We start from the raw sequence: 56,344 nt of genomic DNA, 5'->3' as shown, positions 1-56,344 counted from the left end.
CCATCCCCTGTCGCACAGCCGTGCAGCGATTGCTCGTGGAGACGTCGGCAGCGTTCCCGGCGTCGTTCCTCAAGCGGTGACGGCGAGCCGCACCCACCACCTCCGCCGCCGCCGACCGGACACCCTGCGGCAACCGGATGGTCCATCCGGGTGGATGCGCGACACCGGATTCCCGCGGAAGTTGACGCCCATTTTCGGATGTTAACTTGGCCGAAAATCAACAGGTTTGCCCAGAGATCGGCAGGATCATGGCCAGTGCGATCCGGCGGCGGCCTGCACCCTAATCCCCAGAGGAATTCCCATGCGCGCACGACGTTTGAGCTGGGCCGCCGCCACCGCAGCCGGTCTACTCGGCCTGCTGTCGTTCTCCCTCGCCCCCTCAGCCTCCGCACACCAGAGCAGCCAGTCGCACCCGAAGCCGACGGTCGTCCTGGTCCACGGCGCCTTCGCCGACGCATCCGGCTGGAACGGTGTGGTGAAGCGCCTCCTGAACGACGGCTACAAGGTCGTCGCCCCGGCCAATCCGCTGCGCGGTCTGCCGCAGGACGCGACCTACATCGCCGGCGTCCTGAACAACATCAAGGGCCCCGTGGTGCTGGTCGGACACTCGTACGGGGGCGCGGTCATCACTCAGGCCGCCGCCGGTGATCCCGACGTCAAGGCTCTCGTCTACGTCGCCGCTTTCATGCCCGACCGGGGCGAGACCCTCGGTCAACTCGCCGCCAGGTCTTACGACTCGCAACTCCAGCCCGCCCTGCGCCCGGCACCATTCGCCAACGCCGACGGCTCCACCGGCACCGAACTCACCATCGATCCGGCCCAGTTCCACAAGGTGTTCGCCGCCGATCTGCCCACGTCCCAGACCCGGATCATGGCCGTCGAGCAGCGTCCCATCAGCGCCTCCGCGTTCGAGGACGCCCCCACCGCGGCGGCGTGGCACACCATCCCGTCCTGGGCCCTGGTCGCCAAGCAGGACAAAGCCATCGGCGCCGACCTGGAACGCTTCGAAGCCCGCCGCGCCGGCTCCCACACGGTCCAGGTCGACGGCTCCCACGTCGTCATGATCTCTCGCCCCGACGTCGTGACCCACCTCGTCGAAACGGCCGCGAGGACCACAGCCCAGTAGCCTCCCGGAGGTCGAGCTACCGAAATTCGAACGGCTGGGGCTCAAGGGCCCTGGCCGTTCGGACTCGGTCAATCCTCGTTCGGCTGCGGGGCCTTCCCGATGATGTCGACCACGCCCATGGTGTTCTCCGGGCTGTACGCGCACCGGGAGGCGAATTCGGATGTGGAGAAGAGGGGCGCTAGGCCACACGCGCGACGAAGAATTCGAACCGGTACTCCTGCTCGCTGACCGCGGCCACCGTGCCGAGGTCATGCGCGAGGAATACCCATGGAGTGTTCCGCGCCTGCCGGATCGAAGAGAACCAGGCCTGCGGCAGGCTGAACTCGATCCAAGGGGCGAGTTCCAGTTCCGTGTACAGGAAGGCCGATGTGTGGAAGCCGTGCGAAGGAAGGAGCTCCTCCACCCAGGCGTCCAGACTTTCCTGGGAAACCTCGTCGCTCAGTGTCGCATCCGGTTCAGTGGACATGTCCCAGAAGCCGCGCACTGCTTCCATGACGCGCTCGGGCACACTCGCGGAGGACAGCGTGTGCATGGTGACGACCTCTGCGGCATCACCGAGTATGCGGTCCAGTTCCTGGCGCTCCCACCGCTCCCTCAGCGCACTGCGCAACTCGCTACCCACAGCGATTGTCCTCTTCGTAGGAGAGATGGCGCTTCGGCTGCATTTCCTTGTAGATCTTTCCGGTCATGCTCACACGCCTGATGCGGCACCAGAACCCGTCATCGCCGCCCCCGGGAGCGGGGTTCCAGCAGTTCCAGGGCGCCGGTTTCGGTGTCGTAGCTGCGCAAGGCGGTGAGCCGGACCGACACCGGGAGCGCCGGCAGCAGCTCGGGGATGCGCCGGTCGGCGAAGGCACCGGCCCGCCGGGTCCGGCCGAGGGTGATGTGCGGGCTCCAGCGTCCGGGTTCGTGCAGGGGGTTGAGGGTGCCGGGCGGGCTGTCCGAGGCGACCGCCTCCCACACCCTGCGGTGCAGACTCGCCAGCGTGGGGTCGAGGTCCAGCGCCCAGCCCAGCACCGAGGTGGGCCGTTCGAACCGGACCACTCCGGTAACCCGCACCGGTAGCGGCAGAGCGGCGGCCAGTTCAGCGAGCTCCCAGCGAATCGGAGCGGTCAACTCCCCGCAGGCGGCGAGGGTCAGGTGGGGACTGTTGGTCGGCGATGGGTGGCGAGCCTGCGAGGGCAGCCCCGCCTCCGCCAGCCGCTGCCATGCCTCCCGGACAACCAGGTCCGCCGCCTCGTCCAGCAAAGCCTCGACCGTACGCACTGCCGCAGCATACCGGCGCCCCCTCCCGATCCTGTCAGCGACAGCCCTCCGACCAGCGGCTCGACGCGTGGTCGCGTGAGCGGCGGCGTGCCGCCGGAGCCGGGCCGTCCGCTCCTGGCGGCGCGCGGGTTCGCCGTCCCCGACCCTCCGGGCCTGTGGCTGCGCACCCTGGATGACCTATGCGCCTACGCCGATGCCGAGGGCGTGGAATTGAGGGTCACGTGCCGGCCCGACGGCGCGGATCGCGTTCGTGGCGTCGGATCCGGGCCGTCGGGGCGCGACCGTACGAGGGGGATTGGTGGCCCCCGGTCCGTTCAGTTCAGCTCAGGCGCCACTGCTGGTTGGCGCCGCCGTTGCAGTTCCACAGCTCCAGCTGGGTTCCGTCGACGTTTCCGGACGGCTGGTCGCCTCCGGTGACGTCGAGGCACAGACCGGACTGGACGCCGGTGATCGTGCCGTCGGCGTTCAGGCGCCATTGCTGGTTCGTGCCGCCGTTGCAGGTCCACAGCTCGACCTTGGTGCCGGCGGTGGTCGCGGCGCCGGTGGCGTCCAGACACTGCGTGCCCCCGTACAGGCGCAGTTCACCGGCCGCGGTCAGGGTGGCCTTCTGGTTGGCGCCGCCGTTGCAGCCCCAGATCTCGATCTTCGTACCGGGCGCGGTGCCGTTGTCGTACGCGTCCAGGCAGCGGCCCGAGGAGGCGCCGACCAGGGCGTGCGTGGTGCCGGTGCTGGTGGCCGAGCCGGTGGACACCCGGAACAGGACGGTGCCGTGGCCGGGCACGGTGGCCGAGATCGCGCCGCTGGTGGTGGTCTTCACATGCGACCACAGGTTGTCGAGGCTGTAGCCGTTGGACGAGGCGGGCAGGCCGACCGCCGAAGCGGTGGTGGACACGGTGGCCGCGCCGGAGTTCTCGTTGAACAGCGCCACCGAAACGTCGCCGCCCGTCAGCGGCTTGGCGAGGACGTCCAGACCCCCGGCGGCGGAGACCTGCACGCCCTGCTTGCCCAGCGCGTCCTGGTCGACCGCGACGACGTCCCTGTTTCCGAGGATGGAGGCGGTGGCGGTGGAGGAGTTGGGCAGGTCGTTGCCCGTGATCAGCGGGGCGGCCATCTCGGCCCAGAGGCTGAACTCGCTGCGGTCCTCGGTGAACGACATGCCTCCGTTGCCGACCTCCAGCATGTCGGGGTCGTTCCAGCCGCCGGGGCCCGCGTACTGCGCCAGCTTGACGTTGGCGTGGAAGATCGACAGCAGGGAGCCGTAGCTGTCGTTGATGTCGCCGGTGGTGCGCCACATGTTGCCCACGCCCGCGCCCCAGGTCCACACGTTGTCCACGCCCCATTCGCAGAGACTGAACAGGATGGCGCGGCCGCTGCCGGCCAGGGCGTCGCGCATGGTGGTGTCGCGTTGCTGGGCGGAGGTCCCGTCGTCGTTGCAGTTGTCGTACTTGAGCAGGTCCACGCCCCAGGAGGCGAAGCTGTTCGCGTCGGTCCGCTCGTGGCCGAGGCTGCCGGGGTAACCGGCGCAGGTCTTGGTGCCCGCGCTCTCGTAGATGCCGAGCTTGAGGCCCTTGCCGTGCACGTACGCGGCGGTGCCGCTGATGCCGTCCGGGAATTTCACGGGGTCCGGCACGAGATGGCCGCCCGAGTCGCGGCTGCCGGCCATCCAGCAGTCGTCGATGTCGACGAAGGAGTAGCCGGCCGCGGCCAGACCGGAGGACACCAGGTAGTCGGCGACGGCCTCGACCTTCTGCTCGGTCACGTTGCATCCGAACTTGTTCCAGCTGTTCCAGCCCATCGGCGGAGTCAGCGCCTGGCCGTTGGGCAGCGCGCCGGCCTGTGGCGCGGCGCCCATCACCCAGGCGGCTGACACCGCGAGCAGGGCCAGGACGGTGCCGAGCGCGGTACCGCCACGTGTCGGGAGTGTGCGAGGTGCGCGCGAAGTCCGCGGTGTGCGGGCCTTATGGCGCGTGCGGGGCATGGGGAGGCGCACGTTGTCCTTCTTTCGGATGGGGGGCTACCCGATGAGCACTCACGCCTGCCGACAGCCGTGAGTGACCCTGCGTCAGGTACGCGAACAACCGAGGGGGATGACAAAGACGCGTGACGGGTAAGGGTGGAAAGTTTTGGATTCTGTGCGAATGCCGGGCCATACCGTCGCAGTCCACACAGGCTCCGTCAAGGGTCTACACAGCAACCGGGATCGAAACCCGGACGCCACTCCCCTGACTCGGTCTGGCCCTGCCCGAGTCGGCCGAATCCGGAAGGCGGCGGGCGGGACGGAGGAGTTGTCGGGGCGCACGACCGGGTCTGCTTCTTCCGGAACGTCCTGTCCCTACGGGAAGGCGAAGGGGAGGCAGGGCGTCAGATGTGAACCGCGTACAGGAAATCGTCCTCGCCGGCGACGTACACGGTCCCGTCCGCCACCACGGGCGTCGCGTGCACCTCTCCGCCGGTCTCCAGGCGCCAGCGTTCCTCACCGGTGCCCGCGTCCACGGCCCAGAGCGAGCGGTCCTCGCTGCCGATGTACACGGTTCCTTCCGCGACGGCCGCCGACGACTCCCGAGCGGCTCCGGTCTCGTGCCTCCAGCGTTCCTCCCCGGTGGCCGCGTCCACCGCCCACAGGTACCAGCCCTCGCTGCCCGTGTACACGGTCCCGTCGACGACCGCCGGCGTGGACCACGTCGGATCGCCGAACGGCCGCTGCCAGCGCTGTTCACCGCCGACGGCGTCCAGAGCGACAAGCCCGTGGTGACCGCCGACGTATACGGTGCCTTCGGCCACCACCGGTGCGGTGTGGGGCGAGGCGTAGGTCTTCACCTGCCAGAGTCCGCTTCCCGTGGCGGCGTCCAAGGCCCAGAGGGAGTCACGGGGGTGGGAGACGTAGACCCGGCCGTCGGCCACCGCGGGGGACGTGAACTTCTCGTAGGAGCGTGGGTAGCGGGGTCTGAGCCGCTGTTTCCACCGCCTGCGGCCGGTGGCCGCGTCGACGGCCCAGATTCCGTCGCCGACGGCCAGGTACACGGTGCCGTCGGCGACGGTCGGCCGGGAGTCTCCCGCGTAGTCGGTCGCCCGCTTCCACCGCAGGCGGCCTGAGCCAGTTTCCACGGCCCACAGGTGTTTGCCGTTGCGGAGGTACAGGGTGGCGTCGGCGACCACCGGCGACGAGCCGAAGGGGTAGCGGGACGTGAGACACCACCGTTCCCGGCCGGTGGCGGCGTCCAACGCCAACAGGTCACGGTTGCCGGGCTGGTACACGACACCGTCGGCGACGGCCGCCGTGAAGCGCCCGGCGCCCGGGACCCGCACCCGCCAGCGCAGTGTGCCGGCGATCCGGGCGGAGCTGGATCGCCCCTGGGCGTTCGTCGGTGCCGGACGGGCGAGTGTGGCGCGGTGGCTGTCGGCGGGTGCTTCACCCTGCCGGTGGGCCCGTACGGCGTAGAGGTGCTCGTCGAGGCTGTCGATGTACACCCTGCCGCCGCTCACCAACGGCGTGGAGTGCACCGGATCGGTGGTCCTGACCTTCCAGTGTGTCTCGCCGGTGGCCGCGTCCACCGCCCACAGGCGCCCGTCGTGGCTGCCCGCGTACACGGTGCCGTCGGCGATCGCCGGTGTCGCGTGGATCTCCCTCTCCACAGCGTTCTGCCGCTCGCCTCGACATCAGTCATGGCTTCCCCTCCCCGCACGGCACAGTCCGCCCTCTGGCGTTCGCCGGGTCAGCGGGAGACCGAGGACTCCGCGGTCATGTCCGACGATCAGGTCCGCGCCCGCGGCGGCCAGGCAGGTGAGCGACACGTCCAGGGCGATGTGCCGCACCGCGCCGGTCTCCGGTTCCCACACCCGCAGCCGGTGACCGTGACGCTTGCCGGTCACCAGGACCGTGGGGCCTCCTTGGAGGGTGGCGGCGGTGATGAGCGGCGGGCCTGCGGTGCCTGTGGAACTGGGCAGGGCCTCGCCGGCCGGGGCACCGGTGGCGGGATCCCAGAGCATGACGACGCCGAGGTCGTCCGCCGTGGCCAGCATGGCTCGGTCGGATGTCGGGACGGCCTCCACGGCCGCCGCCCGATGGCCGGCGTCGGCGAGCGCGCGTGCGTTCAGTTGCACGGCCGCGCCGCGGTCCCAGGGGTCGTCGACGGCTGGATCCCACACGTGCACGCGGCCCGCGCTGTCCGAGGCCACGATCAGCGTGTGGTGGGCGGAGATCGGGACGGCGGTGACCGACCGGATCGGACTGCCGTACGGGTTGAGGTGTTTGACGCACTCGCCGGTGTCCGGTTCCCACATCCGGACGGCGCCTTTGGGGGTGGCGGTGACGAGCAGGGTGCGGCCGTCGGGGACGACGGCGGTGCACATCGCGGTCACCCCGCCGGGCCGGTCGCCGGCCGGTTCGCGAACTGCACGCCCGGTGAGGGGATTCCACACGGCGATCGTCCCGCTGTCGCTTCCGCTCGCCAGCAGGACGCGGCCGTCGGGCAGGGGCAGGGTCGTCATCGAGCGGACGGCGTCAGGATGTCCTGGCAGCGGGTCGTGGACGAGTCGGCCGTCGGCCACGTCCCACAGGCACACCACGCCCTTGGCCCCGCCGCCGCCGACGAGGGTCGGCCGACCGGGGCGGGAGACCACCGCCAGGGCGTCTACGCCTCCGGACGAACCGGGCGCGGAATCCGAGAACACCGAAATACGGCCCCAGGGGGTGCCGTCGGCCGCGACCACCGTGTTCCCTTCCTGCCGGAACCGGGTCGCCGCTCGGCCGGTTCGCCCGGTCGCCGCTGATCGCGCCCCGGGAGCCGACTGGTCGGAGTCCGTCGGGGCCGGAGCAGGACGGTGTGGGGGGTGCGCGCCGTCCGGGTGCTCCGCCAGGCCGTCCGCGATCGTCCACGTCCGCTCGCAGTCCCAGCAGCGGAAGTGCCCGGTGAGCGACATCAGCCGGCGGGCCAGCTCCCCCGCGGCCCGCTGCGGGGTCCCCCTGACGGCGACCATCCCGGCGACCAGGCACAGGACGGCCTGTCCCGGTGTCTCGGGGGACACCCCCCTCGCGGCGACGTCGCGCGCCACCCGCAGGAAGGCTTCCCAGCCCTCCCCCAGCGCTTCCTCCCGCAAGGCCGCGGCAACCTCTCCCCAGGGATGCCCTTCCTGCCGGACGTGGTGCGGGTCGGGCGGCTGTGGAGCCTCGTAGGGCGGCCGCGCCGGGTCCACGAAGAGGTCGGGGGTCTCCGTGTCGCTTCCGCAGGCGGGGCACGACAACAGGAGGCCGCTTTCGAGGTGATCCGGGAACTGCCACAGCACCTCGCCGATGCGATGTCCGGCCAAGGCCACGCAGGAGAGGGCGAGTTGGGCACAGACCCGCCCGGGCGTACCCGCGGCGAGGAGGCTTCGGGTGGCCGCCCGCTCGGCCAGCCGCAGTGCGGCGCCGAAGCCTGCCTCGAGATCGGCCGGGACGGGGGGTCGATGGTCGGCGGTCACCATGAATCCGAGGTCCACCCACAAGTCCACGGTCTGTGCCGGAGGTAGGACCGCTGCCGCCTCGACGAGATGCGGCAGAGCCGCGTAGGCCCCGTCGGCGACGACTCCGTCGTCCATCAGGCCACCGGACACCTCCCTCCAGGTCCGCCGCCACGCGTCGCCGCCCCCGGTGGCGGCCGCGGCGGCCAACTGGTCCAGGAGCAACCGCAGTTCCTCGACCTTCATACCGTCAAGACCGCGCCAACGAGGGCTGTCCAGGGGCAGCTTCGGAATCATGGAACGAGTCTCGCAGGCGGCACTGACATCATCAGGCGGCCTGGGGTGTGCCGGACGGTCGGCGAGGGTGGCGTGGCTACCATGCCCCTCATGTCTGGCGAACCTCGAAACTGCGGTCCGGACCGTGAAGTTGCCGCGGAAGGTGGCCGGTTGACCGATCCCGGATGGCTGGTGCACGGGGACCCGGAGCTGATCCTCGCGAGCCTGGACGGCGCTGCCGGCCAGGAGGAGAGGCCGGCGGCCGCCGTGTACCGGACGTCGGGGCATGTGCACCGTGACGCCGGTGCGGCGGTGCGGCGGCAGGTGCTGGCACTGGACGCCGCCCGGTACGGGCACCGAGAGCTGGCGAGAAGTATTTCCCAGGTCGCGGTCGGCCAGGAGGTGGATGACTCCTGGGTCGTGCAGTGGGCGACCGGCGGCGACTTGGACTCCCGGCTGCGATACGCCTTGCCGGTTCCGGCCGAGGTGGGCGTGCTGGCGACCGTGGTCGTGCAGGGCCGTGGTCTGGCTGTCGCCGGTTGCCAGGACGGCACGCTGCACGCGTGGGATCTGTCCACGGGCGGCCGATTCGGCAAGGCGGTGTCCGCTCATACCGGCGCCGTACAGGCGCTGGCGACGGCGGTGCTGGACGGCCGTCCCGTCGCCGTCACCTGCGGCTACGAACATACCGTTCGCGTATGGGACGTGGCGCGGGGAGAACTGGTCGGCACGTGCTCCGCCGACGATGACTCCTGGGTGAAAACGCTGGCCGTGGGAATGATCCAGGGTCGGCCGGTCGTGGTCGGCGCCTGCGTGGACGACGTGGTGAGAGTGTGGGATCTGGCCACCCTCTCCCAGCACAGTGAGCCGTTGACCGTGCGCACCGGTTTCGTGTCCGCTCTGGCGACTGCGGTACTGGACGGCCGTCCTGTAGCCGTCACCAGCCACTCCGAGGAACTCGGGGCGACGGACCTGATCACGGGGGAAGAAACCGTCCGCGTGTGGGACCTGATCACGGGACGGGAGTTCGGCGCCCAGGGCGACCCTCCCGACGACCCTCCCGCGTTCACGGACCAGGCGTACGACGGGATGGTGGAAGGCGACGGGGAGGCAAGGCTCTGCGCCAGTCTGGACCTCAATGCCAGGGCGCACTTTCTGGTGACGGATCCGGCGTCCGAGCGCCCGTTGGCCGTCAGCGCCAACGCGTACGAGGTGCACGTCTGGAACCTGGCCACGCGCGAGCAGGTCGGTGAGCCCCTCGCGGCCTCGTTCGTGGAGGCGGCGGCCGTGAGGGTGCTCCATGACCGCCCCGCCGCCCTCTTCGCGTACGCCCATGGACCGGTCGAGGTGTGGGATCTCTCCACGCTCCGGCAGGTGAGGCCGTCACTGACGGGCCACGAGGCGGCGGTACGGGGAGTGGCGACGGCAGTGGTGAACGGTCAGCAGCTCGCGGTCACCGGTGGCGACGACAGATCGGTGCGGATCTGGGACCTCGACGGTGAAAGGGAGACGGGCAGGGAGACAGGTGGCTGGCTGGCCGGTCATCAAGGCACCGTCACCGGGGTCACCACGGCCGTCGTGAACGGCAGTTGTGTCATCGTCACCGGCGGCTCGGACACGAGGGTGCGCATGTGGGACCTCGACGGCGGGGGACAGCTCGGTGAGCCCCTCACCGGCCATACCACCGCCGTGGATCTGCTGACGGCGGGGACGGTGGACGGACGGGCCGCCCTCCTCACGCGCGACGTCCGGCACAAGACGGTGCGGATATGGGACCTGACCACGCGGGAAGAGCTGCACGGACGGTCGACGAGCGAGTACACCAGCCCCTCCATCGAGTTCTTCGCGGCCATCGACGACCGCTTCGTCGGGGTGACCGGGGAAGGCCGCGTCTGGGACCTGACCGCGAGCCGATGGATCGGAGTGCAGCCGCGGCAGCGAGGCGCCCTGGCCCTGGAGACGCTCGAGGGCCGCAGCGTCGTGCTCACCGGCCGCAGGGCGGATGAAGTCCATCTCTGGGACCTGGCCACGGGCGAACTGCTGGCGCCGCCGCTGACGGGGCACACCGGTGAGATACGTGCGGGGGCGACCGGCATGCTGGACGGGCGCCCCGTCGTCGTCGCCGGTGGCGACCGTACCGTGTGGATGTGGGACGCGAGCACTGGGCGGCAGATCGGTGCCTACGCCTTCCCCTCCCGTATCAAGGCACTGACGATGGCAAGCGACGGACGGCTGGTGGCCGCCTTCGGCGCGGACATGGCGGTCCTGACCCATCGCCGCCGAGAGGGTGTCGGGAATTCCGATGGACGCGGCAGGGAAGGCAGGGCCGAATGACCGCCGAGGAGACGGGTCGGAGCGGCCCTGAGCCGCGGCGGGACCTGGTGCGGCGCTCGGCACCGTTCCTGCCCGCCGGCAGCGAGATCCGGCAGGTGTTCATCTGCCAGAGCGCGCCGAACTTCTGGTTCTTCGTCATCACCTATCTCACGGGCCTGACGATGTTCCGCAACACATACCGGTGCGTGGCGGTCGCCCGGGACGCCATCTACGTACTGGACAGCAGCAAGCTGTCCGGCGGCGCCAGTCCACGGCGTCTGGCGGGAACGATCCCACGCCGTACCCGACTTGGTCCGGTCTCCGGCCGATGGGGGCAGGTGGACCTCCTGGGTGAGCGTCACTGGGTCCACAGACGCTTCCACGACCAAATCGCCGCCGCGGACCGGGAGACCGGCTTCACCTCATAGGCCGCGAACTCGGATGGCGACCCGCTGAAGTGGTCGGTCCCCACGGCCGACCGGGCGCCCCCTCTCCCGGGTGGGGCGGGGGCGGCCCTCGGGCCTTCAGCCTCTCCGGAGTTCGAGCGTGATCGGCGTGGTGATCCGGACCTTGGCTCCCGGGGCGGGAGTGCTGGAAACGACGGTCCAGGCACCCAACCCACCGCCCGGGTCGGTCATCACGTCATGTCCGTCGGGGGCGACGGCCTGGATGTTGCCGAAGCACTTGAGGTCCTTGCCGAGCGGGTCGAACGGCTGGCCCTCGATGTCGGGCATGGGCTGGGGCCAATCCTGTGCCTGGCAGCGCGCGTTGATGCTGTCGGCCGCGACCGCGGGCGACGACGTGGAAGCGTTGGACTGCGAGGTGCTGCTGCACCCGGCAAGGACGGACATGAGCAGGGCGGTGACGGCGACGATGACGGCACGGCGTTGCATGGCGGTTCCCCTCTGCGCGAGCTGGCTAGTTGATGGGTCCGGTCCGGTGTCCGGCGCACCGGATCAGCCAGCCGGCCTGCGAGAGGTTCGTGCCGGGTCCGCGGTCCGCGGACTTGGAGGCCCCGGCGCCCTCGGCGCGTACGGCCCTGTCCTGTCGATGATCTGCGGCTCCGCAGCAGGTGGGCGCGGTCGCGAGGCCGACGCCGGTGGATCTTGCGTGCATGGTCCCCCCAAGGACGGGTTTGCGCGCCGCCATTGTGGCGCCTGCGTGACTTGGAGTGCATGATCACGAACGCTTCGTGTCGTAGCTGTGACCCGCGCGTGTACGGCGCCCTCACACCCTGGATGCCGCGGGTGCCGGGTTCTCGGCCCGCAGCCGGCGCCAGACCGGCCGGGGGCAACGGCCCTTGGGGCGGCCGTCGGTGAAATTCTGGTACGGAACCCTGAGCGGCTGAAGTCCGATCTCGACCCAGTGGTCCTTGCCCGAGGTGGAATCCCAGCCGTGGTTGGGCATGCGGATGTGGTCGTCGCGGTGGTCCTTGTTCTGGCTGGTGATCTTGAGGACCTCCACGTGGTGGGGACGACTCCTCATGACCACGCAGTAGCGTTCCTTGCTGCCCTCGTTGTCCCGGAACGGAACCACCGCGTGCCAGACCTCGCCCGGCCCCGGACGACGGCTCCCCGAGGGGAGACCGCGGTCGTCCCACCGGCGCAGCACCACCAGACACAGGTACGCGGTGAGCCCGGCGGCACCGCACTGCACCGTCGCCCGCGCACTCCACTCGGGCGCGTCGAAACGGGCCGCGACCCAGTGGGCGGAGATCTGACAGAGCACGAGCAGCGCTGCCGCGCGGGCGACGAGCGCCCCTGGGGCGACGGACCGTCGGCGGCCCGCGAACAGGGCCACGACCGCGGCGGCGACAACCGGCACGCCGTAGAGGACCGCGTACTGCATCGGTCCCCTGACGTGCAGCGGTGGATCCTGAGACGCCATCAGGTCGGGCAGGGTGACCGGCAGTGCCAGGGCGTAGCCGACGGCCGTCCACAGGTTCAGCAGCAGATAGCCCTTGACGGCCATGCCCAGGCAGGACGTGTTGGTACGACGAGCCACCGGATCCCCTCTTCGTCTGTTCCGGATGCCGCATTGTTCAGGCGGCCGGGTCGCCACGGGGCGCGAAGTCGGGAGTTGCCGGGCGGGCAGCGGTCCGTGTGCTAACGGCCCTGAGGGGACGGCGCTCGTCGCCGGATCAGCCGCCGACCCGTGTCTCCGGTGTGCGGCGTTCGGGTCATAGCCGTCGCGCGGCGTGCGAGCCGCAGGGAGATGAGGCGGCCTGTCGGGCGGTCAGCCCATAGCCTGAGCGGCCGGAAGATCAGTCGACGTCTGGAGCAGCGCGTGGCCGGGCTGACGGTGTGGCGGCGGCTGGGAAGGTGGAGGCCACTGCTGCCGGTGCTTCTGCTGTGCGCGGCGGTGGTGATCGATTTCGCCACACCGCCCACGGTCAGTGCCGCGGCTCTCTACGCGGCCGCGATCCTCACGGCCGCTCCCCTGCTGTCCCTGCGCGGCACCATCGCCATCGGGGCCGCGGCGTTCCTCCTCGACCTGGCCATGTTCGGCTATTTCGGGTTCCACGGGACCGCCACCGAGTACAGCGAACTGGCCATGGTGGCGACGGTGGCGGTGATCTCGGTCCTCCTCCACCTCCTCCTGCATCACCTGCACACACAGCTCCAGTCGGCCCGTGACATCGCCGCCACCGTGCAGCGGGCCGTCCTGCGCGACCCGCCGAAGGTGAGCGGGTCGCTGCGGTTCGCCGCCCGCTACGAGGCGGCGCAGTCGGACGCGCAGATCGGCGGAGACCTCTACTCGGTGGTCGATACGCCGTTCGGCGTGCGCTGCGTGATCGGCGACGTGCGCGGCAAGGGTCTGAACGCGGTCAGGGCCGTCGCGGACAGCATCGGCACCTTCCGTGAGGCGGCCATGCAGGAACCCAGCCTCACCGCGCTCGTGGAACGGCTGGAGCGAGCCGTCGCCCTGGAGATCGAGCAGTCCGGGGGCGTGACCGGACTCGAAGGGTTCATCACCAGTGTGGTCGCGGAGTTCCCCCGGCACGGGAACAAGGTCCGGCTGGTCAACCGCGGCCACCCTGCGCCCCTGCTGTTGCTGCCGGATGCCGTGCGGTATGTCGAACCGAGCCGGCCGGCGTTGCCCCTGGGCCTGACCTCTCTGGCCGCCGGTCCGGAGCACGTCGACACGGTCACGTTCCCGAAGGGCGCCACTCTGCTGCTCTACACCGACGGACTCACGGAAGCCCGGGACGCGAAGGGCGAGTTCTACGAGCCGGCCCGCAGGCCCGACCTGCTGCGGTACGCCCGTCCGGACGCCCTGCTCGACGCCCTGGTGGCCGACGTGCACCAGCACACGGGCGGCCGGAGGGCCGACGACATGGCGCTGCTGGCGATCACTCACGCCTCCGAGACAGCGTAAGGCGCGGAAGCAGTTCCACGCCGGGGACCCGATTCCGGCCGTGGCCGGGCATGGGATGCTTCCGTGATCACACCCGTGCCGGCAGGGGGATGCCATGGCAACACTCGCGGAGATCAAGGAGTCCCCACCAGGTGCCTCGGCCAGCCGGTCCGGCGTCGTGTGCTCAGTTCTCGACCGCCGCCTCGAGTCGCTCGGTCGGTCCGGCGAAGGCGAGGTACAAGGACCGTGAGTCGAGAAGCCACCGGTCCTCGACCTTGCGGAACGTGTCCTCGTAGTGGCCGACCTGCGTGGGCGCTCGCGGGGGCACGAAACCGCCGGTGTGTCCGTCGACGCGGTAGGTCGTGAAGTAGGTGGTCGCGGTGGCCGTCGACTCGGACGTGACGGTGACCAGGATGTTCGTGCAGATCCGGCGCGACAGCCGGTCCGCGGGCCGGCCGGCGAAGTACGACCGAAGCGCTTCACGGCCCTCGATCCGACGGTCGCCTTCCGCCCACTCCCAGAACCCGGCGTCCGTGAAGAGATCGGCCACATCGCCCGGGTCACCGAGGTCGAGCATGTGGACGAACTCGACGACGATGCGTTCACAGGCCCGCTCGGCGAGCAGACGGTCCAGGGGATCCAGCGCTTCGGCAGTCATCCCCATGTCATATCAGCATGATCAACGCCCCCACGACCATCAGCCCACCGGCGACCGGTTCTTGCCCCCGCCCGACATCAGCGGATGACGACGAAGGAGGCCAGGAGCAGGGTGGCCGCGGTACTCAGGCCCAGGATCCGGTAGGGCCGCCATACCGTCAGCGCCAGGGCGGCGCTCCATATCGCTCCCACCACGACGGCCGGCCACAGGCCCGCCGTGTCCATCGCGGCGGCGAGCGGGAACGGTGCCAGGAGGAGGGTCGGCGGGACGACCGCCAGTCGTGGACGGATGCCCAGCAGTTTGTACATCACGGTCAGCCCGACGAGTGCGACGACGAGCGCGGCAGGTAAGGACAGGGTCGGCCACAGGGTCATACAGAAGTCCGGCGCGTTCGCGCAGGCACGGGCGTCCCGGCGGTCCGCCCAGTCCATCAGCCCGAAGGACAGGTACGTCAGGGCGGCACCGGTTCCCGCGGCACCGGCGATGCGTGCGGCCCGCTTGCCGGCCGAAGGCTCCGTGCCGTCGTCGTTGCGCTGAATGGAGGTGGCAGTCATGACGGGATTGTGCGTCTTCACGGCGGCCCGGGCCTGAGTACGGGTACTCAGGTGACGACCGGCGTTCCGGTCCCCTTCACCGCGGCTCGTCCCCGGTTCGGCACCCGCCGGGACGTTGGCGTCTTGCGTTCGCCTCAGGTGTCGGCGACGGCGGGCTCCGTGGTGGGGGCCGTGGCTCGTTGGCGCGACGGCCGGCGGCCCGCGAGACGGCAGGCGACGCAGTCGGCGTGGCCGTCCCCGGCGGCGGTGTCCCGCACGCGCCAGTCCCACTGGCCCGCCGGCCGGGGTCCGCTCGGTTTGCCCCAGCCGGCCAGGTGGAGCACCCAGGTGCTCAGCAACGCCAGGACCAGCACCGCCGCTCCCGCGAGCGCGAGGAGCCCGGACGCCGTCATCACCGCGAACCCGCACAGCCCGCATCCCAGGGTCGCGATCCCCGCACCGGTCCAGCCGGCCACGGTGTGGCCGAGGTCGTGGTCGTCGTCACCGTGGATGAACATGATCGCGCTCCTCAAGAGCTGTGAAGATGGTAGGGCTGACCCCGTCGCGAGATCTCTTATCTCGCGAGCTAATTATCTTAGATACTAAGAGGACTCGTGAGTGATCACAAGGCTCGCCCGGCAGCGACGGCGGAGCAGGCGCTCTACGCCATGGACCGGATGATCGCCACCGCACAGTTCGGGCAGCAGGACATCGCCCGCAGGATGGGCCTGAACGTCACCGACCTGACCTGCCTGGGCTTCCTCATGGAGGCGTCGATGGCCGGCGAGTCGCTGGTCGCGGGTGACCTCGCGGAACGGGCCAGGCTGACCACGGGAGCGGTCACGGGTGTGCTGAACCGCCTGGAGAAGGCCGGCTACATCCGGCGCACCGCGGACCCGGGCGACCGCCGACGCGTCTACGTGGTCATGGAGGAGACCGCCCAGGAACGCATTCTGGAGATCTACGGCCCCGTCTACCAGCGACTCGCCGCACTGTTCGGCGACTACGGCCCGGAGGAGATCGCCGTGCTGGCCGACTGGTTCACACGCGCCCGCGGCATGTTCGACGAGGCGCTGCACGAGATCCGGGAGGGTGCGCCGGCCTCGGCGCGGACGGCCGAGGGCACCCCATCCCCTTGAGGTGACGGTCGGGTTCGACCCCTCACCCGGTACTCACGCTCGTATGGCGTGAGTTGAGGCGTCCCATCGGCCGGGATCGGGCTCCTTCAGAGCGAGCAGCCCTTCAGGGGGCGGGAGTTGCCCCCGTGCACACCGAAGCCGGCCTTGGGTCCTCCCGAAGCCGGCTACGACGGAGACAATCAGGAAACGCCCGCGGACTCGACCACGTTCGCTGCGGCCGCCGCCTCGTCCTTGGCCATGCCGAGGAAGCGCTGGACCGTCTGGATCGGCATGTCGAGGCCTTCGGACGCCTCCTGGACACCGCCGAACACCTGCACCGCCTCGGCGACGGCCATGGCGACCTCGACCTCGGCCTTGCGGACCTTGGCCTCGGCCTTGTCCACGGTGTCGACCACCGCCAACTGACGGCGCTGCTTCTCCTGAAGGCGCTGCTTGCGCGACAGGGCTCTGTCGGAGTTCGAGTTCTGCACAGACATGGCCAAGATCATAATGAGTCGCGCGTGCGCCGTGAAATCGGCAACTTCCCTGTGCCACGGCAGGCGTTCAGGGCCCGGACCGACCGGAACTCCGATCGTCCCTCCCTCCGTACGGGACCGGTCCCGTACGGCTTGCGCGCCGTAGCGCGGTCGCCGGCGCGGGGCGGGCCTGACAGGGTGTCGGTCATGACCTCCGAGCCGTCGCACCCCGTCCCCGTCCGTCATCGCGACGACGGCACACCGCTCGCCCGGTTCACCGGACGGATGCTCGTGGTCTGCCCGAAGTGCGGGGGCCGTGCCCTGGTCGTCCCCCGGCCCGGCGTCGAGGCGCCGAAGTACTTCACCGAGCTGCTCTTCCAGCCCCGCAGGCTCGTCTGCGAAGGCTGCGGCACGGTCGCCGACCGGACGGCCGAGCAGCGGGGCGGCGCCTTGGTCGGCGCGGTGCCCGGCGGCACCGAGGACCCGTTCTTCCGGCGTCCCCTGTGGCTCCAGACCCGGTGTGCGGGACGGATTCTGTGGGCCTACGACGTGGAGCACGTCGATGCCCTCGCCGCCTTCGTGGGCGCGCGGCTGCGCGAGCGTCGTGCCTCCCCGACGAGGGCGATGTTCGCCCGGCTGCCGGCCTGGATGAAGGCCGCCGAGCACCGTGACGAGGTACTGGACGGCCTGGCTGCCCTCCGGATCCTGGCCGGTCTGTCGGCCCCCGCGGACCGTTCCGAAGCGGCCCACGAACGGGGCGACCGAGCGCGCCACCACGCCGGCACCCTGTTCCGGGGCAGGCCGTACTAGGGCGAGCCGTTGTCGCCGAAGAGGAGGCAGGGGCAACGGAGTTGTCGCGATCGGCAGCCGTCGCTACAGCTCGAAGTCCTGTGCCAGCCCCTCCCAGTCGATGCCGCGAAGGGCAGGGGCGGCGTTCTCGCCCGCCGGTATCTCCGGTGCGTGCTGGAACCAGGCGACGACGAGGGCGGAACCGTCCATCGACCCGTCGAGCGGGGCGGATTCGAAGGAGCCGACGCAGAACACGGGAGGCAGCACCTCGACGGGACCGAAGGCGCCCGCGGTCGCGTCCGGGTACTCGCGCGAGGGCGGAACGAAATGGACCGGCGTGGGGGTGGACGTGTGCTCGGCATACCGCTGGAACCTGCTGACTCTCAGGTCGTTGACCCGCTTGCACGGGTAGCCCTCCAGCATCCCCGCGTAGGTCGACGACATGCGCAGGTCGGTGAGCCGGATCGCGCGACCGGACAGGAGGAGCGTGTGGCCCAGTGACATGCCGACACCCTATGCGCGCGATGCACGGTCGGCACGTGACTTAAACCTCCGCCGGAGTCCGCTGTCGTAGGAGGTAGACCCCCGCGACCGACGCCAGGACGGCCATGCACGCGATGAACACCAGCCCGGCACCCTCCAGGCCGATCGGGCCCACCAGGACGCCCACCCCGATCACCGGGACCGAGATGCCCGCGTACGCGACCACGAACAGGGTGGAGATCACCGCCGCCCGCTGGTGTTCGGGCGAGGCCTGCGCGACGGTCGTCAGCGCCCCGCGGAAGGCCAGGCCCTGACCGGCTCCGCCGACGATCGCGCTCAGCACCACCAGGACCATCAGGTCCCAGTGGAGCGCGCCCGCGAGCAGGGCGAGGCCGGCGAGGAGTGCGGCGCAGCCCAGGGGCAGGGACCGTCCCGCGCCGACCCGGCCGACGGCGAGCTGTCCTGCCGTCGAGGCGAAGAAGGCGAGGGCGACGACCAGTCCGCTGACCGCGTGGTTGGTCACGTCCAGGGACTCGGCGAGGAAGGCGGGGCTGACCGAGGTGAACACCCCGAACAGGGCGAAGCCCACGAACGCGGCGATCGCGGGTGGCGTGAACACCGGCCGCACCTGTGCGGGCAGGCCCGGCCGTTGGGGTCGTACGGTGCTCAGCGGCTTCCGCTCCCCTACGGTCTCGGGAAGCCGCAGCACGACGACGGCCGAGAGTGCCACCAGGGCCAGATGGACGGCGAAGGGCAGGTACAGCGGCCAGGGGGCGTACTGGGCGAGGATCCCCGCGAGCAGCGGTCCGCAGCCGAGTCCGCCCATGTTGGCGGCCGTCGCGATGAAGGTGGCCCGCGTGGCGCCGCCCGGCGGGGCCAGTTCCATCACGTAGGCGGTGGCGGCTCCGGTGAACAGGCCCGCGGACAGGCCCGACATCAGCCGCCCCACGTACAGCCAGCCAAGCCCCGTGGCTGCCAGGAAGCAGACCGCGCTCGCCGCCGCGAAGCCGAGGCCCCACAGGAGCACCGGGCGCCGGCCCACCGTGTCGGACGCGTTGCCCGCGAGCAGCAGTACGCCCATGACCCCGAAGGCGTACACGGCGTACACGATGGTGACGGTGAGCTCGGAGAAGCCGAACTTCTGCTGGTAGAGGCCGTAGAGAGGGGTCGGCAGGGTGGTGCCGGCCATGCAGACGGCGAACACCGCCCCGCTGAGCAGACACGCACGCCAGCTTCGGAGATCACCGTCCATGCCGCCGACACTAACGTCGAGGGCCGCCGCGATTCGGCCCGACGTGCCGCCGGACAGGGCCGTGAACGGCGAGGCCGGGCGCGGTCCGCCGTCCTTCGCGGGAGGGCGGACCGCGCGGGCGGCCCGTCAGGGAGCCGCGTCGAGAGGCGCGCGGAACGGCGGGGAGGCGTGTTCCGGGCGCATGGCCGTCAGGAGCAGTTGGCCGGTGTCGCCTGCGACGCGTCGTGGATCAGCGCGTCGTGGGCGGCCTTCAGCCGGGCCACGTCGGGTTTGACCACCTTGCGGTCGTAGGTGATCAGGCCGTTCAGTTCTCCTTCCACGTCCGAGATCTGGGTGTAGACGGCTCCGTTGCCGCCCTTGCAGGCGAGCTTGTGGACCTCGGCGAGGCGGGCGAGATAGTCGTCGGTGTACGCCGAGGGGTCGACGTCCACGTAGGACTGCTGCACGGACCAGGCGTGTCCGGGGACCGCGAGGCCGAGGCCGCCGTACTCGCCGCTGACCAGGGCCCGTTTCCCGTCCGGGTTCGGTGGCAGCGCGGGGCTCGGGTAGCCGTGTTCGTCGATGATGTCGCCGGTGCCGCCGTCCACGCCGAGGTTGATGCCGGACATGGAGTTGATCAGGCGGGTCGGGTCCCAGGTCTTTGCCTGGTCGGCGACGCGGGCCTCGTCGTACTGGCCCCAGCCCTCGTTGAAGGTCACCCACATGACGACCGAGGGGCTGCTGATGTGTTCGTCGATGACCTGCTTCATCTCGCGCTCGTACTCGGCGCGGGACGCGGCGCTCGGGTCGACTCCCGCGGTCATGGCGGGCATGTCCTGCCAGACCATCAGGCCGAGCCGGTCGGCCCAGTAGAACCAGCGGTCGGGTTCGACCTTGATGTGTTTGCGGACGGCGTTGAAGCCCATCTGCTTGTGCATCTTCAGGTCGTAGGCGAGGGCGTCGTCGGTGGGCGCGGTGTAGAGGCCGTCGGGCCAGAAGCCCTGGTCGAGGGTGGCCATCATGAAGACGGGTTTGCCGTTGAGGACGGTGCGCGGGGTTCCGTTCACCTGCTCCACGGCGATGGAGCGCATGCCGAAGTAGCTGCCGACGCGGTCGGCGCCGACGGTCACCTTGAGGTCGTAGAGGAAGGGGTCGTCGGGTGACCACAGGTGCGGGTTCCTGATCCGCAGGACGAGGGGCTGCCCGGTGCGGCCCTTCACGGTGGCGACCTTGCGGTGTCCGGCGTACGCGGTCGCGGTGACCGGCACTCCGTCCCGCACGCCCTTCGGCTCCACGGTGAGCCGGCTGTTCTTGACGTCGGGCGTCAGCTTGAGCGAGTCGACGTGGTCGGCGGCCACGGGCTCCATCCAGACCGTCTGCCAGATGCCGGAGGACGGGGTGTACCAGATGCCGCTGGGGTCGAGGCGCTGCTTGCCGACCGGCGGGTTCTCGCCGCCCTGCGCGTCGGTCGGGTCGTAGACGCCGACGATGAGTTCCTGGGTGCGGCCGGGCTTGAGCGCGGCGGTGATGTCGGCGCCGAACTTGTCGTAGCCGCCCTGGTGTTCGGCGACCTTGGTGCCGTTGACGTAGACCTCGGCCCGCCAGTCGACGGCGCCGAAGTTGAGCTGGAGGTGCTTGCCCGAGCCGACCTTCCAGTCCCGGGGGACGGTGAAGGTGCGCCGGTACCACATGCGGTCCTCGTGGCGCTCGATGCCGGAGAGCTGGGACTCCACCGGGTAGGGCACGCGGATCTTCTCGGCGAGCTTCCTGCCGACCGGCGGCTGTTCGCCCGCCTTGGCGGGGGCGAACTGCCAGGAGCCGTTCAGGTCACGCCAGTCGGTCCGGGTGAGCTGGGGCCTCGGGTACTCGGTGCGGGCCTTGCCGGCCTCGACCTGGTCGGCCCACTTCGTCCGCAGCTCGTGGGTGGAGCGGTTGGGGCCGCTGCTCCAGAAGGCGTTGACAACGTTGCCGTTCGTTCCGGAGAGGCCGCCCTTTCCGTCGTAGCGCAGGTCGGCGGCGCCTCTGGCGCTGCCGGACTTGTTGCCGACGACGGGTTCCTTCAGGCCGACGATCAGGGACTTGGGGTCCGCGGGGTCCAACGTGGCCGTGGACAGGGGCCACTTGGCGCCGCCGATGACGGCTTCGACGTGGTCGGTGAGACCTGCGGGGGGTGCGCTGAGCGGCTGGGCGAAGTCGAGGCGCAGGCTGCGGCCGTCGGCCTGGACCGTGGTGGCGACGGCCCCGTCGTAGGCGTATCCGTCGGGCAGCCGGAGTGCCGACTGCGGGACGGCGGTCTTGGTGCCGCCGGGCGGGGTCCAGCGCAGATGGAGGTTGGAGCCGCCGAAGTGCTCGAAGTACTCGACCTTGATGTCGTAGGACTGTCCGGCGGTCAGGTCGATGGGCTGGGAGGTCTGTTCGCGGTCCCAGTCGTCGACCCAGTGGTCGATGGCGAGGTGTCCGTCGATCCACAGCCTGAAGCCGTTGTCCCCGATGATCGAGAACGTGTGGGGGCCGGTCTTCTCGGGGACGATCCGGCCGGTCCAGCGGACGTTGACGTCGTCCGACTGTGGGGTGGCGAAGGCGAGCCGGGGCTCCAGGTTGTCGAAGTCGAGATTGGTGTCCAATCCGGTGGCTTTGAGCTCGTGGAAGTCGAAGGCGCCGGGGGCGGACTGGGTGTAGTACTCGCCCTTCAGGCCGTGGACTTCGACGGGGGTGTCGGCGGCCGTGGCGGTCGGGGCCGCGGTGAGCCCCGTCAGTGCGAGTAACGCGGCTACCAGGAGTGTCAGTCGGGGGCGGAGTGTTCTGATGCGCACGGATCCTCCTTGGCTGAGGAAGGGTGGCGGCTCGTTGCTTCAGTCTGTACAACGTTGGAAGTAGCGGGAGTTGGCATCACAGCACGGGTCCCGGCCTCTGTCCAGGGTCATGACAAACGCCCAGGTGACAGCGGCGCACATCGATGAAGAGGAGATCCCTTGCGGGTCAGCCTGAAGGACGTCGCGGAACACGCCGGCGTCTCGATCAAGACGGTTTCGAACGTCGTGAACAACTATCCGCACGTCACCCCGGCCATGCGGGCCCGGGTCCAGGAGGCCATCGACGAGCTGGGCTACCGGCCGAACCTCACGGCACGCCATCTGCGCAAAGGACGCACGGGCATCATCGCCCTCGCCGTCCCCGAGCTCGGCAACCCGTACTTCGCGGAGCTGGCGGGCGCGGTCATCGACGCGGCCGCCGAGCACGAGTTCACCGTGCTGCTCGACCACACCCGCGGCGACCGCGAGCAGGAGGTGCTGGTCAGCCAGGGGTTCCGGGCCAACGTCATCGACGGTCTCATCCTCAGCCCGCTGGAGCTCGAGGACGAGGACCTGCGCTCGCGCACCGACGACGTGCCGCTCGTGCTGCTCGGCGAGCGCGAGTACGAACTTCCCTACGACCACATCGCGATCGACAACGTCTCTGCCGCGCGCAGTGCGGTACGCCATCTGCTGAGCCGGGGACGCTCGCGGATCGCCTACCTGGGGGCCCGTACGGATTCGGCCAACCGGCCGGCACATCTGCGACTGGCCGGATGGCGCGAGGAGTTGACGGAGGCCGGGGTGGCGGCACCCGACGAACTCGTGGTCCCGGTGGGCGGCTGGGACCGCGACGAGGGGGCCCGCGCGATGGCCAGGCTGCTCGACTCCGGGGTGCGCCCCGACGCCGTCTTCGCGTACAACGACCTGGTCGCGATCGGTGCGATGCGGGTGCTGCACGAGCGGGGTCTGCGGGTGCCGTGGGACGTGGCGGTGGTGGGCTTCGACGACATCGAGGAGGGCCGGTTCGGGGCGGTCACCCTGACGACGATCTCGCCGGACAAGCAGGCCATCGCGCGGATGGCGGTGGCCTCCCTGCTGCGCAGTCTCTCGGGCAGGACCGAGCCGGGAGGGCGTGAACTGACCGCCGATTTCCGGCTCGTCGAGCGCGAGAGCACGCTCGGGCGGCGCTGACGGGTTTTCGGACGGAGGGCTTTACAGGTCTCTTTCAACGATGTAAAAACCTCCCCGGAACGACGAGTACACCGAGTTGACCGCAAGAGCCGATCATCCCCGGGAGCGCTCTCAGCGCCGGGGCCGCGCCGTTTGGGGACTCCATGAAGCCGCTCGCACCACGTCATCGCATCTCCGCCAGGACCCTCCTCGCCACCGGCCTCGTCACGAGCCTCGCGCTCGTCTCCGGATGCGCGAAGTCCGAGGACGACACCGCAGGCAAGGACAAGAGCTCCGCCGGGGCGAGCGACCAGGGCCAGGTCGTCGCCTCACCGTCCACGGGCTCGGGCCCGACCTGCGCCATCGACGCGTACGGCGCCAAGAAGATCGACCTGAAGTCGGCCACCGTCGGCTTCTCGCAGTCCGAGAAGGAGGCCAACCCCTTCCGGATCGCCGAGACCGCGTCGATCAAGGCCGAGGCGGCCAAGGAGGGCGTGAAACTGCTGACGGCCAACGCCCAGTCGCAGTTCTCCAAGCAGATCAGCGACGTCCAGGACCTCATCGCCAAGGGTGCCGACCTCCTGGTGATCGCGCCGCTCAACTCCGACGGCTGGGAGCCGGTCCTGCGCTCGGCGTCCGCCAAGCACATCCCGATCATCACCATCGACCGCAAGATCAACGCCACCGCGTGCAAGGACTATGTGAGCTTCATCGGCTCCGACTTCGTGGAGCAGGGCAAGCGGGCCGCGGACCAGATGATCGAATCGACCGGCGGCAAGGGCGAGATCGCCATTCTGCTCGGCGCCGCGGGCAACAACGTGACCACCGAACGCACCAAGGGCTTCGAGGACCGGATCAAGGAGAAGGCCCCGGGCCTCAAGATCGTCTTCAAGCAGACCGGCGACTTCGCCCGGGAGAAGGGCCAGTCGGTCACCGAGAACCTCATCCAGTCCAAGCCCGGCATCACCGGGATCTACGCCGAGAACGACGAGATGGGCCTCGGCGCGGTCAACGCCCTCAAGGGGGCCGGCAAGAAGCCCGGCGCGGTGAAGATCGTGACGATCGACGGCACCCGCAACGCCGTCCAGGGCATCGTCGACGGCTGGATCGACGGCGTGATCGAGTCCAACCCGCGCTTCGGGCCGCTCGCCTTCCAGACCCTGGACACCTTCACCAAGGGCGAGAAGGTCTCCCAGGACATCGTCATCCAGGACAGCGCGTACACCAAGGGCAACGCCAAGGCCGACCTGGGCAAGGCCTTCTGACATGTTGTCAGTGACCGGCCTGTCGAAGACCTTCCCCGGCGTGAAGGCCCTGTCCTCGGTGGACTTCACGGCCCGCGCCGGGGAGGTGCACGCGCTCATCGGGGAGAACGGCGCGGGCAAGTCGACCCTGATCAAGGTGCTCACCGGCGTCTACCGGCCCGACGAGGGCGAGGTCACGTACGACGGCGCCCCGGTCCGCTTCGCCACCCCGCTCCAGGCGCAGCACGCGGGAATCTCCACCATCTACCAAGAGGTCAACCTGGTCCCGCTGATGAGCGTGGCCCGCAACCTCTTCCTCGGCCGCGAACCCCGCGGCCGCCTCGGCCTGATCGACTTCCGGAGCATGCACCGGCAGGCCGAGGAGGCGCTGCGCGACCTCGGACTCCACGTCGACGTCCGCCGGCCACTGCGTGAACTGGGCGTCGGCGCCCAGCAGATGGTGGCGCTCGCCCGCGCCGTCTCGGTCGACGCCCGCGTGGTCGTCATGGACGAACCGACCTCCTCGCTCGAACCCCGAGAGGTGCGGACCCTGTTCGGGGTGATCCGCATGCTGCGCGAGCGGGGCATCGCGGTGATCTACGTCAGCCACCGGCTCGACGAGCTGTACGAGATCTGCGACGCGGTCACCGTGCTGCGCGACGGCAGGGTCGTGCACACCGGGCGCATCGCCGAACTCGACCGGCTCAGGCTCGTGGCGCTGATGCTGGGACGGGAGATCGCGGACGTGCGGCAGGAGGGGCTGACCAAGTTCACGGGCGGTCACGACACCGAGACCGAACCCGTCCTGGAAGCACAGGATTTGACGATACGTCACCAGTTGCACGGGGTGTCCGTCTCCCTGCGGCCCGGTGAGGTGGTGGGGCTGGGCGGGCTGCTCGGATCGGGGCGCACCGAGACCGCGAAGGCCATCGCGGGCGCCCTGCCCGTCGACTCCGGGCGGGTCGTGGTGGCGGGTGTGCGCGTACGCACCGGCTCGACGCCCGCCGCGATCCGGGCCGGCATCAGTCTGCTCCCCGAGGACCGCAAGGCCGAGGGGATCGTGCCGGGGCTCTCGGTCCGGGAGAACATCGCGCTCGCCGCGCTGCCCGGACTCTCGCGCTTCGGTCTGGTCGACGAGGCACGTATCGACCGGATCGTCGACACGTTCATGAAGCGCCTGCGGATCAAGGCGGCGAGCCCGCACCAGAAAGTGGGTGAACTGTCCGGCGGCAACCAGCAGAAGGTGCTGCTGGCCCGCTGGCTCGCCATGCAGCCCAAGGTCCTGCTCCTCGACGAGCCGACCCGCGGCATCGACGTCGGCGCCAAGGCGGAGGTGCAGAAACTGATCGACGAACTGGCCGAGGACGGTCTCGGCGTCCTGCTCATCTCCTCCGACCCCGAGGAACTCGTCGAGGGCAGCGACCGCGTGATCGTCCTCAAGGACGGCGCGGTCGTGGAGGAGCTGACCGGGGACGCCGTCACCGAGGACCGGCTGATGCGCGCCATCGCCACCGCACCCGCCTCCCCCACCGTCACGGCCGCGGCCGGCGGTGCGGGCACCGGCCCGGGAGGCCACGATGACTGACCTGACGCTCGGCCGGGTGACCGCCGACCGCGACCGTCTGCTGTCCCTGCTCCAGGAGTACGGCGTCTATCTGGGCGTCGTGGTCCTGCTGCTGGTGAACACCCTGTTCACCCCCCACTTCCTGTCCACCGAGAACTTCCGCACCCAGGCGGTCCAGGTCGCCCCCGTCCTGATCGTGGCGCTCGGCATGGCGCTGGCGATCGGCAGCGAGGGCGTCGACCTCGCGGTGGGCTCCGTGATGGCCCTGTCCACCTCGCTCCTGTCCCTCTATCTCGGCTACGGGCCCGGAATCGCGATCCTGATCGCGCTCGTGGGCGGTGCCGTGGTCGGCGTGGCGAACGGAACGCTCATCGCGTTCGTCGGCGTCCAGCCGATCGTCGCGACACTCGCCCTGATGGTCGCCGGGCGCGGGCTGGCCCTGGTGCTGCTCCCCCAGCTCAAGGACGTGCACGACCCGGCCATGGCCGACCTGGGCTCCGGCGACGTCCTGGGCGTCCCCTATGTCGTGCTGATCGCGGCGGCCCTCGCCCTGCTCGTCGGCTTCGTCGTACGCCGCACGACCTTCGGCCGCAGTCTGCTCGCCATCGGCGACAGCCGGCCCGCGGCCCGGCTCGCCGGACTTCCGGTACGGCGTGTCCTCATCCTCGTGTACGTCTGCTCGGGCGTCCTCGCGGCCGTCGCGGGCGTGCTCGCCACCGCCCGGCTCACCGCGAGCGACCCGTCCTCGCTCGGCAACCTGATGGAACTGTCCGCCATCACCGCGGTCGTCGTCGGCGGCACACCGCTGAGCGGCGGCCGTATCCGGATCGGCGGCACGGTCGCCGGAGCCGTACTCATCCAGCTGCTCACCACCACGCTCATCAAGCACGATCTGCCGCCGTCGTGGACCCAGATCGCCCAGGCCGTGGTGATCGTCCTCGCCGTCTACGCGGCCCGGGAACGAGGAAAGCGATGAAGACCGACGTGGACACCCCGGTGCACGCCAAGAGCACGGCCGAGGACGAGCCGGCCGGCGCGGGCCGCTCCGAACGGCTCAGCGCCCTCGCCCAGCAGCACGGCGCGCTGGTCACGCTGATCGTGGCGATGACCGCGGCGTCCATCGGCTTCGACACCTTCCTGACCGGCGACAACCTGGAGAACATGGCGCTCTCCTCGGCGTTCCTCGCCGTGGTCGCGCTCGGCATGACCTTCGTCATCGTCACGGGTGGCATCGATCTGTCGGTGGGCTCGCTCTTCGCGCTCGGCGGCGTGCTCGCCGCCTGGGCGTCGCAGTACGGGGTGGTCGCCGCGCTGCTCCTGCCCCTGGCCGTTTGCGGACTGATCGGCTTCGTCAACGGACTGCTGATCGCGCGTTCCCGTCTCGCCCCGTTCATCGTCACGCTGGCCTCGATGCTGGGCGCCCGGGGCCTGCTGCTCTCGATCACCGACGAGGGCTCCCGGACGTATCTCGTGGGCAAGGGGTCGTTCTTCGCGAAGCTCGGGCAGGGCGCGCTGCTCGGCGTCGGAGTGCCCGTGTGGATCACCGTGGCGCTGTTCGTGCTCGGCGCGGTGGTCCTGCGGCGCACCCGGTTCGGGCAGTACGTGTACGCGGTCGGCGGCAACGAGGACGCGGCGGCTCTGATGGGCGCCCCCGTGGCCCGTACGAAGATCTCCGTCTACACGCTCTCCGGGCTGTGCGCGGGACTCGCCGGAGCGCTCAACGCGGCCTGGCTCGCCTCGGGTGTCACGATCCTCGGCTCGGGCATGGAACTGGACGCGATCTCCGCGGTCGTCATCGGCGGCACCCTGCTCACCGGCGGGTTCGGTTTCATCAGCGGCTCACTTGTCGGGGTGCTGCTCCTGAAGGTCATCCAGAACGTCATCAACCAGATCGGCTCCCTGGACTCCGCCTACCAACAGGTGGTCAGCGGCGCGTTCCTGGCCGTCGTGGTGATCGCGCAGACCTGGCTGGGGCGCAGGCGCCGGGTGCTGTGAGGGCAGGGGAGGCCGCTTTCGTACCCGGAAACAGAAGACCCGCACCGGTCGGTGCGGGTCTTTCTGCGGCGTCGCCGTCGTGCGGAGTCGTGCCTCATCGGGTCCGTGCGGGCCCGGAACTACAGCCGGTCATCTCCATGTCCTGACCGGACGTCACCCCTGGGACACCCCGAGCGGATGCGCCTTGGGCCGCTGTTCAGTGACCCTGGCCGTGTCCCTGGCCCTGCTGACCGTGCTGGCCCTGGCCCTGCTGGCCCTGGCCCTGCTGACCCTGCTGACCCTGCTGACCCTGCTGGCCCTGGCCCTGCTGACCCTGCTGGCCCTGCTGACCCTGCTGACCGTGCTGGCCCTGTCCGCGATCGCGGTTGTCGCCGCCGCGGTGGTCGCCGCCACGGTGGTCGCCGGGGCCGCGGTGGTCGTCACGGCCGTGGTCGCGGTCGTCCCCGCGTCCACGGTCGTCCCCGTGACCCCGGTGGTCACGGTGGTCGTCACGGCCGGGCCCGCGGTGGTCGCGGTGGTCGTCACGGCCGTGGCCCCAGCGACCATCACGGTCGTGGCCCCAGCGGCCGTCGTGGTCGTGGCCCCAGCGGTCGTCGTGGTCGTGGCCCCAGCGGTCGTCACGGCCGTGGTCGCGGTCGTGGTGCCGGCCCCAGGAGACGCTGTCCACGAAGCGGCCGCGCTCGGTGCGCAGCGTGGCGACGTCGGAGTGGTTGTCCCACACCTCGTTGCGGCGGTCCTGGTACAGGTCACGGCTGGTGTCACGGCCGAAGCCGGTGTGGATACGGACGGTGGAGCGGGCTGCGAGGCGGTAGTCGTCGAAGGTGTAGCGGTTGCCCTCCCGGTCCGACAGCGTCCAGCCGTTCAGGTTCACACCGTGACGCCCCGCGTTGCTGATTTCCACCCACTCCGCGTTCAGCGAACGAGCGGAGCGGTCGTCAAAGCCCGGAGCGTCGGCCTGAACCCGGCTGATCTCGACGTGGGAGCGCTCGAAGCGCGGCTCCGCGGCCGAGGCCGACACGGAAGCCGAACCGACCAGAGCGCCTGCCGCGATGGCCGCGGCCGCCACCCGGCGGGCAGTGACAGAGGTGGAAAGGGACATGAAAGCTCCTCAAGGTTCGAGAGCCGGCACACCCCGTGCGGGCACCCCTTACGGGGAACCCGCACGGTGCGACCCTGTGCGAGTCCCGGCCCGGTGGCCGAGGACTCATAACTTGCTGCACATCCCCGCCCAGGACGGGCGACACCAGACCGCTGTTACCAATTACGGACATATCAGTTACAGGCGTCTGTATATGGCCTTTAACTACGGAAAGCTGAAAAGTGATGGACTGTCCCGCCCAACTCCCTTACGCCCACAGTATTTAGGTCGAATCCGGCCATCTCTCGCGTCAGCGCACGTCATCCGCGGGTCACTCGAAAGTGAGTAACGCCCCTCCGGTCCGATCCGGGACCGGAGGGCGTGTCGCGGCCGTCCGCGAGGTCTCCGCTCAGTTCTCCAGACGCACCGGCATCAGCAGGGAGAACGTGTGCTCGTCGTCGGGCCGCCGGATCGCGATGGGCGTGGTGGGCGCGCCGAGCTCCAGGACGAGCCGGTCGCGGGCCATCTCGCCGATAGCGCGCATCCCGCTCTCCACACCCGAGACCCTGCGGCCTCGACCAGGTCCAGGGTCAATGCCTCGACCAGGTCTAAGGTCAAGCCCGTCCGGGCGCGAGTGCCCCTGGAAGTGCGCGGGTGACCCTCGAAGGGCGGGGGTTCAGACCGGGCAGTCGGCGAGTGTCGCGGCCGTGCCCCAACGGAGCATCAGATAGCCGGAACCGCCCCGCTCCGCCACGGCGTAGCGGGAGTACGGCCACGCGTCCCCGGCGCCGGCCCGCTGCCGCATCAGGGCCCGGCATGTCTCACCGGCCGCCATGTCCGCCCAGGCCGCGGCCTGCCGCTGGTTCCACGACCCGTAGTCCGACCACACGTACAGCGCCGAATGCGCCGGATCGAAGCCCATCTTGAGTTCCGCGTTGCCGAGAGCGCGGTCGGTGCCGAGCTGCGCGCGCATCGCGTTGGTGCGCTCGATGATCTTCCTGGTGGCGCGGTCGGCGACGTCGATCTCGGCGCTGTCGCTGCTGGGAACCATGGCCTGGCCGAGGCCCCGGCCGTCCGGCTCCCACACCGTCCCCGCGGCGACCGTGCCGAGGTCGACGTCGTCGTCCGACGCGCACCGCGCGTCGGTGAGGAAGTCGTCGTCCCAGGTCACCTGCGGGTCGTGGTCCGTCGACTCCTTCACCATGACGAAGGCGCGGTACGGCAGTTCCGGGTGGAGCCGCAGGACGACCTCGCGCAGGGTCCTGCACATCAGCCCGGCGGCCTCCGTCTCCGCGTACATCGTTCCCGGCTCGTCGGAGGAGAGCCGGTAGGAGAGGTAGACCTCCCCACGCGGGGAGTGGAATGTCACGGCCCCCGGGTCGAGGTCGATGCCGTCGCCGAGCTGACGGACGAGGGCGCCCTGGTCGCGCAGGACGGCCCGCGCGACGTCGTGCTCGCCCCGGCCTCGTGCCGGCCGCGCCTCGGCCCAGTTCTCCACGCTCGCCGGGCGCTCGCCCCTGGCCCGCTTCGGCTCGGCCGACGTGCTCGCCGCGGTGCTCGCCGAGGCGCCGGCGCCCGTGGCGGAGGACCGCGGCAGGGGGACGGCGGCCGAGGACGAAGCGGAGGCCGAGGAGGCGGGCGCCGACGGGACGGCAGAGGAGGAAGCGGGAACGGAGGACGCGTTCGAGGTCCCGTGACGACCGCTCTCCTGCTTGCCGGGCATCAGCGCCACCACTCCGCCGGCCAGTCCGCCGATCACCGCCGCCGCGACGACGACCATGCCCGCCCATGGTCGTCGAGCGCGCCGCACGGGACGCGGCCACGCCGGATCGTCCACGGGCGGGATGTCCCACACCGCGGTGATCATGTCTTCCGCCCGTGTGAACAACGTGTCCGCGTGCATCGCCTGGATGAGCTGCGCGGCCAGGAGTTCGTAGCACTCCTCGCCGGCGTCCGCGGCCGTGGGGCGGTCCCCCGGTTCCTTGGCCAGGGCCCTGAGCACGATCTCGCGCAGGGGCCGGGGAAGCCCGTCCAGGTCGGGTTCGCCCGACATCACGCGGAAGGCGACGGCGTCGGGCGCGCCGGTCCCGAACGGCGGTCTCCCGGTGGCCGCGTAGGCCACGAGCGCGCCCCAGGCGAACATGTCGCCCTCGGGTCCCGTGGCCCCCGTGCGGTACTGCTCGGGGCTGATCCAGCCCGGGGTGCCGGTCGTGGCCCCGGGGCTGGTGACTCTGGTGTCGTCGTCGGCGTGCGCGATGCCGAAGTCCAGGACGCGGGGGCCGGAGGACGTGAGGATGACGTTCTGCGGTTTCACGTCGCGGTGGACCACGCCGGCCGCGTGCACGGCGGCCAACGCCTGGGCGGTGGCGGCGGCGAAGGCGTACAGACTGGGTCCGGTGACACGTCCGTGGGTGAGCACCTGCTGGTTCAGCGTGGGGCCCGCGACGTACTCGGTGGCGAGCCACGGGGTCGCGGCGCTCGCGTCGGAGGCGAGCAGGGGGATCAGGTACGGGCCGGTGACACGTGAGGACATGTCCACTTCGCGCCTGAAACGCGCCCTGAATTCGGGTTCTTGGGCCTGCGAGGGGTGAATCACCTTCACCGCCACACGTGTTCCGTCGGAGGCGACTCCGGCATGGACGGTGCCCATGCCTCCGGCGCCGAGACGACCGACGATACGGTACGGACCTATTCGGGAGGGATCGCCGGCCTGAGCCGGCTGGACTCTTCCGGAGGATCCGGATTCGCTCACTGATGGTTCCTTCGTGCGGGCTGAACGGTTGAGCGGGCGGTGATGTGACGGGTGGTCGGGGGCGCGGCCCGGGTCCCAGCGGGTTGCCCCGGTGTGCCTTCCAGGTGACTTCCCGTCCGGATGTTATGCGCTCACCCGGCTCCTGGGTAGCGAAACCCCTGATCAGACGGCACACTCTCGGCCGCCGGGTGACCACTCGCTTGCGGACCGTGTCGCGGGCCGAGCGGCCGACCGGCCTCCCGCAGACCCCGTTTCGGTCAACTTCCTTACGGGACAGCCTTGTTGCCGCCTTTTCGGTACTCCGGAGACCCGGCCGCACGCAACGGAGCCCGGCGGCCCGGACCGGGCCGTCTCCGGGCCACCGGATCGGGCCCGCGGACCGGGGAACGGCAGGCGGCGGAACGCGGGTCCGGGCATCGGCGGAGGCGCTGCCCGTGCCCCCGGCCCGGTCCCGTCCGACAATGGGCGTACGGCGGGGACGGGCCCGGGGAGGCGCCGGGGAAGGAACGTCCATGCCGAAGCGGCCCCGCTCCCCCGGTCGCGTGCGGGCCGCGCGGCAGTCCGCACGGGTCACGGTCGCGTCCGCCACGGGCTTCTACACGGCCCTCTACGTCCTGGACCGGCCCGTCGTCGCCGTCTACGCCCTGTTCGCGCCGATCGCGCTCGGCATCCTCTCCCCCATCCCGGGCGGCGGCCGGGACCGGGCGCGGACGATCCTGTTCGCCCTGCCGGTGGCGGTGGCGCTGACGGCCCTCGGCACCGCGCTCGCCGTCACGACCGCGTCCGCCGTCGCGGGGATGCTGGTGATCGGCTTCGCCATCTCCTTCGCCTCGGCCTACGGGCCGGCCGCGGCGGGCGCGGTGCCGGGGCTGCTGCTCTTCTACGTCCTCGCCTGCTTCCCGCCGTACGCTCCGGACACCCTGCCGCAGCGGCTCGGCGGTCTGCTGGCCGGTGTGGCCCTGCTGGTCCTGTGCGAGCTGCTGCTCCTGCCCGCCCCGTCCGTGCCGCCGTACCGCGCGCGGATCGCCTCCGCGCTGGACCTCGCGGCCGCCTCCGCGCTCGCGTTCGCCCAGGGCCACCGGCACGATCCCGAGCGGGCCCGGCGCCTGCGCGCGGAGGGGCTGGCGCTGCGGCTGTCGCAGGCGCCACCGGCCTCGCGTCCGACCGGGGCCGGCCGCACGGACCGGGGGCTGGCGCAGGCCGGGGCCGCGACGCGGCGGGTTCTGGACCAGCTGGCCCGGATGAGCGAGCGACCGGACTCCGCGACGGCCGCCGATCCGCCCTCCGAGGCGCTGCTGCGCGGTGTCGCCGCGGGCTGCACCGCGACGGCGGGCGCTCTGCGGGGCGCGCGCGCCGTTCCGGGGCCCGAGGCCCTGGAGGAGATGGTCGCCGAGTTCGTCGCCGTGCGCGCGCAGCCCTCCGACGCCGGGCTCGACACGGACGCCAAGGCGTCGCAGCGGTTGCTGGAATGCCGGTCCGACCTGCTGGTCACGGCGGCCTCGGCCCTGACCGCGCAGGCCGCGGTGGCCGTGGCGATCGGCGGTCGGCGCGACGCGGCGGGGCTGCCTCCCGAGCAGTTCTGGTACGCGGGGCCCTCCGAGCCCCGGCTCCTGGCCCTGCGCCTGACCGGCAACCTCACGCTGCGCTCGGTCCTGTTCCAGAACGCCGTACGCACGGCGCTGGGGCTGGGCGCGGCCCGTCTCGTGGCCGGAGCGCTCGAACTCTCGCACGGGTTCTGGGTCCTGCTCGCCGTGCTGACGCTGGGGCGCACGACGGCGGGGGCGACCTGGTCGACGGTGCGCTCGGCGGCGATCGGCACGCTGGTGGGAGCACTGGCCGCCGGCGTGCTGATCCTCGGGGCGGGCGGCACCGTCCAGGTGTACGCCGTCGTGCTGGTGCCGGCGATGTTCGTGGCCTTCTCCGTGGGGCCGATCGCGGGGCCGGCCTGGGCGCAGGGGCTGTTCACCCTGGTCGTCGCCGCCGCCTTCAGCCAGCTCGCCCCGGCCGACTGGCGGCTGGCGGAGACCCGGCTGCTCGACGTCCTGGCGGGCTGCACGATCGGGCTGGTGTGCGGCGTGCTCGCCTGGCCGGCCGGGGCCCACGCCGAGCTTCGGCGCGGAGTGGCGGAGGTGCTGCGTTCGGCGGCACCACTGGTGCGGGTCACGGCGTCCGCCGTCGTCTGCGCGTCCGGGACGTCCGGGGCCTTCCGCGCACCCGGCGATCCCGCCTCCGGGGACGGCGCGGCCGAGGAGGCGCTCCGGCTGACCCGGCACCGGCTCCGAATCGCCGAGGGCGCCTACGCGCAGTACCGGACGGAGGGCGGCAGGGATGCCGTCGACAGCGGTCCCGACTGGCACCTGGCGCTCAACTGCGCCTCGCACGCGGTGATCGGGTCCCACTGGCTGCCCCGGCAGGCGTACGGTCCCGCACCGCCCGACGCGGTCAGGTGGGCGCGGGAGTCGGCGGCCCGGCTCGCGACGGCGATGGACCGGGCGGCGGCCTTCCCTCCCGGGGGTGTCCAGGCGGCGCCGGTGCCCCTCCCGCACGAGGTCGTCTCCTCCGCCCCGGCCCCCGTGCTGCCCGCGCTGGTCGACATCGACACCTGGCTGCGGACCCTGGCGGCGGAGCTGACGGGATTCGGCGGCAGCGGTCCGCCGCCCGCGGCCCCGGACACCGGACCGCGACCGACGACCACCGGCGCCGCGGCGGCTCGCGCGGACGGGTGACGGGGCGGGAGGGCGGCGGGCCCGTGGCTCGCAGGGCCCGCCGGGTCCGCGGACCCGGTCTGCCGGACTACGGGTCCCGTGCCTGCCCGGCCGCAGACAGCGGCCGGGCAGGCGGCAGGCCAGGCGGTCGGCCGGGGTGGCGGACGTCCGGAGGCGGACGTCCGGAGGCGGGGAGACCCGGCAGTCGGGCCGCCGGGAGCACCGCCGGGCCGGGCCGCAGGTCGTCGGGCCCGGCCATCGGCAGACGTCCGGGAGTCGGGCCGCAGGTCGTCAGGCCCGGCCACCGGCAGACGTCCGGGAGTCGGGCCGTCGGGAGCGAGAGTGGAGCGAGCCTCCCGCCGCGTGGCCTCAGGGCCTGCGGCCGATGAAGCCGAGCAGGCGGGTCTGTACGTCGGCGGTGTCCGGGACCTCCACCCGAGGCCCGTACTGTCCGCTCGCGCGCAGCATGTCGTCGAGCGGCAGCATGCCGTCGAGCATCCGGGCGCACCTGTCGGGGTCGAGGCGCTCGTCCTGGCCGCTGGCCCGTGCCAGGTCCCAGGTGTGCATGAAGACGTCGGCGGTGTAGAAGCGGTCCACCGCCTGGTCGAGGGGCACCTCGCCGATGTGCGGGTTCGACAGCGTCCTGGACGCCGTGGCCGGGTCGTCGAGCAGCGCCTGCACCCCGTCGCTGTGCACGGTCCAGGCCTTCACCGGGTCGTCGTCCACCGAGGGCCCCTTCGGCAGTTCGACTCCGGCACCCGCCTTCAGGAAGGCGGGGAACCACTCGACCAGGTGACGCACCACGTCCCGGGCGACCCAGCCCTCGACCGGCGCGGGGTGGTCCCAGTCCTCGGGACGCACTCCGCGTACCCGCTCCGTGAAGCCCCCGGCGATGGTGCGGTGCTCGTCTGCTGCGCTGGTCATGGTCTCAGGCCTTCCGTCTCGGTTCGTGGTCCGGGTTTCCGCTCGGGCCGCCGCCGAGCAGTTCGTCGAGGCGCTCGTGACCCTCGCGCACACCGCGCCCCATACCGCTTCTGATCATCGAGTCGCGTGCCTCGACGGACGCCATGAGGGAGGTGGTGGTGACCCGGGTCCGGCCCCCGAGGTCCTCGAACAGGGTGGTCTCCAGGCTGACGCCGTCCGGGAAACCGTCGTAGGAGAAGGTCTGCACGATGCGCTCGTCGCGTCGCACCTCGTGGAACACCCCGCGGAAGCCGTACTCCGTCCCGTCGTCCTCGCGGTGCGTATAGCGGTACGAGCCCCCGGTGCGGGCCTCGTACACGTCGATCCGCATGGTCAGCCGGCGCGGTCCGAGCCACCTCACGACCAGGTCCGGATCGGTGTACGCCCTGAACACGCGCGCCGCGGGGGCGTCGAACTCCCGGGTGATCAGGATGGTGGGCAGCGCCGGATCGGCCTCGATCCGTGTCTCGCGCCGGTCGCCCCGGTCCGTCGTGCTCACGATGCCGCCTTCTTCCCCGAGGTGCCGTCCCCCGACTCGTCGGCCATCTCTTCGAGGACGACGTCGAGCCTGCGGAAGCGGTCCTCCGCCTCGCGGCGGTAACGCTCGATCCATCGCGTCATCAGGTCGAACACCTCGCCTTCGAGATGGCAGGGCCGACGCTGGGCGTCCCTGCTGCGGCTGACCAGACCCGCGTCCTCCAGCACCCTGATGTGCTTGGACACGGCCTGCACGGTCACGTCGTAGGGCTCGGCCAGTTCGCCGACCGTGGCGTCCCCCGAGGCCAGCCTGGCGACGATGTCGCGCCGGGTCGGGTCGGCCAGGGCCGAGAACACCCGGGACAGCCGGTCTTCGGACACCTCTCACCTCACGTAATCAACCAGTCGGTTGAATAACCGTACGACGGGCTCGCCCCGTAGTCAACCAACCGGTTGAATACGGCGGGGACCTTCGCCCCCGGTCCCTCGCGGGTCAGGGTCACGCGTTAGGGGGCCGGTCCTTGGCCGGTGGGGGTTCCACCACCTCGAACTCCGCGGGTCCGACCGCGAGCGTGCCGTCGGTCAGCGGGCGGCAGCGCACTCCCCCACCGTCGCGCAGCGCCCGTCGCGCGCCGGGGCCGAGCGTGGTGTCCATCCACGCGCAGGGCCTGGCCGCGCTGCGTACGGCGAGCACCACGGGTCCCGTGCCGCAGTCCAGGGAGACGGTCGCGCCGACGAAGGAGTCGATGTCCACCCCGCGCAGCAGCACGTTGCGCCGGGTCGGACGGAGGTCCGCGCGCTCGGGCGGGCCGAACGGGAAGCGTTCGGCGGCCATGACGGTGATGGACGCGTTGCGATGGGCCGGACGGTTGAAGTAGCGGTCCCCGACGACCCCGAGTCCGGCGCGCACCCGGGCCGTGGTCACCAGATCCGCGTCGGGCAGCGGCGGCGCTCCGTCGCCCGGACGCCCCTCGAATCGGTGCACCGGCGAGACCAGCAGCTGAAGGATCTCCACACGCCCCATCTCATCGAGCCTAAGGGGGATGGGACCTGGGGGGGGAGGTGGCTCTGGGGGAGGTGGGCTCCGGGGCAGGCGGGCTCCGGGGCGGGCGGGCTCCGGGGCGGGCGGGCCCGCCTGCCCGGGCCACCGAAGGAGTCGTGTGCCCGGCGTCCCGCTGACACGGGGACGCTCCGCGTGACAGGGTCGGCGGTGATCGAAGACAACAGCGGTAAAGGGGCTTCCGTGGACACGAGCACGTGGGACACGCTGGTCGGCTCGATGAAGAGCGCCTGCGTCAAGGGAGTGCGCGAGGGCGCGCCGCCACGGCCGGTCATCATGCCGCTCGTAGGGGGCGAGCTGGTCGGGCTCGTCTGGGTCCGCCCGACGAAGCCCGGGGCGGACGCGCTCACCGGCATCGCGGCCCTGTCGAACATCGCCGCGGCGGCCGGCGCGGACGAGGTGGTCCTGGCCTGGGAGACGCGGGAGGTCGCCATCGCCTGTGAGCTGCCCGTCGTCGGCCCCTCGCCGTGTCTGAACATGGTCCGCGCCACCCAGGACGGCCATGTGCTGCACCGGTTCCCGTACAGCGAAGGGGCCCTCTCCGGGGACCCGGACGGTTCCGGCGCCGCACTCGAATGGACGCAGCCCCCCGCGCCACGGCCGGACGGCGAGCTCCCGCCCCCGGTCAAGGCCGCCGTCGACTACGCCTTCACCCCGATGGACATCGACACCCCAACCCGTTCGGCGTCACCGTCGTGCTGATGGAGGAGGACGGCTACACCGTGCGCCTGTCCGACGGATTCGACCGCTGAACGAACCCGTGCGACGCGCCCGGCGGGCCCGCGACCTCTAGGCTGAACGGGCGCGGGCAGGCCCCGCGCGCCCTCAGCGGGCGGTCCGTGATCGCAGCACAGGAGGAACCGTGTCCGGTCAGTTCGAGGCGACAACCGAGATCAACCGCCCCATCGAGGAGGTCTTCGCCTTCCTCGCCGCCGGTACGAACGACCCCAAGTTCAGCCCCAGGGTGCAGTCGATCGCGAAGACCCCGGAGGGCCCGACGGCCGTCGGAACCGTCTTCACCAGCACGGTCAAGGACGCCGGCATGAAGACGGGCCGGAAGTTCCGGATCACCGAGTTCGAGCCGTCCGGCCGGATCCGCTGGGCCGAGGTCTCGAAGAACATCGTGATGGCCAAGGAGGGCGGCTACGACCTGGAGTCCACCGGCCCCGGGACGACCCGCGTGAGGATCTTCAACGTCCTTGAGGGGCATGGCGTCGGCAAGGTCCTGGTGGGCTTCGCGCTGAGCGCGGCCCGCAAGGACGCGAACGCCTTCGGCCAGCGGATCAAGGCGGCCGTCGAGGCTTCGTGAGGCAGCGGCCGTCGCGGCTTCCCGAGGGAGACGGGGTACGACGTCACAGCGGCACCCGAGGGAGACGGGGTACGACGTGACGGCGGGCGCCGCGGCACACGGCGCCGCCACCCGGCGGCCACCGAGGCCGCCGCGACGCCCGCCGTCACGTTTCGCCGGCCCCCGCCTTCCCCGTGGACCCGGGAGCCGGTTCGGGCGCGGTGGACCGCGTTCCCGGTGAACGCCCGGCGGGCTCCGGCTCGGGGCGTGCCCGCAGCTCGCTGATCACGGACCAGGCGACCGACACCATCGGAACCGCCACGACGGCACCGGTCACACCGGCCAGGATGCTCCCGGCGATGACGGAGATGGCCACGACCACCGGATGCAGCCGGACGGCCCAGCTCAGGACGAGCGGATGCAGGACGTGCCCCTCCAGCTGGCCGATGACGACGATCAGGGCGAGCACGATGATCGCGACGACCGGCCCACGGGTGGCCAGCGCGACGACCGTGGCCACGCCGAGCGCGACGGGCGAGCCCACCAGGGGGATGAACGCGGCGAAGAACTCCAGCAGCGTGAGGGGCAGCGCGAGCGGGACGCCGAGCACGTAGAGGGCGATGCCGACGAGCACGGCGTTCGTGCCCGCCACGATGATGATGCCGCGCGTGTACCCGGCGAAGGTCCGCCAGGCCGCCCGCCCTCCGCGGTCCCACGGGTCCCGCGCGCTCTGCGGCATCAGCTCCTGGAACCAGCGCCAGAACTTGTCCCCCGAGCGGATGAAGAACAGGGAGCAGAACAGCGCGAGCACCAGTCCGGTGACGAACTCGACCGCGCGGCCCGCGCCGTTGAGGGCGCTGCTGATCAGCACGGAGCGGTGCTCGGAGACGAAGTTGACCACCTTGCCCTGGAGACCCGACAGGACCGCGTGGCTCAGATGGAAGGGTGAGCCCTCCAGCCATCGTTCGATCCGTCCCAGTCCCCCGGCGAACTCGTGGCCCAGCTGTCCCGACTCTCCCGCGACCACGCGCCCGACCAGCGCCATCACGCCGAGCACCACCAGGATGCTGCCGAGGATGCTGAGGATCACGGCGGGAGTTCTCGGCATACGGCGGGCCAGCAGATCGGCGAGCGGACGCAGGACCGCCGTGATGACGAGCGCGAGGAACAGGGCCACGGCGACGAGCTGGAGTTTCCCCAGGAGCGCGAAGACCGCGTAGGCGACGACTCCGACGACGAGCAGCCGCCAGGCGTACGCCGCGGCCACCCCCAGCCCGTGATGCACCGGGTACCCCTGGCGGCCTTCGGCGCCGCGCCGCGCGTCGGCACGCGCCCGTACGACCGCCCGGCCCCCGCGCGAGGAGCGGTTCCCGGCGACGTGACGCGTCCGGCGCCCGCCGGGGCCCGCGGCCGGCTCGCCGGGCGGGCCCGTCCCGGGTTCACCCGGCCGTCGGCCGGGACGACGCGCTCCGGCGTTCACCTGTGTGCCACCGTCCTCCTGTCGTCGGGCCCTCCCGTCCAGCGCCCCCGGACGCGAACCGCCGCGCGCCCCGGAGGGAATCGGGCGACCGGTCCCGGGCCGTCGATCACGCGGGCGTCCTCGCCAGCGTGGTGTCGCCCACCGCACCCCGCAACCCGGGACCCGGGCCGCGAGAGGCCTCGACCGCACACCACCGCTTTAATGTCATTTAATGCGTTGCGCCCTATATTGGGTCTGTGATCAGGCGGCTGGACCTACTCGACACCGCTGACGACGGCATCACGGAAAGCGAGGTCTTCCGGCTCGCCCTTCAGCACTCCATCGCGGAGCTGGGCTGCGTCGGCGGGGCCGTCTACCTGCGGGGCCCGATGTCGGCCCTGCGTCTGGTTTCCTCCACCGGACTGCCGTCGTCGGTCACCCGCGCGTGGGAGATCGTCGACCAGGACGGACCCACGGCGACCGCACGGGCCGTACGGTCGGGCCGGCCCGTCTGGGTGGCCGCGCTCCCCGCCGACCTGGCCGAGCCCACGGCGCCGCTGCTGTCACGGTCCGGCTGGTTCGCCGTACCGCTGGCCTACGAGGGCCGTGCCATCGGCGCGATCACCTGTCTCACCGGTGACAACGAGGAACCCGCGCCCGAACAGCGGGCGTTCCTCGTCGCGGTGGCCGAATGGACCACGAACCGGCTGAAGAAGATGCCGGCGCCCACCCCTATGCCCACCGATCTCGACACCACTCCGGTCGGCACCTGGGAGTGGGACGTGCGCACGGGCGAGCTGCTGTGGGACCAGGCGGCCATGAAGGTGTACCAGACCGAGCCCGGACAGTTCGTGCCCGGCGTCGAGACCTGGATGAAGGTCGTGCACCCCGACGACCTCGCGAGCACCCTGGCCGCGGCCGAACGCACCATCCGCACCCACGCCCCGTTCGAGGCCGAGTACCGGGTCCTGCGCGGCGACGGGGGCTACTCATGGACCCGCGCGTCCGGTCACGTCGTGCTCGACGACGAGGGCCGGGTCGCGCGCATCGTCGGCAAGGGCTGGGCGAGCGACGCCGCGCGCTCCACCCGCGACGCCCTCAGCCGTGCCCTGCGGTACATGAGCGACGCCTTCCTGTCGGTGGACGACGACTGGCGGATCACCTTCGCCAACCTGGAGGCGGAGCGCGTTCTCGGTGCGGCCGACGAGCAGCTCTTCGGCCAGAGCCTGTGGGAGCTGCCCGCCCTGCGTCATGTGCCCGAGCTGGAACAGCGGTGCCGCGACGGTGCCGGGCAGGCCTCGGCAGCCGGATTCGACATCACGCTGGCCGACACCGGACGCTGCTACGACCTGCGGATCGTCCCCGTCCCCGGTGGCCTGACGGTGTACTTCACCGATGTCACCGACCGCCGCCGCCGTGAGGCCGAACAGGCGGCGGCCGTCGAGGTCGCCGCCGAGCGGGCGAGCCGGACGGCGGAGCTGACCACACAGCTCGCCTCGGCGACCACCTCCGACGATGTGGTCACGGCCGTGGCCCAGCGCGTCCTGCCCCCCTTCGGCGCCCAGGCCCTGCTCGTCCTCGTCCTGGAGGACGAGGAACTGGTGCGGATCGGGTCCGCCGGCGGTCCGGGCTCCTTCCCGGAACCGATGCGCGCCGCGCACGGGCTCGAACCCGCGGACGCCGGCCCCGCCGGGGAGACGGTCCGCACCGGCGCACCCCGTTTCTATTCGTCGCGCGAGGAGTGGACCGAGGACTTCCCCGGCGCGGGCAGCCGGCCGCCCCACGGCCAGAACGCCTGGGCGTTCCTGCCCCTGACCGCGTCCGACCACACCTTCGGCGTGTGCGTCATCGCCTTCGACACCGAGCACCGGCTGACGTCCGAGGAACGCACGCTTCTCATCACCATCAGCGCCCTGGTGGCGCACGCGCTGGAGCGGGCACGGCTGTACGAGGCCGAGCTCACCCGCTCCGAGGAACTCCAGCAGGCGCTGCTGCCGAGGGGTCTGCCCACCGTTCCCGAGGCGACTGCGGCGGCACGCTATCTGCCGGCCGGCGGGACCTCCGAGGTGGGCGGGGACTGGTACGACCTGATCCCGCTGTCCGCAGGACAAGTGGCCCTGGTCGCCGGTGACGTGATGGGTCACGGTCTGTCCGAGGCCGCGACCATGGGGCGCCTGCGCACGGCCCTGCACACACTGGCCGCCCTGGAGCTGCCTCCCGACGAGATCATGGGCCACCTCAACGACATCGTGAGCGGCCTCGGCGATCACTCGTACGCGACCTGTCTGTTCGCGCTGTACGACTCGACCGACGGATCGTGCACCATGGTGCGGGCCGGCCATCCGCCGCCGCTCGTCGTCCGCCCGGACGGCGCCGCCCACTTCCCCGAGATCGCCGTCAACCCTCCGCTCGGCGCGGCGTTCCCGCCGTTCGAGACGACGGAACTGGAGCTGCCCGCGGAGAGTCTGCTGGTCCTCTACACCGACGGGCTCGTGGAGTCACCGCAGCGGGACATCGACCAGGGCATGGACCAGCTCGCCGGTCTGCTGGCAGGCCAGGCGGCCAGTCCCGATCTGGAGGAGCTGTGCGACTCCGTGACCGCGGGGCTGCTGCCGGGCGGTCCCACCGCCGACGACGCCGCCCTGATGATCGCGCGTCTGCACCACGTGGCCGACCGACAGGTGGCTTCGTGGGCGCTGCCCGAGGGTCCGGAGGCCGCGGGCGAGGCCCGGCGCCACGTACGGGAGCAGCTCGCCCAATGGCGGCTGGACGACCTGGTCATGACGACGGAACTGCTGGCCAGCGAGCTCGTCGGCAATGTCATCCGGCACGCCAGCGGGCCCATCGGGCTTCGCCTCCTGTGCAGCGGAACGCTGGTGTGCGAGGTGTCCGACGCGAGTCTGACCATGCCCCGCATCCGGCGGGCGACGGACACCGACGAGGGGGGTCGCGGGCTTCAGCTCATCAACGCGCTGTGCGAGCGCTGGGGCAGCCGCTACACCCCGGACGGCAAGGCCATCTGGACCGAACAGGCTCTCCCCGACACGGGGGAGGCGGCGGACGGGGACGGGCCCGCCGGGTCCCCCGGTCCGCCGTCCTGAGGCGGTGTCCGGCGGGACCCGGCGGGCCCGCTCGGCCTCCCGTCAGGTCGGGAGGCACAGGTGTCAGCCGCGCGCGAACTCCAGCAGGTCGGCGTTGAACACCTCGGCGAACTCGGGCACCATGGCGAGGCCGTGCGGAGCGCCCGGGTACACCTTGTAGACCGCGTCCTTGACCAGCTTCGAGGACTTGTCGCCCGAGGCCACGATGGGAACGATCTGGTCGTCGTCGCCGTGCACGATGAGGGTCGGGACGTCGATCTTCTTGAGGTCTTCGGTCAGGTCGGTCTCGGAGAACGCCTTGACGCAGTCGTAGGCGCCCTTGATGCCCACGGTCATGCCCCAGAGCCAGAACTCGTCCCGTGTCCCCTGGGTGACGGTCGATCCGTCACGGTTGGCGCCGTAGAACGCGGCGCTGAGGTCCTGGTAGAACTGCGACCGGTCGGTCTCCACACCCTTGCGGATCTCGTCGAAGACCTCGATCGGCAGGCCCTCGGGGTTCGCCTCGGTCTTGAGCATGAGCGGCGGGATCGCGCCGACCAGGACCGCCTTGGCCACCCGGCCCGAGCCGTGCCGGCCGATGTAGCGGGTGACCTCGCCGCCGCCCGTCGAATGGCCGACCAGGATGACGTCCCGCAGGTCGAGCGCCTCGATGACGGCCGCGAGGTCGTCGGCGTAGGTGTCCAGGTCGTTGCCCTCCCAGGGCTGGCCGGAGCGTCCGCCGCCGCGCCGGTCGTGGGCGATGGCGCGGAAGCCGTTGTCCGCCATCACCTTCATCTGGGCGTCCCAGGCGTCCGCGGTCAGTGGCCAGCCGTGGGAGAAGACGACCGGCCGGCCCGTCCCCCAGTCCTTGTAGAAGATCTGTGTGCCGTCCTTGGCGGTGGCGAAGGGCATGGACGGGTCCTCTCGAATCTGGTCCGGAACGCGTACGCCGGTGGCTCCCCACGACGGCCCTCAAGTCCCGCCCGCCACAAGGCTTTCGGGCCAGACCGCGGATCAGCGGTGGGCGTACGGGGGCGGCGGGACGACCGGCAGCGCGAATGACCGGAATGAGCACATTGTCCCGATCACACTAGCCCAGGTGCCACGCCGCGGCACTGTGGACGGGCACCGACCCAGGGCCCGGGCACACCGCTCAGAACTGGCCGTCCGCCACCACGCCCCGCGTGGAGAAGGTGACGGGTTCACCCGCCGGGAAGTCGCCCGGCGGAATCCCGGGATGGTGCCCGTCGCCGGACGACGGGCGCTCCGCGTGGGGGCCGAGGGCCAGCCGGGAGACGATGCGGTAGCGGTCCCCCCGGTAGATCGAGTGGACGTACTCCACCGGCCGGCCCGAGGCGTCCGAGGTCAGGCGTTCGAAGAGCAGGGCGGGCGACAGTTCCGGCACGTCGAGCAGGCCCGCCTCCTCGCGGGTGAGCACCGTGGGTTCGATCGACTGGACCGCCTCGGCGACCTGGATCCCGTGCCGTTCGCCGAGGTGCTCGTACAGGTCGCCGTTCTCCAGTTCGTCACTGGTCAGGTCCGGCACAAGCCGGGCCGGGACGTGCAGGTACTCGATGGCCATGGGTGAGCCGTCGACGAGGCGGAGCCGTGCCACGTACCGGATGTCCGCCGCGGGAGAGACGCTCAGCCTGCGTCCCACCCGGGCGCCGGCGGGCACGGTGCTGAACTCCAGGAGTCTGCTGGTCCAGGTGCCCGCGGCCCGGGGCAGGCTGAAGGTCCGCCGGTCCGGGACGAGTTCCTGGGTGATCTTCTCGGCCGCCACGAACATGCCCCGGCCGTGTTCGCGCACCAGGAGCCCGGCGAGGACGAGTTGGTCCACGGCGGCCCTCAAGGTGGGCCGGGACACGCCGAGTTGCGCGCACAGGGTCCGCTCGGAGGGGATGGCGTCGCCGGGACGGCGTTCCTCGATGAGCTCCAGGATCGTCTCCCGGACCCTTTCACGCTTCAGTACCGCGCGGGATGCGGCGGGATCGATCTCCATACGAGACCTCGCTCGTCGTCGGTGCCGGCCAACTGGTATGCCCTCCGACCCTAACTGGTCCGCAGGTCATGGGGATTGCTTCCGGCTCGCCCGGTCGGACGAGAGTCCCGTGCGGCCCGATCACGTCAAGTTCCTTTGGATACAAGGGGGTTGACGCACCCATTGGTCTATGCCACTTTCAGGCAACGCCAACTGGTAAGGCCGAAGGGCCCAACTGGTCAAGCACGGCAAGTCTCCACGTGTTCCTGAGCACCCCCACCTCCCGCGGCCGGCGGGAGTCCACCGAAAGGAACCCCATGAGCAACCGCCCCCTCTCAGACCGTCCCCTCACAGGCCGCCGCCGCGTCGCTCTCGCCCTGTCGGCCCTCCTGGGAAGCACCGCCCTGGTGGCCGTGCCGATGTCCGCCCCAGCCGCGGCGGCCGGCGGCATCGCCGTCCAGTACCGCACCAGCGCCTCAGGGGCCACCGCCGACCAGAGCGAGCCCTGGTTCAAGGTGCGCAACACCGGCTCCGCATCAGTGCAGTTGAGCCAGGTGAAGGTCCGCTACTACTTCAAGGCGGACTCGGCGAGCGCCACGTACCGCTTCGCCTGTTCCTGGGCGGTCAAGGGCTGCGCGAACGTCACCGGCACCTTCGGCGCCCTGGCCCACCCCACCGCGACAGCGGACACCTACCTGGAGATCGGCTTCACCTCCGGAGCCGGCACACTGGCACCGGGCACCGACACCGGTGACATGCAGCTGCGCTTCTACCAGTCCAGCTGGCAGCCCGTGAACCAGGCGGACGACTACTCCTTCGGCGGTGCGCAGACCTCGTACGCGGACTGGAACAAGGTCACCGCGCAGCTCGCCGGAACGACCGTGTGGGGCACGGCGCCCGAGGGCAACGACCCCACGGACCCGACCGGCCCCACCGATCCGACCGACCCGCCCGGAGGCGGCCAGGCCCTGTTCGACGACTTCAGCTACACGTCGTCCAGCGACCCCGCGATCTCCGCGCACGGCTGGAACGTCCGCTCCAACTCCGGTGGTCCCGGGGTCCCCGGCGCGACCTGGGACCCGTCCAAGGTCACCTTCCCCACCGTGTCGGGCAACAAGGTCATGGACCTGGAGACCTCGACCGCGGGCACCGCCGAGTCCACCCGGCAGACCGAAGTCGTCTCCAAGAGCATGAAGTTCAAGAACGGCACCTACGCGGCGCGGGTGAAATTCGCCGACGCGCCGAAGTCCGGCCCCGACGGCGACCACCTGGTGCAGACGTTCTTCACCATCAACGACCTCACGGCGCCGATGGCCGACGACTACGCCGAGTACGACTTCGAGTACCTGCCCAACGGCGGCTGGGGCGAGACGGGCGACATCCTCTACACGACCTCCTGGGAGACGTACAACCCCGACCCCTGGCAGGCCGTCAACCAGCACACCGAGTCCCGGCAGAGCTACGCCGGCTGGCACGACCTGATCCTCACCATCGACAGCGGCAGCATCAAGTACTTCATCGACGGGCAGCTGTTCGGCACCCATGACGCCCAGTACCTGCCCGAGCGGCCGATGTCGATCAACTTCAACCAGTGGCTGATCGACCTCGCCGGACAGACCTCGACCGGAGCGCGCGCCTACGACGAGCAGGTCGACTACGTGCTGCACGTCAAGGACCAAGTGCTCACCCCGGCCCAGGTCGCCTCCAAGGTGGCCGCCTACCGTTCCGCCGGCACCGCGTTCGTGGACGAGGTGCCGGCTCCCTGACACGGGGCCGGTCCGCAGGAGCCTGTCGGCGAACGCGCGGGGCGCTCGCCGACAGGCCGCCGTCAGCGACGGTGGTGGCCCGCACCCAGCTCGGCCAGAAGGGCGGTCGCCATGGCCTGCTGCCCCTTGGCGTTGGGGTGGGCCGGAGCGGCGGGCGAGGTCGGGCGCAGCGGCTCGATCCAGCGGTCGGCGGGGGCCTTGCACATGTCGTGTCCGACGGTCGGCGTGTACGTGTCCACGTACTCGGCCCGGTTGAGGAAGGCCACCGCGCGGAGCATCAGGTTGAGCCGCTTGCCGGTGTCCCGCAGATAGGGGAAGTCCTTCGCCGCGAACGGCACCGTCGGGTAGCAGCCGCTGCCGTCGTCGGGCAGGAGGTCGGGGTAGCCGACGACCACCACGCGGGCGTGCGGGGACCTGGCGTGCACCTCGCGCAGCACCCGGGCGACCTTGGGAGCCGTCTGGAGGATGTTCACGGTGAGCTGGTCGTAGCCCGCGGAGTTGTAGTACTGCTGGCAGGGGTTGCCCGCGAGGTCCTTCGAGCTGAGCCCGGCACAGGTGGCGATGATCGGGCCGAAGCCCACGTCGTTGCCGCCGATCTGGAGGGTCACCAGATCGGTGTCCCGCTTCAGCGCGTCCAGCTGCGGTCCGTTGGTCCCCTGCGCCTTCCACATCTCGTCCGTCTTGGCGCCCGAGCAGCTGACGTCCGTGAACGAGGCGACCTTGCGGGCGGCCGCGGTGATCGAGGGGTAATTGTGGTCGGAACGAGCGCAGTTGGCGTCGATCTGCTGCGGGATCAGCGGCCCCGAGGTGTACGAGTCGCCGAGCGCGACGTAGTCCACGCCGTGCCCCGTGTGCCCCTCGCCCGCCTGGGCGGGGGTCGCCGCCGCGACACCGGCGACGAGCGCGCAGCTGCTCAGCGCGGCCCCCAGCGCCATGGCGCCCCGCCTCTTCGGAACGGCGTCATCCGGACGCGTGTGATCGTTCATCGTGCCCCTCCCCTGCAACCATGACAGCCTGCTGAACGGGTACCGGTGTTCCGCGGCGCGCGGGATCACGGCGCCGCGGCGGACCGAACGGCTCCTGCCCGGCAGACCCAACCTGGTCTGTATACCGGCCGGTAGGCCGCCGGAACAGGGTTTGATCCCCCTCCACTTGTCCAACTCTCATCCATCGTCGCCGAGTTCGCTGGGCGCGTATGCGCACCATCACCGTGGGGTGACGCTCCGTGCCGTCCGCGACGGTTCGGGGACGGCGTCCCCGAACCGGATGGCGAAGTCGTTCAGGGCCAGGCTGAGCAGCGGCCGGCGGCGGCTCAACTCCCCCAGGGGGCTGCTCTCCTGCGCGATCCAGTGGGCGCGAGCCGTTCGCACGGTGGAGCGCGAGCGTACGGAGCTGGTCTTGAGCGCCCCGTCGAGGGTCTGTGCGACGCGATAGGCGAGGGGCCAGCGGCCGGGGATCCGGCGTCCCGGTTCGAAGGCCGCGGTGGCCAGGACGTCCTTCTCCGTCGCGGCCCCGGCCCGCAGGCCCGCCGTCCTGTCGATGTCGAAGTCCGCCAACTCCTTCGGGATGCCCCACAGTTCGCGACCGCCCGCCATCGAGGCGGCACTGTCCACCCAGATGTCGGTGATGCAGACACGGGGGCGGTGCCCGTCGCGTACGAGGACGGCCCGCAGCAGTTCGTTGTAGTGCAGGACGCTGTCGTTCTCGTAGAGGACCCAGGCCGCGCCGACCGCGCCGCGCCCGGCGACGGTCACCGGCCGGGTGCCGTCGGCCACCCGGGGCAGTTCGCGGACCGGCACCAGCCACAGCGACAGGTACATCTGGCCGGCCAGCCGCCAGGGTTCCTCGGGGTAGCTCGTCACGGGGTGTCCTTTCCTGTGGGGGGATGCGGCGGCAGGGCCGCCGGCGCGCCCGCGGGCACGGCCGGGTGGCGCGGTGGTACGGGCGGCACCGGGAGGTAGGGCAGACCGGGTGCGGGCCGGGGGTCCTCCTCCCCGTGGTTGGGCCACAGGGCGACGGCCCGCTCGGCCAGGGCGGTGATGGTGAGCGAGGGGTTCACACCGAGGTTCGCCGAGATCGTGGAGCCGTCGATGACGTGCAGGCCCGGATGTCCGTGCAGCCGGTGATAGGGGTCGACCACGCCGGTCTCCGGGCTCTCGCCGACGGTGCAGCCCCCGATGAGGTGCCCGGTGGTGGGGATGTCGAACAGATCCGCCCAGGTGCCGCAGGCCAGCCCGCCGCTGCGTTCGGCCGCCCTGCGGGCCGCCCGGTGCCCCGCGGGTATCCAGGTCGGATTCGGGGTGCCCTCGCCGGGGCGGCTGGTCAGTCGTGCGCGCCCGGTGAACGTGCGGCGCAGGTGGGTCGTCACGGAGTTGTCGAGGGACTGCATGACCAGCAGGACCACGGTCTGCTGGGACCAGCGGCGCGGGCTGTGCAGACTCGGCAGGTCGCGCAGGTTGCGTGCCATCGCGGCCAGTCCGGTGAGCAGCCGGGAGCGGCCCGGCACGGGGTCGACGAGCAGCGCGCCGAGCAGTCCGAGCAGATTGCTGCCGCGGCCGTACCGGACGGCCTCGACATGGGTGTTCTCGTCGAGGTGCACGGAGGAGGTGATGGCGACACCTCGGCTGAAGTCGGCGGACCTGTCCCGGGACCGGACGCCCAGGATGGCCTCGGAGTTGGTGCGGGTCAGCCGTCCCAGGCGGGGTGACACGCGCGGCAGGGATCCGCGCTCGCGCAGTCCGTGCAGGAGTTTCTGGGTGCCCAGGGCGCCGGCCGCGAACACGACGTGCCGGGCGGTCAGGGTCCGTCTGCGGCGCGCGGGTCCCGCGCCGGTGCGTACCGAGGTGACGGCCCAGCCGTCGCCGTCCGGGACGACGTCGGTGACCGTGCGCAGGGCCAGCACCTCGGCGCCCGCGCGTTCGGCCAGCCCCAGGTAGTTCTTGGGCAGGGTGTTCTTCGCGTTGTGCCGGCAGCCCGTCATGCAGGCGCCGCAGTGCAGACAGGCGTCGCGGTCCGGTCCCGCGCCGCCGAAGTAGGGGTCCGCGACGCGGGCGCCCGCTTCCGTGCCGGGCGGCCCGAAGTGCACCCCGACCGGCACGGCCCTGAAGGTGTCCGCGCAGCCCAGGTCGCCCGCGGTGTCCCGCAGGAGCCGGTCGGCGTCGGTGAGCCGGGGGTTGGGGGTGACGCCCAGCATGCGGCGGGCCCGGTCGTAGTAGGGCGCGAGTTCGCGGCGCCAGTCGGTGATGCCGGCCCAGGACGAGCCCTCGTAGAACGCCTCGGGCGGTTCGTAGAGGGTGTTGGCGTAGCCGAGGGAGCCGCCGCCGACGCCCGCGCCGGTGAGGACGAGGACGTCGCCGAGCAGGGTCATGCGCAGGATGCCCGTGCAGCCGAGGCGGGGTGCGAAGAGGTAGTCGCGCACCTGCCAGGAGGTCCGGGGGAAGTCGGCGTCGGCGAAGCGGCGGCCGGCCTCCAGGATCCCGACGCGGTACCCCTTCTCGGTGAGGCGCAGGGCGGTGACGCTGCCGCCGAATCCGGAGCCGATGACGAGGACGTCGTAGTCGGGTGTGTCCATCAGGGCCCCTTCGGTACGAAGTCGGCGAGGACCGGTCCGATCAGGCGCGCGATGTTGGCCCGGCGGACGTGCGGGGGTTCGCCCGCGAGGCGCACCGGGCTTTCGAGGCCGGGTGTGTGGGCCGCGAGCGCGAGGTGCGGCAGCAGGACGAGCAGCAGGGACAGCAGGGCGTCGGTGTCGGCGCCCTCGCGCAGGTCGCCGGTCCCGACGGCCCGCTCGACCAGGGGGCGCAGGCCGGCGAGGTAGATGTCCTGCACCGGGGCGCGTACGGCGTTGCGGACGGCCGGGTCGAGTTCCATGTTGGTGGCGGCGGTGACCCCGCGTTCCAGCGGATGCCCGGCGAAGTAGTCGAACCACGCCTCCAGGGCGTCGGTCAGATGGCGGGAGAACTCCGTGGAGCCGTCGTATCCGTCGAGCCAGGGGCGCATGGCGGCGTAGATGCGCAGGGAGGTCTGCTCGGCCACGTAGACGAAGAGGTCGAGCTTGCCCTCGAAGTACTGGAAGAGCGAGCCCTTGGCCACTCCGGCCTCGCGGGCGATGACGTTGAGGCTTCCCGTGGAGTAGCCGTGGGTGCCGAACTCGTCCATGGCGGCGACCAGGACCCGTTCGCGCCGCACCGGGGACAGGCGGGTCCAGGTGGAAGTGGGCATGCATGCTCCCGCGTATGACCGGGCGGTCATGTGACCGCCCGGTCATCGTCGGCGGGGTGAACGCACGCTGTCAACGAGTCCGACAGGAAAACGGGGATGCCGGTAAACACGTACACGGGCAGGTCGGTTGATCCGTCCGATTTCCGAACTCCCGCCCATGTCAAGGTCATTGACAGGGCGGTCGCCGCACCTCAGCCTGTGACCACCTGGTCATGTGACCGGGTGGTCACCGGCGTGTTCACCGGAAGGGGCGGGCATGGAAAGGGTGTGTGTCATCGGGGCGGGCTCCTCCGGGATCGCCGCCTGCCAGGTGCTGGCGGCACGCGGGATCGCGTACGACTGCTACGAGACCGGCTCCGAGGTCGGCGGCAACTGGCGCTACCTGAACGACAACGGCATGTCGTCCGCGTACCGCTCGCTGCACATCAACACCTCGCGCCAGATCATGGAGTACGCGAGCTTCCCGATGCCCGAGGACTGTCCGGTCTACCCCAGTCACTTCCACATCGCCCGGTACTTCGACAGCTTCGTCGACCACTTCGGGCTGCGGCCGTCGATCTCCTTCCGTACCGAGGTGGTCCGTGTCGAACCCGTCCCCGGCGGCGGATGGAGCGTCACGACGCGCCGGCTGGACTCGGGCGAGACCGCGGAACAGCTCTACGGGGCGGTCCTGGTCGCCAACGGCCATCACTGGAAGCCCCGTTGGCCGCGTCCGTCCCTGCCCGGGGCCGAGGGGTTCACCGGCACCCAGACGCACTCCCACGACTACCGGACACCCGAACCCTTCGCGGACAAGCGGGTTCTCGTCCTCGGCATCGGCAACTCGGCGTGTGACATCGCGGTGGAGACCTCGCGGGTGTCCCGGCGCACGGTCCTCGCGATGCGGCGCGGCGCGCACATCCTGCCCAAGTACCTCTTCGGTGTGCCCACCGACCATCTCACCGGCTCCTGGCTGGCCACGGCCCCCCTGTCCGTACAGGAAGCGGGACTTCGGCTGCTGCTGCGGCTGAGCCGGGGCCGGCTGAGGGACTACGGACTGCCGACGCCCCGGCACCGGGTGCTGGGGGCGCATCCCACCATCTCCGACGACCTGCTCTCCCGCCTCGGTCACGGGGACCTGACCGTGAAGCCCGCGCCCGTACGGCTGGAGGGCGACCGGGTGACGTTCGAGGACGGCAGCACCGAGGAGTTCGACGCCGTCGTCTACTGCACGGGCTACGACATCGCGTTCCCGTTCCTCAAGGACGAGGTGATCGATCCGTCGGACAACGACATCGACCTCTTCCACCGGGTGGTCGCCCCGGACCGCCCCGGCCTCTACTTCATCGGACTGGTCCAGCCCCTCGGCGCGATCATGCCGCTCGCGGAGGCGCAGTCGCACTGGGTGGCCGACCTCCTGGAGGGCCGCTGCGGGCTGCCGGACCCGGAGCGCATGCGCCGCGAGACGAGCACGTACCGCGCGCGCCTGGCCCGCCGCTACGTCACCTCGACCCGCCACACCATCCAGGTGGACGCCCGGGCCTACCTCCGGGAACTGAGCACGGAACGGCGCAGGGGCGCGGCCCGCGTCCGACGGACGGCCACCGGCCGCTGAGCGTTCCGCCCGCGTGACCCAGATCACGCGACACAAGTGCATAGTGAGGCACCCTCCGACGTCTTTCCCCAGGTGTACGAGCAGGCAAGTGCGGGGACGGTGCGGATGGGACAGGCAAGAGCCGAGGGGACCGGCGGCTTCGACGTGTTCGTCGCGGCCCGTTGGTCGGCGTTGTTCCACCTCGCCCGCCTGCTCTGCGCGGGTGACCGGCACCGCGCCGAGGACCTGCTCCAGGAAGCCCTGGTCAAACTGTGGTTCGCCTGGCCGAAGGTGGCCGACGAGGCGCCCGAGGCGTACGTACGCAAGATCATGGCCCGTGCCGCCGCCCGCTCCGCGCGGCGACGGTGGTGGGGCGAGAGACCCGTGGAGGCACTGCCGGATCTCGCGCACACCGACGACGAGTCCGCGGCGGTCGTGGAGCGTTCGCGTCTGGAGGCCGCCCTCGCCCAACTGCCGCCCAGGCAGCGGGCGGCCGTGGTGCTGCGCTACTACCAGGACCTGCCGGAGCGGCAGGTCGCGGAGGTCCTGGGCTGCCCGCTGGGCACCGCCCGCTCCCACGCGTCACGCGGTGTGGCGCGACTGCGCCAGATCCTGGCGGATGTCATCGAGCCGGTGGGGTGAAGGGAAGAATGGACCACTTCGAGCGGGAGTTGGCGCGGATGATGCGCGACTCCCAGGAACACACCCCCTTCGAGCCCGCGCAGCAGAACAGCCTCCGGGCCGGTGTGCGCAGCCGCCGCAGGATCCGCGCGGCGCAGAAGGCCGCGAGTTGCGTCCTGGCCGCCGCCGGGATCAGCGTCGGCCTGTTCCTGATGCCGCACGCACCGGACCGTGACCGTCCCCTGGGTCCCGTCCCGCGGCCCACGGGCACCCCCACCTCCCCTTACGCGACCCTGTCCCCGACCCCGTCCTCGACCGGGAGCCCCACCGAGTCGGCCACCTCCACGGCCGGCGGCGCCACCGGGACCTCCGGGCCGCCCGACACGCCCAGCGCGACCGGGAGTTCGAGTTCGGTCTCCTCCGGCCCCGGGGGCCGCGGGACGGCGACGACCAGCGCACCCGCCACCGAACCGGCGACGCCGAGCGGGACCCCGACGTCCTCACCGCCGCCCTCGGGACCCGAACCGTCCTCGTCGGCCGCGACCGGCACCGGGTAGGCCCGGCCCCCGGCACGTCCGCCACCGGGCCGCCGCCCCCGTCCGTACAGCACGCATATCCCGACCCTGTCAGCGCGGTTCGGCCGTGAGCGTCCTCGGCCTGCCCCGCGACAGGGAACAGAACAGGACAGATCATGACGAAATCATTCGCGTCCGCGCCCACGGACTTCGGGAGCCCCACCCGCACCGCCTTCGGGAGCCTCGCGGACCTGGAGCACGCCGGGGGACACGACGGCGGGCCCCCGCCGGAACGCGAGCCCGGCGAACCCCCGCGCCCGGAAGGTCTCCCCGCCGGCCACACACCCGTGGACCGCCTCCCCGTCCGGCTTCCGTTGCCCGCGGACCACACGGAACCCGTTCTGGACGTGGTCGTCCCCGTGTTCAACGAGGAGACCGACCTGGAGCCGAGCGTGCGCCGGCTGCACGCCCACCTGCGCGAGACGTTCCCGTACCCGTTCCGCATCACCGTCGCCGACAACGCGAGCACCGACGCCACCCCGAGCATCGCCGCCCGGCTGGCCGCCGACCTGCCCGAGGCGACCTGGATACGGCTGGAGGAGAAGGGGCGCGGCCGGGCACTGCGCACCGCGTGGTCCAAGTCGGGGGCGCCCGTCCTCGCGTACCTGGACGTCGACCTGTCCACCGAGCTGAACGCGCTCCTGCCGCTCGTCGCTCCGCTCATCTCCGGACACTCCGACATCGCCATCGGCACCCGGCTCGCCCGTGGCTCCCGGGTGACGCGCGGCCCCCGGCGCGAGATCATCTCCCGTTGCTACAACGCCCTGTTGAGGTCCACCCTCGCGGTCGGCTTCTCCGACGCGCAGTGCGGGTTCAAGGCCGTCAGGCGCGATGTCGCCGAGCGGCTGCTGCCCCTGGTGGAGGACTCGGGCTGGTTCTTCGACACCGAACTGCTGGTGATCGCCGAACGCGCCGGACTGCGGATCCACGAAGTGCCCGTCGACTGGGTGGACGACCCCGACAGCCGCGTCGACCTCGTCTCCACCGCCGTCGCCGACCTGCGGGGCATCGCCAGGATGGGCCGCGCGCTGGCCCGCGGCACCCTGCCCACGGCACGGCTCAAACGCGCCACCGGAAGCACGCCACGGGCTTCCCTGACGGCCCAACTGCTGCGCTTCGGCGCCGTGGGCGCGCTCAGCACCATCGGGTACGTCCTGCTGTACGCGGCTCTGCGCCCGGTGACGGGACCCCAGGCCGCCAACGCCTGGGCGCTGCTCGTGTGCGCCCTCGCCAACACGGCCGCCAACCGGCGGCTCACCTTCGGGCTGCGCGGCCGGGGAGGCGCGCTGCGTCATCAGGCCAAGGGGCTGGCCGTCTTCGGCCTCGGCCTCGCGCTCACGAGCGGCGCGCTGACCGCACTGCACCACGGGACGCGCGCGCCCGGACGTTCCACCGAGATCCTGGTGCTCGTCGCCGCCAATCTGGCGGCGACCGTGCTGCGCTTCCTGCTCCTGCGCACCTGGGTGTTCACCACCGGGAGCCGGGGCGGCGACGCGGGAAGCGGACCGCGATGAACGAGCCCGGCATCACGGCCCGTTCGGCACACCAGGACAACAGGCCCCGGAACCCGGTCCGTTGGCCCACGGTCACCCTGCCGGACGCCACGGTCCCGGGCGCCGGCGGCACTTGGCGGGTGCGGCTGCGCCGGGCGGCGAGTCGGCACGGTCCCGTCCTCGCCCTGTACGGCACGATGAAGCTCATCGGCTTCTGCGTGTTCATGTACCTGCTGGACTCGTCCGGCGACTTCCGCAGGAAGAACCCCCGGTTCGGGGGCGGCGCCCACACCTGGGACGTCCTGGCCACCTGGGACGGCTGGTGGTACCAGCAGATCGCCGCCCACGGCTACCACCCCGCGCTCGTGCCGGTGCGCGGTGCCACCGGTCTGATCACCCTGGAGGGCAACTCCGCCGCGTTCTTCCCGCTGTACCCCGCCCTGATGCGTCTGGTCTCCTCCTGCACCGGACTCGGTCCGCTCGGCGCGGGCCTCGTCGTCTCCGTCGCCGCCTCGTTCGTCGCCGCGCTGGGCATCCACGCCGTGACCTCCCTGGTCAGCGGCCGGCGCGCCGGGCTGGCGGCCGCCGGGCTCTGGGCCGTGTGGCCGGGATCGGGTGTGGAGTGGTCGGGCTACTCGGAGTCCCTGTACGTCGCTCTCGCCGCCTGGGCCTGTTACGCCGTCATGCGCCGGAACTGGCTCACCGCGGGGCTGCTGACCTGCGCCGCGGGCCTGACCCGGCCCACGGCCACCGCACTGATCGCGGCACTCGCCCTGGCGGCGCTCCTGGACCTGGTCCGGCAGTGGCGGGCGGTGCGCGGCCGGAGGGGCTCACCCACGCCGGACCCGAGGGGCTTCCCCGCCACGGACCTGAGAGGCTCCCCCACCCCGGAGGGGGCGGGCGGCCCGGAGGCGGTCCTGCGTCCCGTGGCCGCCGTGCTGATCGCCCCCCTCGGACTGGTCGGCTACCTCGGCTGGGTCGGCCATCGCATGGGGGACTACGGCGGTTACTTCACGCTCCAGGACAAGGCGTGGGCCCACTCGTTCGACTGGGGCCGGCACACCATCGACGTGTTCACGTCCCTCATGGTCGGCCACTACGACTACCTCTTCGCCTACCCCCACGAGGACGTCATCGCCGCGGGCACCGTCCTGCTGGCCCTGGTCAGCCTGCCCCTGCTGTTCCGGCTGCGCCCGCCGCCGGTGCTGATCGTCAGCACCCTGCTGACCATCGCCCTCGTCCTGGGCAGCCAACAGATCTTCGGCAACGTGTCCCGCTACCTGCTCCCCGCCTTCCCCCTGCTCATCCCCTTCGCCACCGCGATGCGCCGGCTCGGCACCCCGGTCCTGTGCGCGGTCCTGACCGTCGCGGCCCTCGCCTCCGGCTCCTACGCGGGCTACGTCCTGTTCGAAGTCGGCA

49 protein-coding genes and 2 pseudogenes (1 of these 51 running past the window's edge) are annotated in these 56,344 nt (G+C 71.3%); 22 read left to right on the top strand and 29 right to left on the bottom strand.

All coding sequences use genetic code 11. The annotated features are described in order from the left end of the window. Positions 1-301: 301 nt before the first annotated feature. Complete coding sequence (locus tag WJM95_RS30945) at positions 302-1,126, top strand: alpha/beta hydrolase (RefSeq protein ID WP_339133704.1); 825 nt, start codon at positions 302-304, stop codon at positions 1,124-1,126. A 178-nt stretch (positions 1,127-1,304) separates the two neighbouring features. On the opposite strand, the gene WJM95_RS30940 is transcribed toward WJM95_RS30945, so the two are convergent. Both WJM95_RS30940 and WJM95_RS30935 read right to left on the bottom strand, forming a co-directional pair. Then, positions 1,305-1,748 carry a hypothetical protein gene (locus tag WJM95_RS30940; RefSeq protein WP_339133702.1) on the bottom strand — a complete coding sequence of 148 codons (444 nt, stop codon included), beginning with the start codon at positions 1,746-1,748 and terminating at the stop codon, positions 1,305-1,307. A 98-nt stretch (positions 1,749-1,846) separates the two neighbouring features. Next, positions 1,847-2,392 (bottom strand): 2'-5' RNA ligase family protein, encoded by a 546-nt coding sequence (locus WJM95_RS30935; RefSeq protein ID WP_339133700.1) that lies wholly within the window; start codon positions 2,390-2,392, stop codon positions 1,847-1,849. A 105-nt stretch (positions 2,393-2,497) separates the two neighbouring features. Here WJM95_RS30935 and WJM95_RS30930 point away from each other — a divergent pair. Beyond that, positions 2,498-2,611, top strand: a pseudogene (locus WJM95_RS30930) (IS5/IS1182 family transposase); the annotation flags it as partial. Between the two features lie 100 nt (positions 2,612-2,711). On the opposite strand, the gene WJM95_RS30925 reads toward WJM95_RS30930, so the two are convergent. The 3 genes from WJM95_RS30925 to WJM95_RS30915 all read right to left on the bottom strand — a co-directional run bounded on the left by WJM95_RS30925 (position 2,712) and on the right by WJM95_RS30915 (position 8,128). After that, the gene (locus tag WJM95_RS30925; RefSeq protein ID WP_339135966.1) at positions 2,712-4,244 is read right to left on the bottom strand and encodes an alpha-galactosidase; all 1,533 of its coding nucleotides are present in this window, start codon (positions 4,242-4,244) and stop codon (positions 2,712-2,714) included. A gap of 509 nt (positions 4,245-4,753) precedes the next feature. After that, positions 4,754-6,025 carry a PQQ-binding-like beta-propeller repeat protein gene (locus WJM95_RS30920; protein WP_339133698.1) on the bottom strand — a complete coding sequence of 424 codons (1,272 nt, stop codon included), beginning with the start codon at positions 6,023-6,025 and terminating at the stop codon, positions 4,754-4,756. 24 nt (positions 6,026-6,049) lie between these two features. Continuing rightward, positions 6,050-8,128: a hypothetical protein gene (locus WJM95_RS30915; RefSeq protein ID WP_339133696.1), complete on the bottom strand. Its 2,079-nt coding sequence runs from the start codon at positions 8,126-8,128 to the stop codon at positions 6,050-6,052. 150 nt (positions 8,129-8,278) lie between these two features. Here WJM95_RS30915 and WJM95_RS30910 point away from each other — a divergent pair, with 150 nt between their 5' ends. Continuing rightward, complete coding sequence (locus WJM95_RS30910) at positions 8,279-10,441, top strand: hypothetical protein (RefSeq protein ID WP_339133694.1); 2,163 nt, start codon at positions 8,279-8,281, stop codon at positions 10,439-10,441. Beyond that, positions 10,438-10,848: a hypothetical protein gene (locus WJM95_RS30905; RefSeq protein WP_339133692.1), complete on the top strand. Its 411-nt coding sequence runs from the start codon at positions 10,438-10,440 to the stop codon at positions 10,846-10,848. Before WJM95_RS30910 ends, WJM95_RS30905 begins: the two co-directional genes overlap by 4 nt. Before the next feature lie 96 nt (positions 10,849-10,944). On the opposite strand, the gene WJM95_RS30900 is transcribed toward WJM95_RS30905, so the two are convergent. The 3 genes from WJM95_RS30900 to WJM95_RS30890 all read right to left on the bottom strand — a co-directional run bounded on the left by WJM95_RS30900 (position 10,945) and on the right by WJM95_RS30890 (position 12,424). Continuing rightward, a complete protein-coding gene (locus WJM95_RS30900; protein WP_339133690.1) occupies positions 10,945-11,313 on the bottom strand; it encodes a hypothetical protein in 369 nt (122 codons plus the stop codon). Positions 11,314-11,338: 25 nt separating this feature from the next. Then, positions 11,339-11,536, bottom strand: coding sequence for a hypothetical protein (locus tag WJM95_RS30895; protein WP_339133688.1), 198 nt, complete (start codon positions 11,534-11,536; stop codon positions 11,339-11,341). A 111-nt stretch (positions 11,537-11,647) separates the two neighbouring features. After that, a complete protein-coding gene (locus tag WJM95_RS30890) occupies positions 11,648-12,424 on the bottom strand; it encodes a hypothetical protein (protein WP_339133686.1) in 777 nt (258 codons plus the stop codon). 282 nt (positions 12,425-12,706) lie between these two features. Here WJM95_RS30890 and WJM95_RS30885 point away from each other — a divergent pair, with 282 nt between their 5' ends. Next, positions 12,707-13,798: a PP2C family protein-serine/threonine phosphatase gene (locus WJM95_RS30885; protein ID WP_339133684.1), complete on the top strand. Its 1,092-nt coding sequence runs from the start codon at positions 12,707-12,709 to the stop codon at positions 13,796-13,798. Between the two features lie 163 nt (positions 13,799-13,961). Here WJM95_RS30885 and WJM95_RS30880 read toward each other — a convergent pair whose 3' ends face one another. The 3 genes from WJM95_RS30880 to WJM95_RS30870 all read right to left on the bottom strand — a co-directional run bounded on the left by WJM95_RS30880 (position 13,962) and on the right by WJM95_RS30870 (position 15,486). Beyond that, a complete protein-coding gene (locus WJM95_RS30880) occupies positions 13,962-14,435 on the bottom strand; it encodes a nuclear transport factor 2 family protein (protein ID WP_339133682.1) in 474 nt (157 codons plus the stop codon). 77 nt (positions 14,436-14,512) lie between these two features. After that, entirely contained in the window at positions 14,513-14,989 is a 477-nt protein-coding gene (locus tag WJM95_RS30875) for a hypothetical protein (protein ID WP_339133680.1), read from the bottom strand. Between the two features lie 134 nt (positions 14,990-15,123). Then, positions 15,124-15,486, bottom strand: a complete 363-nt coding sequence (locus tag WJM95_RS30870) for an HGxxPAAW family protein (RefSeq protein WP_339133678.1) — start codon at positions 15,484-15,486, stop codon at positions 15,124-15,126. Positions 15,487-15,636: 150 nt separating this feature from the next. On the opposite strand from WJM95_RS30870, the gene WJM95_RS30865 reads away from it, so the two are divergent. Next, positions 15,637-16,107 (top strand): MarR family transcriptional regulator, encoded by a 471-nt coding sequence (locus tag WJM95_RS30865; RefSeq protein WP_339135964.1) that lies wholly within the window; start codon positions 15,637-15,639, stop codon positions 16,105-16,107. Between the two features lie 179 nt (positions 16,108-16,286). Here WJM95_RS30865 and WJM95_RS30860 read toward each other — a convergent pair whose 3' ends face one another. Beyond that, complete coding sequence (locus WJM95_RS30860) at positions 16,287-16,583, bottom strand: hypothetical protein (protein WP_339133676.1); 297 nt, start codon at positions 16,581-16,583, stop codon at positions 16,287-16,289. A gap of 186 nt (positions 16,584-16,769) precedes the next feature. On the opposite strand from WJM95_RS30860, the gene WJM95_RS30855 reads away from it, so the two are divergent. Next, positions 16,770-17,372, top strand: coding sequence for a hypothetical protein (locus WJM95_RS30855; protein ID WP_339133674.1), 603 nt, complete (start codon positions 16,770-16,772; stop codon positions 17,370-17,372). A gap of 63 nt (positions 17,373-17,435) precedes the next feature. Here WJM95_RS30855 and WJM95_RS30850 read toward each other — a convergent pair whose 3' ends face one another. The 3 genes from WJM95_RS30850 to WJM95_RS30840 all read right to left on the bottom strand — a co-directional run bounded on the left by WJM95_RS30850 (position 17,436) and on the right by WJM95_RS30840 (position 21,878). Next, positions 17,436-17,855: a hypothetical protein gene (locus WJM95_RS30850; RefSeq protein WP_339127292.1), complete on the bottom strand. Its 420-nt coding sequence runs from the start codon at positions 17,853-17,855 to the stop codon at positions 17,436-17,438. 40 nt (positions 17,856-17,895) lie between these two features. Beyond that, entirely contained in the window at positions 17,896-19,086 is a 1,191-nt protein-coding gene (locus tag WJM95_RS30845; protein ID WP_339127293.1) for an MFS transporter, read from the bottom strand. A gap of 188 nt (positions 19,087-19,274) precedes the next feature. After that, positions 19,275-21,878: a PA14 domain-containing protein gene (locus WJM95_RS30840; protein WP_339127294.1), complete on the bottom strand. Its 2,604-nt coding sequence runs from the start codon at positions 21,876-21,878 to the stop codon at positions 19,275-19,277. 159 nt (positions 21,879-22,037) lie between these two features. Between WJM95_RS30840 and WJM95_RS30835 the strand changes: the two genes are divergently transcribed. From WJM95_RS30835 to WJM95_RS30815, 5 genes are all read left to right on the top strand, one after another. Then, positions 22,038-23,051: a LacI family DNA-binding transcriptional regulator gene (locus WJM95_RS30835; protein ID WP_339127295.1), complete on the top strand. Its 1,014-nt coding sequence runs from the start codon at positions 22,038-22,040 to the stop codon at positions 23,049-23,051. A gap of 143 nt (positions 23,052-23,194) precedes the next feature. After that, complete coding sequence (locus tag WJM95_RS30830) at positions 23,195-24,295, top strand: ABC transporter substrate-binding protein (protein WP_339127296.1); 1,101 nt, start codon at positions 23,195-23,197, stop codon at positions 24,293-24,295. 1 nt (position 24,296) lies between these two features. Then, on the top strand, positions 24,297-25,859 hold the full coding sequence (locus WJM95_RS30825; RefSeq protein ID WP_339127297.1) for a sugar ABC transporter ATP-binding protein: 1,563 nt from the start codon (positions 24,297-24,299) through the stop codon (positions 25,857-25,859). Continuing rightward, complete coding sequence (locus WJM95_RS30820; RefSeq protein ID WP_339127299.1) at positions 25,852-26,814, top strand: ABC transporter permease; 963 nt, start codon at positions 25,852-25,854, stop codon at positions 26,812-26,814. The genes WJM95_RS30825 and WJM95_RS30820 overlap by 8 nt, the downstream gene beginning before the upstream one ends. Then, the gene (locus WJM95_RS30815) at positions 26,811-27,833 is read left to right on the top strand and encodes an ABC transporter permease (protein ID WP_339127300.1); all 1,023 of its coding nucleotides are present in this window, start codon (positions 26,811-26,813) and stop codon (positions 27,831-27,833) included. The genes WJM95_RS30820 and WJM95_RS30815 overlap by 4 nt, the downstream gene beginning before the upstream one ends. Before the next feature lie 196 nt (positions 27,834-28,029). Here WJM95_RS30815 and WJM95_RS30810 read toward each other — a convergent pair whose 3' ends face one another. The 3 genes and pseudogenes from WJM95_RS30810 to WJM95_RS30800 all read right to left on the bottom strand — a co-directional run bounded on the left by WJM95_RS30810 (position 28,030) and on the right by WJM95_RS30800 (position 31,663). Next, positions 28,030-28,932 (bottom strand): lamin tail domain-containing protein, encoded by a 903-nt coding sequence (locus tag WJM95_RS30810; RefSeq protein WP_339133672.1) that lies wholly within the window; start codon positions 28,930-28,932, stop codon positions 28,030-28,032. Positions 28,933-29,320: 388 nt separating this feature from the next. Beyond that, a pseudogene (locus WJM95_RS30805) lies at positions 29,321-29,434 on the bottom strand (DNA polymerase III subunit beta); the annotation flags it as partial. A 153-nt stretch (positions 29,435-29,587) separates the two neighbouring features. Continuing rightward, positions 29,588-31,663, bottom strand: a complete 2,076-nt coding sequence (locus WJM95_RS30800) for a serine/threonine-protein kinase (protein WP_339133671.1) — start codon at positions 31,661-31,663, stop codon at positions 29,588-29,590. Between the two features lie 512 nt (positions 31,664-32,175). Here WJM95_RS30800 and WJM95_RS30795 point away from each other — a divergent pair. Then, positions 32,176-34,389 (top strand): FUSC family protein, encoded by a 2,214-nt coding sequence (locus WJM95_RS30795; RefSeq protein ID WP_339133670.1) that lies wholly within the window; start codon positions 32,176-32,178, stop codon positions 34,387-34,389. A gap of 348 nt (positions 34,390-34,737) precedes the next feature. Here WJM95_RS30795 and WJM95_RS30790 read toward each other — a convergent pair whose 3' ends face one another. From WJM95_RS30790 to WJM95_RS30775, 4 genes are all read right to left on the bottom strand, one after another. Continuing rightward, positions 34,738-35,292: a TIGR03086 family metal-binding protein gene (locus WJM95_RS30790; RefSeq protein WP_339133668.1), complete on the bottom strand. Its 555-nt coding sequence runs from the start codon at positions 35,290-35,292 to the stop codon at positions 34,738-34,740. A 4-nt stretch (positions 35,293-35,296) separates the two neighbouring features. Then, entirely contained in the window at positions 35,297-35,830 is a 534-nt protein-coding gene (locus WJM95_RS30785; RefSeq protein WP_339133666.1) for an SRPBCC family protein, read from the bottom strand. Next, positions 35,827-36,189, bottom strand: a complete 363-nt coding sequence (locus tag WJM95_RS30780) for a metalloregulator ArsR/SmtB family transcription factor (protein ID WP_339133664.1) — start codon at positions 36,187-36,189, stop codon at positions 35,827-35,829. The genes WJM95_RS30785 and WJM95_RS30780 overlap by 4 nt, the downstream gene beginning before the upstream one ends. A gap of 118 nt (positions 36,190-36,307) precedes the next feature. Further along, positions 36,308-36,832, bottom strand: a complete 525-nt coding sequence (locus tag WJM95_RS30775) for a molybdenum cofactor biosysynthesis protein (protein WP_339133662.1) — start codon at positions 36,830-36,832, stop codon at positions 36,308-36,310. 219 nt (positions 36,833-37,051) lie between these two features. Here WJM95_RS30775 and WJM95_RS30770 point away from each other — a divergent pair, with 219 nt between their 5' ends. Together WJM95_RS30770 and WJM95_RS30765 are read left to right on the top strand one after the other, a co-directional pair. Beyond that, positions 37,052-37,570, top strand: a complete 519-nt coding sequence (locus WJM95_RS30770; protein ID WP_339133660.1) for a hypothetical protein — start codon at positions 37,052-37,054, stop codon at positions 37,568-37,570. 160 nt (positions 37,571-37,730) lie between these two features. After that, on the top strand, positions 37,731-38,177 hold the full coding sequence (locus WJM95_RS30765; protein WP_339133658.1) for an SRPBCC family protein: 447 nt from the start codon (positions 37,731-37,733) through the stop codon (positions 38,175-38,177). 145 nt (positions 38,178-38,322) lie between these two features. Here the strand turns inward: WJM95_RS30765 and WJM95_RS30760 are convergent, their stop codons facing one another. Further along, positions 38,323-39,441 carry an AI-2E family transporter gene (locus WJM95_RS30760; RefSeq protein WP_339133656.1) on the bottom strand — a complete coding sequence of 373 codons (1,119 nt, stop codon included), beginning with the start codon at positions 39,439-39,441 and terminating at the stop codon, positions 38,323-38,325. Positions 39,442-39,872: 431 nt separating this feature from the next. On the opposite strand from WJM95_RS30760, the gene WJM95_RS30755 reads away from it, so the two are divergent. After that, on the top strand, positions 39,873-42,716 hold the full coding sequence (locus tag WJM95_RS30755) for a SpoIIE family protein phosphatase (RefSeq protein ID WP_339133654.1): 2,844 nt from the start codon (positions 39,873-39,875) through the stop codon (positions 42,714-42,716). A 63-nt stretch (positions 42,717-42,779) separates the two neighbouring features. Here the strand turns inward: WJM95_RS30755 and WJM95_RS30750 are convergent, their stop codons facing one another. After that, positions 42,780-43,607: an alpha/beta hydrolase gene (locus WJM95_RS30750; RefSeq protein ID WP_339133652.1), complete on the bottom strand. Its 828-nt coding sequence runs from the start codon at positions 43,605-43,607 to the stop codon at positions 42,780-42,782. Between the two features lie 241 nt (positions 43,608-43,848). Then, a complete protein-coding gene (locus WJM95_RS30745) occupies positions 43,849-44,697 on the bottom strand; it encodes a GntR family transcriptional regulator (protein ID WP_339133650.1) in 849 nt (282 codons plus the stop codon). 296 nt (positions 44,698-44,993) lie between these two features. On the opposite strand from WJM95_RS30745, the gene WJM95_RS30740 reads away from it, so the two are divergent. Then, positions 44,994-46,442 (top strand): cellulose binding domain-containing protein, encoded by a 1,449-nt coding sequence (locus WJM95_RS30740; protein WP_339133648.1) that lies wholly within the window; start codon positions 44,994-44,996, stop codon positions 46,440-46,442. Positions 46,443-46,504: 62 nt separating this feature from the next. On the opposite strand, the gene WJM95_RS30735 is transcribed toward WJM95_RS30740, so the two are convergent. The 4 genes from WJM95_RS30735 to WJM95_RS30720 all read right to left on the bottom strand — a co-directional run bounded on the left by WJM95_RS30735 (position 46,505) and on the right by WJM95_RS30720 (position 50,663). Continuing rightward, positions 46,505-47,428 carry an SGNH/GDSL hydrolase family protein gene (locus WJM95_RS30735; protein ID WP_339133646.1) on the bottom strand — a complete coding sequence of 308 codons (924 nt, stop codon included), beginning with the start codon at positions 47,426-47,428 and terminating at the stop codon, positions 46,505-46,507. Positions 47,429-47,647: 219 nt separating this feature from the next. Then, positions 47,648-48,304, bottom strand: a complete 657-nt coding sequence (locus WJM95_RS30730; RefSeq protein WP_339133644.1) for an acetoacetate decarboxylase family protein — start codon at positions 48,302-48,304, stop codon at positions 47,648-47,650. Then, on the bottom strand, positions 48,301-50,013 hold the full coding sequence (locus tag WJM95_RS30725) for a GMC family oxidoreductase (protein WP_339133642.1): 1,713 nt from the start codon (positions 50,011-50,013) through the stop codon (positions 48,301-48,303). Before WJM95_RS30725 ends, WJM95_RS30730 begins: the two co-directional genes overlap by 4 nt. Next, positions 50,013-50,663, bottom strand: a complete 651-nt coding sequence (locus WJM95_RS30720) for a TetR/AcrR family transcriptional regulator (RefSeq protein WP_339133640.1) — start codon at positions 50,661-50,663, stop codon at positions 50,013-50,015. Before WJM95_RS30720 ends, WJM95_RS30725 begins: the two co-directional genes overlap by 1 nt. Before the next feature lie 256 nt (positions 50,664-50,919). On the opposite strand from WJM95_RS30720, the gene WJM95_RS30715 reads away from it, so the two are divergent. From WJM95_RS30715 to WJM95_RS30695, 5 genes are all read left to right on the top strand, one after another. After that, on the top strand, positions 50,920-52,257 hold the full coding sequence (locus WJM95_RS30715; RefSeq protein WP_339133638.1) for an NAD(P)-binding domain-containing protein: 1,338 nt from the start codon (positions 50,920-50,922) through the stop codon (positions 52,255-52,257). 105 nt (positions 52,258-52,362) lie between these two features. After that, positions 52,363-52,878: a SigE family RNA polymerase sigma factor gene (locus WJM95_RS30710; RefSeq protein ID WP_339133636.1), complete on the top strand. Its 516-nt coding sequence runs from the start codon at positions 52,363-52,365 to the stop codon at positions 52,876-52,878. A gap of 8 nt (positions 52,879-52,886) precedes the next feature. Continuing rightward, positions 52,887-53,414: a hypothetical protein gene (locus tag WJM95_RS30705; RefSeq protein WP_339133634.1), complete on the top strand. Its 528-nt coding sequence runs from the start codon at positions 52,887-52,889 to the stop codon at positions 53,412-53,414. Between the two features lie 305 nt (positions 53,415-53,719). Beyond that, positions 53,720-54,946: a bifunctional glycosyltransferase family 2/GtrA family protein gene (locus WJM95_RS30700; protein WP_339135962.1), complete on the top strand. Its 1,227-nt coding sequence runs from the start codon at positions 53,720-53,722 to the stop codon at positions 54,944-54,946. Positions 54,947-55,122: 176 nt separating this feature from the next. After that, a protein-coding gene (locus tag WJM95_RS30695) for a hypothetical protein (RefSeq protein WP_339135960.1) crosses the window boundary here: on the top strand, positions 55,123-56,344 show its 5' portion. 8 nt of this gene lie beyond the right edge of the window; the window shows 1,222 of its 1,230 coding nt (coding positions 1-1,222); the start codon lies at positions 55,123-55,125; the stop codon falls past the right edge of the window.

The organism is Streptomyces sp. f51 (genome assembly GCF_037940415.1).
In the GTDB taxonomy this organism is placed as follows: Bacteria; Actinomycetota; Actinomycetes; order Streptomycetales; family Streptomycetaceae; genus Streptomyces.
Note: the sequence above shows the minus strand (reverse complement) of the source record. Positions and strands in the feature narration are given on the sequence as shown.

What these genes read in the sequence shown, in the direction of transcription:
- WJM95_RS30945 (WP_339133704.1), top strand. Translation starts at nt 302, where the DNA reads ATGCGCGCACGACGTTTGAGCTGGGCCGCCGCCACCGCAGCCGGTCTA.
- WJM95_RS30925 (WP_339135966.1), bottom strand. Translation starts at nt 4,244, where the DNA reads ATGGGCGCCGCGCCACAGGCCGGCGCGCTGCCCAACGGCCAGGCGCTG.
- WJM95_RS30915 (WP_339133696.1), bottom strand. Translation starts at nt 8,128, where the DNA reads ATGATTCCGAAGCTGCCCCTGGACAGCCCTCGTTGGCGCGGTCTTGAC.
- WJM95_RS30905 (WP_339133692.1), top strand. Translation starts at nt 10,438, where the DNA reads ATGACCGCCGAGGAGACGGGTCGGAGCGGCCCTGAGCCGCGGCGGGAC.
- WJM95_RS30900 (WP_339133690.1), bottom strand. Translation starts at nt 11,313, where the DNA reads ATGCAACGCCGTGCCGTCATCGTCGCCGTCACCGCCCTGCTCATGTCC.
- WJM95_RS30895 (WP_339133688.1), bottom strand. Translation starts at nt 11,536, where the DNA reads ATGCACGCAAGATCCACCGGCGTCGGCCTCGCGACCGCGCCCACCTGC.
- WJM95_RS30880 (WP_339133682.1), bottom strand. Translation starts at nt 14,435, where the DNA reads ATGACTGCCGAAGCGCTGGATCCCCTGGACCGTCTGCTCGCCGAGCGG.
- WJM95_RS30875 (WP_339133680.1), bottom strand. Translation starts at nt 14,989, where the DNA reads ATGACTGCCACCTCCATTCAGCGCAACGACGACGGCACGGAGCCTTCG.
- WJM95_RS30870 (WP_339133678.1), bottom strand. Translation starts at nt 15,486, where the DNA reads ATGTTCATCCACGGTGACGACGACCACGACCTCGGCCACACCGTGGCC.
- WJM95_RS30865 (WP_339135964.1), top strand. Translation starts at nt 15,637, where the DNA reads ATGGACCGGATGATCGCCACCGCACAGTTCGGGCAGCAGGACATCGCC.
- WJM95_RS30860 (WP_339133676.1), bottom strand. Translation starts at nt 16,583, where the DNA reads ATGTCTGTGCAGAACTCGAACTCCGACAGAGCCCTGTCGCGCAAGCAG.
- WJM95_RS30855 (WP_339133674.1), top strand. Translation starts at nt 16,770, where the DNA reads ATGACCTCCGAGCCGTCGCACCCCGTCCCCGTCCGTCATCGCGACGAC.
- WJM95_RS30850 (WP_339127292.1), bottom strand. Translation starts at nt 17,855, where the DNA reads ATGTCACTGGGCCACACGCTCCTCCTGTCCGGTCGCGCGATCCGGCTC.
- WJM95_RS30845 (WP_339127293.1), bottom strand. Translation starts at nt 19,086, where the DNA reads ATGGACGGTGATCTCCGAAGCTGGCGTGCGTGTCTGCTCAGCGGGGCG.
- WJM95_RS30830 (WP_339127296.1), top strand. Translation starts at nt 23,195, where the DNA reads ATGAAGCCGCTCGCACCACGTCATCGCATCTCCGCCAGGACCCTCCTC.
- WJM95_RS30825 (WP_339127297.1), top strand. Translation starts at nt 24,297, where the DNA reads ATGTTGTCAGTGACCGGCCTGTCGAAGACCTTCCCCGGCGTGAAGGCC.
- WJM95_RS30820 (WP_339127299.1), top strand. Translation starts at nt 25,852, where the DNA reads ATGACTGACCTGACGCTCGGCCGGGTGACCGCCGACCGCGACCGTCTG.
- WJM95_RS30815 (WP_339127300.1), top strand. Translation starts at nt 26,811, where the DNA reads ATGAAGACCGACGTGGACACCCCGGTGCACGCCAAGAGCACGGCCGAG.
- WJM95_RS30810 (WP_339133672.1), bottom strand. Translation starts at nt 28,932, where the DNA reads ATGTCCCTTTCCACCTCTGTCACTGCCCGCCGGGTGGCGGCCGCGGCC.
- WJM95_RS30795 (WP_339133670.1), top strand. Translation starts at nt 32,176, where the DNA reads ATGCCGAAGCGGCCCCGCTCCCCCGGTCGCGTGCGGGCCGCGCGGCAG.
- WJM95_RS30790 (WP_339133668.1), bottom strand. Translation starts at nt 35,292, where the DNA reads ATGACCAGCGCAGCAGACGAGCACCGCACCATCGCCGGGGGCTTCACG.
- WJM95_RS30775 (WP_339133662.1), bottom strand. Translation starts at nt 36,832, where the DNA reads ATGGGGCGTGTGGAGATCCTTCAGCTGCTGGTCTCGCCGGTGCACCGA.
- WJM95_RS30750 (WP_339133652.1), bottom strand. Translation starts at nt 43,607, where the DNA reads ATGCCCTTCGCCACCGCCAAGGACGGCACACAGATCTTCTACAAGGAC.
- WJM95_RS30745 (WP_339133650.1), bottom strand. Translation starts at nt 44,697, where the DNA reads ATGGAGATCGATCCCGCCGCATCCCGCGCGGTACTGAAGCGTGAAAGG.
- WJM95_RS30740 (WP_339133648.1), top strand. Translation starts at nt 44,994, where the DNA reads ATGAGCAACCGCCCCCTCTCAGACCGTCCCCTCACAGGCCGCCGCCGC.
- WJM95_RS30735 (WP_339133646.1), bottom strand. Translation starts at nt 47,428, where the DNA reads ATGAACGATCACACGCGTCCGGATGACGCCGTTCCGAAGAGGCGGGGC.
- WJM95_RS30725 (WP_339133642.1), bottom strand. Translation starts at nt 50,013, where the DNA reads ATGGACACACCCGACTACGACGTCCTCGTCATCGGCTCCGGATTCGGC.
- WJM95_RS30720 (WP_339133640.1), bottom strand. Translation starts at nt 50,663, where the DNA reads ATGCCCACTTCCACCTGGACCCGCCTGTCCCCGGTGCGGCGCGAACGG.
- WJM95_RS30715 (WP_339133638.1), top strand. Translation starts at nt 50,920, where the DNA reads ATGGAAAGGGTGTGTGTCATCGGGGCGGGCTCCTCCGGGATCGCCGCC.
- WJM95_RS30710 (WP_339133636.1), top strand. Translation starts at nt 52,363, where the DNA reads ATGGGACAGGCAAGAGCCGAGGGGACCGGCGGCTTCGACGTGTTCGTC.
- WJM95_RS30705 (WP_339133634.1), top strand. Translation starts at nt 52,887, where the DNA reads ATGGACCACTTCGAGCGGGAGTTGGCGCGGATGATGCGCGACTCCCAG.